The sequence below is a fragment of the Pontimicrobium sp. MEBiC06410 genome, from assembly GCF_053601615.1.
In genome coordinates this window covers 1-57,671 of record NZ_JBSHNT010000153.1, presented here as the reverse complement: position 1 = coordinate 57,671, position 57,671 = coordinate 1, and the positions used below count along the sequence as shown (strand labels likewise).

The following is a 57,671-nucleotide window of genomic DNA, read 5'->3' as shown; positions in this document are numbered from 1 at the left end:
GGTTTCATTTATTTCAGACTCTAAATCGTAAGATGGTGTCGTGCTTCCTAAAGTAATAGTCCCAGTATACTCTTTTATTTGCCCCTGAAACGATTCTATTTGTTTGGTCATTTTACCTGTGCAAATTACTAATAAGCCTGTAGCTAAAGGATCTAAAGTTCCTGCATGACCAACTTTTATTTTTTTTATATTAAAAGCTTGGCGTATTTCCCATCGCAATTTATTTACAGCTTGAAAAGAAGTCCAATTAAGAGGTTTATCTATTAATAATACCTGGCCTGCTTTATAATCTTCTCCTGTTTTTGGTGTCATATTACATTAGTTTAATAAAGAAAATACAATAGCAATAAGCCCAACTATAGCACAGTAAATAGCAAAATAAGATAATTTACTTTTTTTAACTAAAGCAATCATCCAAGTACAAGCAAAAAGCCCAGCAACAAATGCGGCAATAAAACCAACAGATAATGCTGTAATGTTTTGACTCTCGAAAGATAACTCGCCTCCTAAAATATCTTTAGCCATTTTACCAAATATTAATGGAACAACCATTAAAAATGAAAAACGAGCAGCTTTTGTTTTATCGTTTCCAAGTAATACAGAAGTAGATATTGTAGCACCAGAGCGTGAAATTCCTGGTAACATAGCAATAGCTTGCGAGATACCAATTATAAAAGCATTTTTAAAAGAAACATCTTTATTCGTGTTTTTTGCTTTATCTGCCAAAAATAAAAGGATTGCTGTTATTATAAGCATGACGCCTACCAGTAAAATATTACCACCAAATAATTGCTCTAATTGCTCTTCAAGAAACAAACCTACTAAAACAGCAGGAATCATAGAAACTATAATTTTTAATACAAATTTGGTGTCCTCATTCCATGTGCCAGAAAAAAGCCCTTTTATAATAGTTATAATATCTTTTCTAAAAATAACAATGGTACTTAATGCTGTTGCAAAATGTAAAACAACAGTAAATAATAAGCTTTCTTGTGGTACAGAATTATCACCAAGTATGGCTTTACCTAATTCTAAATGGCCACTAGAAGAAACAGGTAAAAACTCGGTAAGTCCCTGTATAATACCTAAAATAATTGCGTCAATAATATCCATGGCGCAAAAGTATTAAAATAGAAGTATCTAGTAAGGTGTTGTAGGGTTTATTTTTTAGATTCAGATTTCCCTTTACCAGTTAATATGGCATAAATTTGAAATCCAAAACCTATTAAAACTAAAGTAGGTGCTAGACGAATACGTCTAAAACTAAAAATGTCTTCATTAAAAACATTGGGATCATCGCTACCGCCACCAGACATTAAAATAAAACCTAAAGCTATACAAGCTAAACCTATAAACATAAATTTATAGTTTCTTTTTCCAAAGATAAACTCACTGTTGTTTTGCTGCTGTTCTTTAAGTTTTTTTTGTCCCATGGGTATGTACGCTAATCAAATTCTGTAAAAATAACATCGTTATTAATTACTACTGTGCAATAATTTTTTAGATGTTTCTATTATAAATTTAGGTAAGTGCAAAGTAACGGTTTTATTTAAAACTGTAGCGTTAAGATTGTCTAAATTTATTTTCACCTATCTATAAATACCTTTTAATTTATATTTATTAGTGTCTACTTTAACAAAGTTAGTAGTATTATCGTCTAAGTTTTTTTGAGATAATATAAAAGCTGTTATCATTATTATACCTGCTAATACAAAAGTTATTCGCTTCATAATCATAGTTTTTTAAGATTTACAAATAATTTAAAGTATTGGTATGGCCAGATTATAATGTGGTTATTGGTTAAGTAAAGATAACTCGTATTCTTCCTAATTATTGTTAAGTAAAACGTTAAATGCTGTTAAATACTAAGCTTTAACAGTTGTTTAAGAATTTAAAAAAAGAGTTTAATAATACAGTTTATCTGTATTTAAGTTTAAAAAACGCTGTGTAGCGAAAAAGGTAGAAATCCAAGTAATAAAAATGCCTAAAACAAATACAAACGCAAATAATGCAACAATAAGCACAGGTTTATTAAGAAGCTCTAATTCTGGAAACGTTTTATTTATAAAATGCAATACAACACCCATGCCAATTAAAGCTAAAATAGCTCCAATAATACCTAAACGCACACTTCGCCATATAAATGGACGACGAATAAAGCGTTTAGTAGCACCTACCATTTGCATGGTTTTAATAGTAAAACGTTTAGAGTACACAGCCAAACGTATAGAACTGTTTATAAGCAATACAGCAATTAATGTAAAGAGTCCGCTAATAACAAGAATCCAGAAACTAATTTTCTTTACATTATTATTCATTAAATTAACGAGGTCATTATCGTAGTTAACCTCTTCTACAAAGTTTTTAGATAAGGCTTCTTTAGAAATCGTTTCTAGTTTCTCAGACGTAACAAAGTCGGCTTTTAAGTTAACATCGATAGAATTCTTTAAGGGGTTAAAACCTAAAAAGTCCATAAAATCTTCACCACTTTCAGTTTTCATAGCCTCAGCAGCCTGTGCTTTAGATACAAAATCGGTAGACTTTACATAATCGGCCATGGCTAAGCTTTTTTCTAGTTGTTTAATCTCAATATCCTTAGCAGAGTCCTTTAAGTAAATAGTTACAGTAACTTGTTCTTTAAAATGGTCTGCCACCTTTTTAGCATTTAATACCAAAAGACCTAGCAACCCTAATAAGAAAAGTACCAATGCGATACTTAAAACAACAGAAAAATAGGAAGAAATTAAACGGCGTTTTTGGTATTTGTCAAAAGATGAACTCATAAAGAACTATAATTTAAGCTGTAAAAATAATAAAGAAATTAAATACAAGCCTTTTACAAGCCTTAAACTTTTAATAATGTTATAATAAGTTTAAATTTGCCGCTTTAAAACAAGTTAGCAGCAATTTAGAAAATGAAATATAACTTTAACGACATAGAAGCCAAATGGCAAAATTATTGGGCAACAAATCAAACCTTTAAAGCCTCCAATAATAGCGATAAACCAAAATATTACGTATTAGATATGTTCCCTTACCCAAGTGGAGCAGGACTACACGTAGGGCATCCGTTAGGTTATATAGCTAGCGATATCTATGCACGTTACAAACGCCATAAAGGCTTTAATGTATTACACCCACAGGGTTACGATAGCTTTGGGTTGCCAGCAGAGCAGTATGCTATACAAACGGGACAACACCCAGCAGTAACTACAGAAACTAATGTTGTTACTTACAGAAGACAATTAGATAAAATAGGATTTTCTTTCGATTGGAGCCGAGAAGTACGTACCTCTAATCCAGAATATTATAAGTGGACACAATGGATCTTTATTCAGTTATTCGAATCGTATTACTGTAAAGATTCCGATAAGGCTAGACCAATTACAGAATTAATTACGGTATTTGAAGCCGAAGGAAACACTAAAATAAACGCAGTTTGCGATGACAATGTAGCATCGTTTACAGCCGAAGATTGGAATGCCATGTCGTCTGTAGACCAACAAAAAATACTACTACAATACAGATTAACCTATTTAGCTGAAACCGAAGTTAACTGGTGCCCAGCATTAGGAACCGTTTTAGCTAACGACGAAATAGTAAATGGCGTATCAGAAAGAGGAGGACACCCTGTAATACGCAAAAAAATGACACAATGGAGTATGCGTATATCTGCGTATGCCGAACGTTTATTACAAGGCCTAGATACTATAGATTGGACCGATTCTTTAAAAGAAAGCCAACGAAATTGGATAGGGAAATCTGTAGGAGCATCGGTTACATTTAATGTAAAAGACCATAACGAAACCATAGAAGTCTTTACCACAAGACCCGATACTATTTTTGGTGTGAGTTTCATGACCTTAGCACCAGAACACGACTTAGTCTCTAAAATAACAACAGCCGAGCAAAAAGCAGAAGTAGAAGTCTATATAGAAAAAACAGCAAAACGAAGCGAGCGTGACCGTATGGCCGATGTAAAAACCATTTCTGGAGTATTTATTGGTGCTTATGCAGAGCACCCATTTACAAAAGAGCCCATACAAATATGGATTGGCGATTATGTATTAGCAAGTTACGGAACAGGAGCAGTAATGGCTGTACCATGTGGAGACCAGCGCGATTACGATTTTGCAAAACACTTTAATATAGACATCCCTAATATTTTTGAAGGCGTAGATATTTCTGAAGAAGCCTATGCCTCTAAAGACAATGTAAAGATTGCTAATAGCGATTTCCTAAACGGAATGAACTACAAAAAAGCAACCAAACGAGCTATTTACGAGTTAGAGCAATTAGGACAAGGCGAAGGAAAAACCAATTACCGTTTACGTGATGCTGTATTTTCTAGACAACGCTATTGGGGAGAACCATTTCCTGTGTACTACGTAAACGGTATGCCGCAAATGATAGACGCAAAACATTTACCAATACAATTACCAGAAGTAGAAAAATATTTACCAACCGAAACAGGAGAGCCACCATTAGGTCGTGCCGATGTTTGGGCGTGGAATAGTATTGAGAATAAAGTAGTGAGTAATGAGTTAATAGACGACGAGACTATTTTTCCGCTGGAACTAAACACTATGCCAGGTTGGGCAGGAAGTTCTTGGTATTTTTTCCGTTATATGGAAGACACTATGCGAAACGAAACCTTTGCAAGTGAAGACGCACTTAACTATTGGGAAAACGTAGATTTATATATTGGAGGGAGCGAGCACGCTACGGGACACCTATTGTATTCGCGTTTTTGGGTAAAACTATTAAAAGATAGAGGCTTTGTTTCTGTTGAAGAGCCTTTTAAAAAGCTAATTAACCAAGGCATGATTTTGGGGACTAGTGCTTTTGTCTCTAGATACACAGGTTACTACAAGGTTAGTGTTTTTATGAAAGATGAATCAGAATTAGAAAATGAGCCTTTGTTAAAAGATAATCCAATTATGGAATCTATATCAGAAAAAGGAGTTTTATACGTTTCTCTAGATCAGCAAGATGGTTTTAAATTTTTGGAACAAGAAGCAGGAAAAGTTGTTATAAAGAATTTTAAAAATACAATAGCTAAAGCATCTGGAATTGATTTTGAAACAGAGATTAAAATTGAATTTATAAATAGCCAAATTGATTTAATACATACAGATGTATCATTTGTTAATGCTTCAGATGAATTAGATATTGAAGCTTTTAAAAACTGGAGAGCTGAATTTGAAAATGCTGAATTTATAACGGAAGGAGATGGAACGTTTAAAGTTAAGCGCGAAGTCGAAAAAATGTCTAAATCTAAATACAACGTTGTAAATCCAGACAACATTTGCGAGCAATACGGCGCAGATAGTTTAAGACTTTACGAAATGTTTTTAGGCCCATTAGAGCAAGCAAAACCATGGAATACAGCAGGAATAACAGGAGTACATGGGTTCCTTAAAAAATTATGGAAATTATATGTTGGCGAAAACGGATTAAAAGTAAACGATGCAGAGCCAACAAAAGACAACCTAAAAACATTACACAAAACCATAAAGAAAGTAGAAGAAGATATCGAGAACTTCTCGTTTAATACATCGGTTTCTACCTTTATGATTGCAGTAAATGAGCTTACTAAACAAAACTGTACAAGTAAAGCCGTTTTAGAGTCGTTATTAGTGTTAATATCACCTTATGCACCACATATAGCAGAAGAATTATACAATATGCTAGGCAATAGCAATTCTATCTCTACAGCAGCATTCCCTATATTTGATGCTAGTTATTTAGTAGAAAGTAGCAAAAATTACCCAATATCATTTAACGGTAAAATGCGTTTTACGCTAGAATTACCAATGGATATGAGTAAAGAAGATATAGAAAAAACGGTAATGGCTCACGAAAAAACCATAGCACAATTAAACGGGCGTACACCTAAAAAAGTAATAGTAGTACCAGGAAAAATTGTAAACATAGTAGGGTAACGAATTCCTGCGCAGGCAGGAATCTCACAGCCAATAGAAACTATATAAAGGCAGAAATAAGCATAATATATAAGTGGATACAACTAATACACGTTTTAGATAGGTATATCTTAAATACAGAATATATTTTTCATTATACTATAGCAGCATCCGAAAACAATGATTTAATACATTGTTTTCGGATGTTTTTTATAAAAATAAGTATGAAGTAATGAAAACGTCAGTTCAAGTGAAATTTCTTTTTCAGAAATTTTGTATCGAGAACACTTCAATAAAAAATGTTTTACTAGAGGTATTTTAAGTGCCAGAGATAAGTTAAGACTACTTTCAATAACTATCAGAATTGTATCAAAACCTATTGGTTTTGACTACAAATGCTTATTTTCGATACAAATTTCATTTATTTTCAATCGTAAAGTCCACATGAATTAATGAACTTTATAAAAACTTAAACTATGAAATACCTATCCATATTACTGTTATTATGTCTTAGTTTTTCTTCAGAAGCACAAAACGACAGTATACAATTTCCACAAGACTATTTTGGTATATATAAAGGAAACTTAAACATTATAAATAGTAGAGGAACACAAACCATAAGAATGGAATTTCATTTACAGCCAACCGATTCTGTAGGTAAATACAAATACACTATTGTATATATCATGGAAGGTAACAGGCAAGAACGAAAATACAACCTAATAACAAAAAATGCAGCTAAAGGCGACTATATTGTAGACGAAAATAATGGCATACTTCTAGACGCAAAACAAATAGGGAATACATTATATTCTATGTTCGAAGTACAAAATAATTTAATAACCACTACCGAACGTTTTTATAAAAATGCTATGGATTTTGAAATAACCTTTACAGATACCAAGCAAAAAACAGAATCTACAGCAGAGGGAGAAGACTCTATAAATGTGACATCGTACCCTATAGGTGGCATACAAAAAGCCCATTTAGTAAAACAATAAAGCTATTGTAACCCTTTACTTATAATTTGGTAAAACTATATTACCAAAAAAACAGTGTATAAGCACATTTACGCACTATATTTTAATGAATTTGAATAATTTATTCAAATTTAAAAACCTTGCATGTCCCGTATTTATTAGCTTGAGCTAAACTTACGCCTCTTTTATTGTTTTTTTAATTTTTTTTTGGGTAATGAATTAAAGCATTACATACTTAATTATATAAACAATTAAAAGGTGTAACCCGAAAAACCAATTTAATAGAGTAGGGACAATTATAATTAATTAATAAAAATGAAAAAAACTATCTTAAAAACCCTCTTTGCAGTGTTGTTTTTTGTTTCGTACCAAAATGCAGATGCACAAAAAGTTAAAAGTAATATTGTTATGAGTACAACTTTAGACTTAGATTTAAACTCATCTAATACAAGTATTACAACCTACCCAAACAGTACAACGTATCCTGGGTATTACGAATTAGAAATGAGAGTAACTGCGTTTGTTCATACATTTCAACCTGGAACCTATACATTAGCAACAGAAAGGCGTCAATTAAATCATGATACTAATGTTCCAATATCTTCATGGTCAAGTATGGTACCTAACTTAAATCAATTTCCTAATACAGGATGGGGGACAACACCATCAGCAACATATTCAGGTACAGCTAGAACTACACAATTAGAAGGAACAACGTTTCAATACAGAGTAAGAGTAACTCTTAATCCTACAGCTGCAGGACTTCCAAATAAAACAGTATATACACCTATTAGAACAGCTAAAGTGTTAGGAGATCCAACACCATGTTTTACTATGTATAATGTTAACTCTACGCAAAATGAAAATTCTAAATATGGGCCTCAGCCAGTAAATACAATTTGTCAATATTCGGTAGCTATAAATGGAAGTTGTAGTAAATTTGAAGAAGGATACCATGTTAGAGTTGCAGAATTCGATTTAGCATCATGGTCTTTTGTTCAAGATTATTACAGTGGTTGGGTAGGCTCTGGAGAAGCACCAACTTACACTAGTTTAAATGGATTAGTAGCTTCAAACGGATACTCTTTTATACCAGGTAAATTATATGTTGTAGGATTTTCTATAGGACCAGTATGGGAGTCTGCACCAGTACAATTTTTTAGAGTAGTAGCTTGTAAAGAATCTGGAGAAGATACTATAGAAGAAGTGAAAGATGTAACTCCAGTGGAGATAGAAGTAATAGATGAAGAAGTTGCAAACCCTGTTAGATTAAAACTGTATCCTAACCCTACAGAAAATTACTTTAAAATTTCTGTAAACGATTCAGAATTAGAAAAAGGATCTTCAGTTTCTGTAATGAATAGTAAAGGAGTAGAAGTGTATAAAGGAACTGTTGATACTAATGATTTTGAAGTAAATACTAGTGAGTGGAAAACAGGTGTTTATTTCTGTAAAATTCAAATAGGAGACAGAATAGAAACTAAAAAAATAATTAAAAAATAAGGTAATTTTAGCCATAATTAAGGCAGGGTTATTACCTAGTTAAGGTCGAAAGTATATACTTTCGGCCTTTTTTATGCGGTTCTAAATAGAAAAACTGACAGAGTTACATAATTATTTAAATGGCTTACTTTTTGTTATCTTTAAAATAAGAATTAAAAAAATAAATATTATGAACGGAATGATGGGATATTATCTACTTATTGGAGCAATAGCTCTAGTAAGCAGTTTAGTAAGCGGACAACTAAAACGAAAATTTGCAAAATATTCTAGAGTACATCTACGTAACGGAATGAGTGGTGCAGAAATAGCAAAGAAAATGTTAGCAGATCATGGTATAAGAGATGTAGAGGTTATTTCTACTTCTGGGCAATTAACAGATCATTACAACCCAGTAAATAAAACAGTAAACCTAAGCGAAGCCGTTTATAACCAGCGTAATGCAGCTGCGGCAGCAGTTGCTGCACACGAGTGCGGACATGCAGTACAACATGCACAAGCATATCAATGGCTAACTATGCGATCTAAGCTTGTACCAATGGTAAGTTTAACTTCAGGAATGTCTCAATGGTTAGTTATTGGAGGAATAGCGCTTATGGCTACAAATATGATAGGAGGTATAGGCTATTGGGTAGCGTTAGCCGGTTTAATATTAATGGGTTTTGCAACCTTATTTAGTGTTATAACCTTGCCTGTAGAATACGATGCTAGTAATAGAGCTTTAGCTTGGCTAAAAAATAAACATATAGTAACACAAGAAGAGTATGCAGGTTCAAAAGATGCTCTTAAATGGGCTGCAAGAACCTACCTAGTTGCTGCAATAGGAGCTATAGCATCTTTAATTTACTGGGCATTACAAGTATTTGCTAGAAGAGATTAAAAAAATAAGTTAATATTAAAAAGAATGAATTATTAATAATTTATTAATAGTTTGGTTTCTTTTTCTTAAATTGTGGGCTGAATTATATATTAATATAACAATGGACCAGCCATTTGAAGCTCCTACACAAGATCAATTACTAGTTTCCGCTTTATCGCAAGAAGATAAAGTAGCTTTTTATAAAAAAACGTATGCACATGTTGCTTTAGGAGTTTTAGTCTTTATCGCATTTGAATATTTGCTTTTACAAAGTGATGCTATTGTAGAATTTGCATTATCCTTAACACAAGGGTATAAATGGTTAATAATGTTAGGCGGATTTATGTTTGTAACAAACTATGCCGAAAAAATGACATTAAAAACCCCAGATAAAACAAAGCAATATTTAGCTTATGGGTTATACATTTTTGCACAAGCATTTATTTTTATACCTATGATTTATAAAGCCATGTTTTATATGGAAACTGGCCCAGAATTATTACAACAAGCAGCAATAGTTACTTTGGCATTATTTACAGGGTTATCTGCGGTAGTATTTATAACTAAAAAGGACTTTTCATTTATAAAAGCAGGATTAACAATAGGTTTCTTTATTGCTTTAGGCTTAATAGTAGCTGGAATTATTTTTGGCTTCGATTTAGGCTTGTGGTTTTCTGTAGCAATGTGTTTACTAGCAGGAGGTGCTATTCTATATCAAACTTCTAATTTAGTTAATACCTATACAGAAGACGATTATATACCTGCAGCGTTAGGCTTATTTGCATCTTTAATGCTATTGTTTTGGTATGTATTACAGATTTTTATGTCTAGAGATTAAGTGCTTTTAATATTAAATGAATTAGTCAATTACAAATTGAATATATAAATTATGAAAAAAATTACTTTTTTGATTTTGTTAGTAGCTCTAGTGCTTTCTTGCTCTACTGATGAAACCAATGATAGCTCTCAAGAAGTAACACAACAAGTTCTACCTGGGCAAAATCCTATAAAACAAGCGCTTCATAGTTTAGATTTTTGGCAAACGGCAGACTTACCTGTAGTATTTACAGATTTTATACAAGAGGCACAGTCATTTACGTTTAGTAAATCGTTTTTTGTAAATAGTTTAGAAGTAAGAAATTTAGAAGCTTACAGATTTGCATTAGGTGTAAGTAATAATAAATTACAAGTTATTTGCTTAGGCGTAACAGAAGAGAATGAGGTAATAAGTTCTGTATTTAAAATAGGAACCCCAAATATGGGAGCAATAAATGCAGAAGAAGTAGATACACAACAAAACACACCATATGATGTTTCTACAATAGCAAGAGAAGATATAAGAGGTCATGTTTTACAAATAAAAGATGCGCTTAGATATTTAAATGATTGGAGAGATACCTTAAATGACATAAGTACTCTAGATGATAAAGTTTCTTACGATGGTAATAGAATAAAATATTATACTCTAGATAAAGATGCTATGGATTTTTTAGTAAATAGAGATGATGTTACTGCTGTAGAATTAGTATTTGGATTAAATGATGAAGGTAAAATGACAACAGTATTTTTTGGAAAGAATGGTAAAAATGTAATTTTCGATACTAATGCGGTTAATTTCGCATTAGATTTCACTAGCCCTTGTCCGAGTAACTGTGATGATATTAGAATAAATTAATAATATTAAATACATTATAAAAAAGCCTTCATTTAATGAAGGCTTTTTTATTGATTGCTTTTGTTTTAAAGTTTAGTACTATCTAAAGACACCATTTTGTTTTTTAAAGCATATATAACTAATCCTGCAACATTTTTAGATTCTGTTTTTAATAATAGATTGTTACGGTGGCCTTCTACTGTTCTTGGACTTATATATAAACTGTCTGCAATATCATTAGTTGTATATTGTTTACAAATAAGGTCTAGAACTTCAATTTCTCGTTTAGTAAAATAATTCGTGTCAAAATTAGACTTGACTTTTTTCTCGCTAGGATTTACTATACTTTCATGAATGTATTGCATCACTTGCTCATCATAATAAAACCCTTTATTAGCAACTTCTTTTATAGTTTTAATCATAAGTGCAGGAGTGCTATTTTTAGCTAAATATGCTACAGCACCAATAGATATCATGTTTAGAATAAAAGGTTTGCTAAAATAGCTTGTTAAGGCTATAACTTTAACATCTGGAAATTCTTTTCTAATTAATTTAGTAACTTCAACTCCGTTTAAGCTAGGCATTTTAAGATCTGTAATTACTATATCTGGTAATACTTGGGTGTTTCTTAATTGATTAATTAAATGTTCCCCATCTTCTGCATCGAAAAGGATTTCTATTGTGTCTTCACTACCTAATATTGCTTTTACACCTTGTCTAAACAATAATTCGTCGTCTGCTAATGCTAATTTTATATTATTCATCATTATAATGTATTATAAGGGTTATATAATATATCCAAATAATAATTGTTTAGGGATTTAATTTTTAATTATGGATGTTTCGGGGTATTTACAATGTATTATAAACTTACTCCCGCTATTTTTTGTGCTCTCTAGAGTTAATTTTCCATTTAAAATTTTAACTCTACTTTTTATGTTTTGTATACCTATGCCTGGTTTTTTCTTTATGTCTTTAACATTGAAACCGATACCATTATCTTGATAATGCACCATAAAACCTGTAGGCGCTTGCTCCATATAAATAACAAGTTCATTAGCTTGTCCATGCCTAATAGAATTATTAATAAGTTCTTGAATAATTCTAAATAAGTGCAATTGGTTAGTTTTGTTTAGTTTGGAGAGTTCTTCTATATTGTGTTCTATATCTATACTAGTATTAGCAGTAAACTCTTCAAACAATTCTTCTAAAGCAGCCTTAAGGCCAAATTTATCTAATATAGGAGGCATTAAATCATGCGCTATTTTACGAGCACTTTCTAATGTATTGGTTGTAATATCTAAAATTTGCTCTAAAGCCGTTTTTTGTTTCTCGTTAATTGTTTTATCTATTAAAAGAACATGAGTAGTTAAACTAACTACATTAAGTTTCGCGCTAATGGCATCATGTAAATCTTGGGCAATACGATTGCGTTCTTGCTCTTGTATGGCTATAGATGTTTGTAATATTTTTCGTTGATGATCTATTTTTAATGTGGCTTTTTCCTGTTCCTTTTCTACAATTTTTTTCTTGGTATGGTGGAAAAAAGCAATAAGCGTAACTGCCATTATAATTAATAAGCTAACACTTATGCCTACTATGCTAATTATCGTTATGAATGAGTTTTCTTCCAAAAAAGAGGGCTTTTATGTTGTTAAGGAGAATATAAAGATAATACTAAAAAATTATTAATTTTTTCTATAGGTTTTATACCATTCTATAAAAATTAGTATTTGGTATACAGCATAGAGGATAGAATTAAATAACCATAATAGCTTATTTAAACTATCGTATGACACGTTGAGAAAATTACCAGAGCAAAATATTAAAGTACTACTAATTAAATAAATGAAAATACCAGAATTAACATATACAAACTCCATTTTTTCTGTTAAAGAGTTGTAGAAATGAACAACGCTGAAAGAAACAATACTTAAAGAGGTAAGTACAATCTCTAGTAAATTAAATTTATAATATAAAGAAGGGTTTAAGGAGTATTGTATTGTTAAAATAAGTAAAACAAGTATACTGACAATTTTAACGGTATTTTTATGTTTTTTATTATTAAATAAAGTAATGTAGAATAAACTTAAAAGTATAAATTGTAAAATAAAGTAATAATGAGAGAGATAAAGATTATCTATTTTGTCTTGCCATAATAAATAGCTTTTAACTTGTATTACTAAGGAAATAAATAAATACAAATTAAATATTTTAAAAGTTTTATTTTCTATTAAAAAACTTTTAAAAAATAAAATGGTATTAACAACTAAAATTAGTTTACTAAGATTAGAAAAAAATAATTGATAATCTTTTATCTCCATCATTTATAAATAATAATTACGGCCTTGGTTTAGGGGCGTATAAAGGGCTATTTGGGTCGCATGTATTAGGACATGGATCTGTAAAATCATAAACACCACTTCCAGTTGGTTCAGGAGCTAACATTTTACAACCACTTGGTTTTTCGTCTTCAATTATGTCTCTATGAATATTGTTACAATCTACATAGGTCCCCACGATTAATAGTTTTTCGCCATAACCATTTGCTTTAGAAGTGTCTTTGTCATTAATGGCCATATATGCTCTTACGCCAGCACTGTCTACTTTACTTGTAACTACTTTTCCAGATTTGTCTATAACTCCCATTTCTGTTAAAGCACCAATAAGATCTCCTGCAGGCATTAAAAATCCTTTACATTTATTGGGATTCGCAGACTGCCAGTTGTATGCCCAATTTACAGCATCTTCAATAGGTCTAGTTTTTGTACTCATAATTTTGTTGTTAGTTGTTAATTAATAAAAAGGTTAATAATTGCCTAAAGCTAATTTATATTTCCTTACATAAAAAATTTAAATAATAAAACAGGGGTTTTTACCTGATTTTAATAAACCGTGGTATTGCGTTATTTTTTTTTTTGAGTTCTATTTAGCTTAGCCAAATAGTTTACAATCAATGATTATTTGTCTTAAATTATTTAATTAATTAAAATTTAATGTGTAAATCGTTGGTGTTTTCTAATAATAATAGTTAATTTAACTATTATTAATCTTTTTAATTTTAACTTAAAAACAATTACTTATGGATCCATTTTTAGGAGAAATCATTATGTTTGGTGGTAATTTTGCACCGAGAGGCTGGGCATTATGCGACGGACAATTATTGCCAATCTCGCAATACTCTGCACTATTTTCAATACTAGGAACAACTTATGGAGGAGATGGTAGAACAACTTTTGCATTACCAGATTTAAGAGGTAGAAGTCCAATACATGCAGGACATGGTCCAGGTCTTAGCACTATGAAATTAGGTCAAAGAGGAGGTCAGGAATATGTAACTTTAAACATTACACAAATGCCAAGCCATAATCATGTAGGTAGTGCAAAAATGTTAGGAGCAGATCCAGTAGCCAGAGGTACAGACTCAACATCCCCTACAAATGCATTTCCAGCTGCAGGAGGCGTATATGGAACCGCTGCAAATGTAGAAATGGGAGCAGGTACTGTTACTGTAAATAATAATGGTGGAAATCAACCATTTTATAATAGAAATCCTTTTGAGGTTGTTAATTATATAATAGCCTTACAAGGTGTTTTCCCTTCTAGAAACTAATTAATTTAAAAAACGATTTTATTATGAATCCATTTATAGGAGAAATCATTATGTTCGGTGGTAATTTTGCACCAAGAGGTTGGGCATTATGCGATGGGCAATTGTTAGCTATTAGCAGCAATACAGCTTTATTTTCAATATTAGGAACAACTTATGGAGGAGATGGTAGAACAACTTTCGCATTACCAGACTTAAGAGGTCGAGCACCAATACATGCTGGAAGAGGGCCAGGACTTTCCACAATGAAATTAGGACAAAGAGGTGGTACTGAATCTGTAACTTTGAACATTACACAATTACCAAGCCATAGTCATACAGGTAGTGTAAAAATGTCAGGAGCGGATCCAGTAGCTAGAGGTACAGACTCAACCTCTCCAACAAATGCATTTCCTGCTGCAGGAGGCGTGTATGGAACAACTGCAAATGTAGAAATGGGCGCAGGTACTGTTACTATAAACAATAATGGTGGAAATCTTCCATTTAATAACAGAAATCCTTATGAAGTTGTAAACTACATCATTGCATTATTTGGAACATACCCTTCTAGAAACTAAAATATACAGTTTAGATGTGAAATACGAGGCAGAAAAGTATTCACTTTTCTGCCTTTTAATATATATTTGCACAGGCTATAAACTAAAAAATCATTAATAATTATGAAAAAAAACTACATTCTTTTTAATATGTCAACTTATAAATACTTTCTCTACAGTCTTATTTTGCTTTGTAGTTTTAGTATTCATGCACAAGTAATTAATTTTACTATCGATACTGCTACAGACAATGCTACAGATATTGTGGAAACGATTTCTACAGGAGGCGATACTTACGTATTAATAGTTTCTCATCCAGGGGATGAAGAGCTTGATGACCTAGGTGGAGGCGATTTAATTTTCTACCTTTCTACAGGAGGACCAACTGGAGCACTACCATTTAGTTTGTCTCTAACTAAAAACGGAACTCCTACAAATTTTAAATTAAATTCTATAGGTTATGATACACTGGGGCCTGGTGGAATTTCAGTTACTAATCAAGATAACGCTGAGATTGCTGCAAATATGAACTATGCAACTGGTGCTGGGTCAATTGTGTTTACAAATACAGCTAATGCAGCTAATATCACTTCATTTAATATTATACCTTCGGCTACAGGTGTCTTTAATGATTTTGGATTTCATAACATAAATATAGAAGTATTAAACACTTTAAGCACAGAAAACTTTACATTAGATAATGCCTTTACAGTAACACCAAACCCTTCAAACGGTTTAATTACCATTGGAAACTCTGGAATTGCTTTAGACAAAGTACAAGTGTCAGATTTAAATGGACGTGTTGTTGCTACACATAACTTAAATGGAATGACAGAAAGTAAAACACTTAATTTAAGTTCTGTTTTATCTTCTGGAATGTATTTAATGACGTTAACATCTAATGAAGCTTCAACAGTTAAGAAACTAATTATTAAATAGTATATTATATAAGCTATTACCAAAATAATATATAACAAAAAAACTCCTAATTAATTAGGAGTTTTTTGTTTTTAGGTATAAAATATATTCTACATTTTAATCTCTAATTATATTTTAATCTGTCGTTCGATTTGTTGATCTAGCGAAATAAAAGTTTCTGTTCTAGAAACACCAGTTATAGACTGAATATCGTTATTTAATAAATGCATTAAATGTGCATTATCCTTACATAAAATTTTAATTAAAATACTCCAATTTCCTGTAGTGTAGTGGCATTCTAAAACTTCAGGTATTTTTTTTAGCTGTTTTACGGCTTGTGGATTGCTAATAGCCTTATCTAAATAAATACCAACAAAAGCCATAGTGGTGTAACCCAAAACTTTAGGATTTATTATAAACTTAGAGCCAGATATTAATCCAGACTTTTCTAATTTACGTAAACGTTGGTGTATGGCAGCTCCCGAAATACCTACTTGCCTAGCTATTTCTAAAACAGGCGTTCGAGCATCACTCATTAGTGCACGAAGTATTTTTTTATCAATACCATCTATATGGATGTTTCTGTTTATTACTTTCAAAACCTATAACGTTTACATATTAATATATAAAAGTACTAAAAGCATTTAAGACTGTAACTCTAATGCATTAGAAAAAACAACTGTATTAGGTGCTCTTCAAACGTTTAAAGGGTTATAACCTAAATAAGGAACCTCCTTTTCATTAAAAACAATGCCATAATCCTCTAGCTCTTGCAAAATAGGTTCGTATACCTCTTTAGTAATTGGTACTAAAACACCAGGTGTTTTAATTTTTCCATTAAGTATAGCCATAGTTGCCATCGCTACAGGTAAGCCTACTGTTTTTGCCATTGCAGTATAAGTTTGGTCTTCCCCTATAGTAACCATAGTAGCATCAATTTGATGTTTTTTACCATCTAGCTCGTAACCAAATTTATGGTACATAACAATCATGTCTTTATCATCTTCATCTAAAGTCCAACTATCCATCAAAATTTTCTGAAGAATTTGAGCAGGTGTAGCCTTTTTTAATCCTACCATTTTTGTTGAACTAAAGATATCTAACTCAATAAACTTGTCCCAAATTGTATCATCTTGATCAATTTTAATAGCATGCCTAAACTTTAATTCAACAGAATCTGTAGGACTGTAAGGTAAAAAGGAGTTTACAAAATCTCTATAGCTCATGTTTTCGCTATCGTCTATAGTATAACTATCATCTGTCATGCCTAAAGCCGCTAGTACTTGCCAGCCACGAGAAAACCCTACACGGCGAATAGTACCTCTGTATAAAGTTTTAATGTCCTCTAAACCATATACACTTTGGTATTTTAAAGAGTCTCTATTGGCATAAGCTTCAAAACGGCCATAACCATCTATTTCTAAAAATTCGGTACGTCTAAATAAACGATTATAAGGAATGTACTTATAAGTACCCTCTTGTAAAAATTTAGCAGCGCTTCCTTGCCCAGCAACAACAACATTTCTTGGATTCCAAGTAAACTTGTAGTTCCATAAATTATTGTCGCTCTCAGGCGCTACCAAACCTCCAGTAAACGATTCAAACAAAATCATTTTACCACCTTTATCTGTAATACGGTCTATAACTTGCATAGCACTCATATGGTCTATACCTGGATCTACTCCAATTTCATTCATAAAAATTAGACCTTTAGCTTTTGCATCTTCATCTAAAGCTTGCATTTCCTCACTTACATAAGAAGCCGTAACCATATTTTTACCGTAAGTAATACAATCTTTAGCAACTTCAATATGAAAACGTGCTGGTAGCATTGAAACAACAATGTCTGCATTTTTAATAGCACTAACACGAGAGTCTTCATTAAAAACATCTAATGTAATTGCTGTTGCATTTTTATGATCTCCTGTTAATTTTTTAGCATTATCAATACTTAAATCTCCTACAGTAATGTGGAGGTTTTCTTTTTCAGATTTATCTAAAAAATATTTTATTAAATAAGAAGCCGATTTTCCTGAACCAATAATTAAAATCTTTCGCATAATCGATATATGTTAAGTAATTTTGTGTTTAAATTTAAGAAAACGAATGTAGTAAAATGTAACTGTTATAAAAACTCAAAATATAAATATTATTATAAAAATAGTAGGGAGTATAACCTATATGTGTACTAGGAGTTTTTATGATTTCATAATTTAAAAAGAATATAAAATGAATAAAAAAATTTTAATTGCGGCTTCGATAATAGGTGTTTTAAGCGTTGTTTTAGGAGCATTTGCAGCTCATGGTTTAAAAGAATTAATAACAGAAGAAGCATTACAGTCTTTTGAAACCGGGGTGCGTTATCAAATGTACCATGCGTTTATGTTATTGTTTGTAGGAACTGTAGACAAGCTAACAATACAAACAAAAAAGCGAGTGTTTTTTCTTGTTATTGCTGGCGTTTTATTATTTTCAGGTTCTATTTACGGATTAGCCACAAACACTCTTTCAGGATTCAACTTTAAACAAATTGCATTAATAACTCCTATAGGAGGACTACTTTTAATAATCGCTTGGATAGTTATGGGGCTTGGCTTTGTAAGGAATGTAGATAATTAATTTATTTTTTAACATCTAGTTTTATAATAATCATTAATTTTGCATCTTAAACAAGATAACTAAATTATGGTAAACCATACACAATCTACGAAAACGATTTCGCTTGAAAAGTACGGAATCAAGAATGCTAACGTACAATATCAACTAACCCCAGACCAACTTCATAACACTACAATTGCCAAGGGGCAAGGTGTTGAAGCCTCTTCTGGAGCCTTAGCTGTTAATACAGGAGAATTTACTGGGCGTTCGCCAATGGATAGATTTATTGTAAAAGACAATATTACAAAAGACCGTATTTGGTGGGGAGATATTAATATCCCTTTTGATGCGGATAAGTTCCAAAAATTATATGACAAGGTTACTAACTATTTATCTAACAAAGAGGTTTTTGTAAGAGATAGTTATGCCTGTGCAGACGAAGATTATAAATTAAATATTCGTGTTATTAACGAGTATCCATGGAGTAACATGTTTGCCTCAAATATGTTTTTACGCCCTACTGAGGAAGAATTGAAAGATTTTACTCCAGAATGGACTATTGTAAATGCGCCTGGTTTTATGGCTAATGCTGAAGAAGATGGAACACGCCAGCATAATTTTGCTATTCTAGATTTTACTAGAAAAATAGCATTAATAGGAGGAACTGGTTATACAGGAGAGATTAAAAAAGGTATTTTCTCTGCATTAAACTTTATATTACCAGTATTTAAAAATACATTGCCAATGCACTGTAGTGCAAATGTTGGTAAAGAAGGAGATACTGCTATTTTCTTTGGGTTGTCTGGAACAGGAAAAACAACGTTATCTACAGACCCAGATAGAAGCTTAATTGGAGACGATGAGCATGGTTGGACTAGTGAGAATACAGTATTTAATTTTGAAGGAGGTTGTTATGCTAAAGTAATTAACTTATCGGCAGAACAAGAACCAGAAATATATGGAGCAATTAAAAAAGGTGCTATTCTTGAAAATGTTATCATGAATGATGCTAAAGAGGTGGATTTTGAAGATACCTCTATAACTCAAAATACAAGAGTAAGTTACCCAATTAACCATATAGAAAATATTAAAGTACCATCAATAGGAAAAAACCCAAAAAACATCTTCTTTTTAACAGCAGATGCTTTTGGTGTACTGCCTCCAATTTCTAAATTAACACCAGGTCAAGCGGCTTATCACTTTATCTCTGGATATACAGCTAAAGTAGCTGGAACCGAAGCTGGAATTACTGAGCCAGTACCAAGTTTCTCTGCATGTTTTGGAGCACCATTTATGCCATTACATCCTACTAAATATGCCGAAATGTTAAGCCAGAAAATGCAAGAAGCAGGTGTAACAGTTTGGTTAGTAAATACAGGATGGACTGGTGGGCCTTATGGAGTTGGTAGCAGAATGAAACTAAAGTACACGCGTGCTATGATTACTGCAGCAATGGATGGCTCTTTAGAAGAAGCAAATAAAGGAAACTACCACATACACTCAGTGTTTAAAGTAGAACAGCCAAGAACATGTCCTAACGTACCAACAGAAGTATTAAGCCCAAGACAAACATGGAATGATGATGAAGGGTATTATAATACTGCAGATAAACTAGCAGTATCATTTAAAAATAACTTTAAACAATTTGAAGATAATGCTAATGCAGAAATTTTAGCAGGAGCTCCAAATGTGAGGTCGTAATAAAGATATCTTTATATATAAATAACAAACCCTTAGAGTATAGTAGCTCTAAGGGTTTGTTATTTAAATAAGTAAACAAAACGTTGTAAATGAGACTTTACTTTATATTAATAAGCTAAAGAATGCTTTATAGGTTATAACTGTTTGTATATAAAATAAAAAAGCTTCCCAATCGAGAAGCTTTTTTTAAGTATTAATATGTATCTAAGTTTATTTCTTATTTACAGATTCTATATATTTTTTTAAAGCCATAGACATCGATGGTGTTTCTGGTGTTGGTGCAGCAATATCTACACGTAATCCCTTAGCTTCAACAGCTTTTATTGTGGTGTTACCAAAAACAGCTATGCGTGTATCATTCTGTTGAAAATTAGGGAAATTATGAAATAAAGATTCTATACCAGATGGGCTAAAGAATACAAGAATATCATAAGTTACATTTTCTAAATCAGATAAATCGCTAATTACAGTTTTGTAAAAAACAGCTTCTCTCCAGTTAACCCCTAAATCGTTTAATATTTTAGGCACAGCTGGCTTTAATTTATCTGTAGCTGGTAGTAAAAACGATTCGTCTTTATATTTTTTAATAAGAGGCGATAACTCTGCAAAAGTACGTTTACCTACATAAATTTTACGCTTTCTGTAGACAACATATTTTTGTAAATAGTAAGCGACTGCTTCAGATTGACAGAAATATTTCATAGAATCTGGAACTTTAAAGCGCATTTCTTCTGCAACTCTAAAGAAATGATCTACAGCATTTCTACTAGTTAATATAATAGCAGTAAATTTAGATAAATCTATTTTTTGTTGTCTAATTTCTTTAGAAGGCACACCTTCTACATGAATGAAAGGGCGGAAGTCTATTTTTACTTTCTGTCTTTCTGAAAGATCAAAATAAGGAGAATTTTCTATTTTAGGTTCTGGCTGCGAGACTAAAATTGTTTTCACTTTCATACTTAATAGCTTTAATTTTTATACTCTTAAATGTTTGTAATTAACTTATACAAAATCACGTAAGGCGAAATTTCGAGTGCGCAAAGATACAAAATAAAATAAAAGAAATTATTTTTAATTAGACTTTGATTGCGTTTAAAAAAAGAAAGCGCTCCAATACAATTAATAATTGCTAAAAAACCAAAGACAATTGTAAATGTAAGAGCATCAGGTTTTAAAGAATAAATGAGGAATCCATTAATAGGAATTAGTAATAGACCTATATAATTCTTATAACTTATTTTTTGAAATAAATAATCGTTAATAATAGATTCCATGCTTAAAATGCTACTAATTAGGCGTTCTAGTAACACTTTTATTAAAATGAATAAAGCAATTGCAGCCCCTATTTTATATAATAATATATGGGAAGCATCAATAATGGTTTTACTTTTTGTGTAAAATTGATAGCTAAAAATAGATAAGCCTATAACAAGGTTGCTAAATAACAATGCTTCAAAACCATCTAAAAACTTTTGATCTCTAGAATAGACTTTTAAGTATTTAAAATTAATAACAATAGATGCAAAATCATTAAACCGTTTTGGGTGTAGTAATTTTGCAGCGGCAACAAATAGTAAGCCAATTAGTATTAATATCGTGAAAATTTCGGTAGAAATGATATCTCTTAACATGTTTCAAAATTATTATATTTATTTAGAATTTGTTATAACTTTCTTTAGTTTTACTCTAAAATTATTATTCTAATAAGGTGGTATTGTTATTTTTTTTCTTTTAAAAGACTTATTAATATTAAGAAATATTTAAAAAACGTGTGTGTTAAAAAATGTACATTTGCTACAAAATAAAAATTATCAATGCCAGACGCAGTCGTTATTATTCCTACTTACAATGAAATTGAGAATATAGAAGCCATTATACAAGCGGTTTTTGCTCAAGAGAAAGCATTCGATGTGTTAATAGTAGACGACAATTCTCCAGATTTAACAGGAGAAAAAGTGAAAACACTTCAAAAAGAACATCCTAATCGTTTGTTTTTAGAATCTAGAAAAGAAAAGTCAGGATTAGGTACGGCGTATATTCATGGTTTTAAATGGTGTTTAAAAAGAGATTATAATTACATTTTTGAAATGGATGCCGATTTCTCTCATAATCCTAAAGATTTAGAACGGTTATATAAGGCTTGTGCAAACGAAGGAGCAGATGTTAGCATCGGTTCTAGGTATGTAAAAGGTGTAAATGTTGTAAATTGGCCCCTAGGTAGAGTTATTTTATCTTATGGTGCTTCAATTTATGTTCGGTTAATTACTGGTATGCGTATTCAAGACACTACAGCAGGGTTTGTATGTTATAAGAAAAGTGTTTTAGAAGCATTAAACCTTGATGAGATAAAGTTTGTAGGGTATGCTTTTCAGATAGAAATGAAATTTAAAGCGTATTTAAAACAATTTAAAATAGTAGAAGTTCCTGTGATTTTTACAGATAGAACTAAAGGACAATCTAAATTGAGCTCAGGAATTATTTCTGAAGCAATATTTGGAGTTATAACAATGAAATTTAAAAGTTTATTTAAAAAATAATCGAAAAATGAACCAAAGAATTACACTTATTAAAAATGCTAAAATAGTAAATGAAGGAACTATTTTTAATGGCGATATTTTAATAGAAGGAGATTATATAAAAGAAATTAGTGAGTCCATTAGTGCAAAATCTGCAGATGTTCATGTTTTTGATGCAGAAGGTAAATACGTAATTCCAGGAGCTATAGACGATCAAGTTCATTTTAGAGAACCTGGCTTAACGCATAAGGCAAATATAGAAACAGAATCTAGAGCAGCAGTTGCAGGTGGCATAACTTCCTTTATAGAAATGCCAAATACAAACCCACAAACAACAACAATAGAAAAGTTAAATGATAAGTTTGAGATTGCTAAAAACACAGCATATGCAAACTATTCATTTATGTTTGGAGGAACCAATGATAATTTAGAAGAGATTTTAAAAGTAGATGTAAAACAAGTTGCTGGGTTAAAATTATTTTTAGGCTCGTCTACAGGAAATATGCTTGTAGATAACCCAGAAGTGCTAGAAAAAATATTTTCTAGTACAGATTTGTTAATCTCTGTACATTGTGAAGATGAAGCGACCATTAGGGCTAATATGGAGATTTATAAAGAACGTTATGGAGAGGATATTCCTGTAAATATGCACCCTATTATACGTAGTGAAGAAGCATGTTATATATCATCCTCTAAAGCTATAGAATTAGCAAAGAAAACAGGAGCTAGATTACACGTCTTTCATTTATCTACAGGAAAAGAAACAGCATTGTTTTCTAATAAAATACCTTTAAAAGATAAAAAAATTACGGCAGAAGTTTGTATACACCATTTATGGTTTAGTGATAAAGATTATGAAGAAAAAGGAACACACATAAAATGGAATCCCGCTGTAAAAACAGAAAAAGATAGAGAACAGCTTTTAAAAGCGTTATTAGATGATAGAATAGATGTTATTGCAACAGATCATGCACCACACACATTAGAAGAAAAAAACAATGTATATACCAAAGCCCCATCAGGTGGACCTTTGGTACAACACGCCTTACCTGCGTTGTTAGAAATGCATCATAAAGGATTAATTTCTATAGAGAAAATAGTAGAAAAAATGTGCCATAATCCTGCTATATTATTTCAAATAGAAAAACGTGGTTATATAAAAGAGGGGTACTATGCAGATTTAGTTATTGTAGATTTAAATAATCCATGGACAGTAACTAAAGAAAATATTTTATATAAATGTGGTTGGTCTCCTTTTGAAGGAACAACCTTTAAATCTAGAATTTCTCATACGTTTGTAAATGGAGGTTTAGCATATAAAAACTTTAAGTTTTACGATACTAAATATGCAAAACAACTAACTTTTAATAGAGAATAGAGCTAAATTATAATCGAGTAGTTTATTTGTAGAGACATGAAAACAAAAGGAATTTTATACTTACTAGCATTGCTATTATTAAATGCTTGCTACAAAGTGCAGCCGCCAGAGAAACCAGAACGATTATTATCTGAGGATGAAATGGTCGCTGTTTTGGTAGATATGGCTATTGTTTCCTCTGCAAAAGGAGTAAATAAAAAACGGTTTGAAAATAATGGTATAATACCAGATGAATATATTTATAAGAAAAATAATATAGATAGTTTACTATTTGTACAAAATAATGAATACTATTCTTTTAATATTAAAAAGTACGAAAGCATATACATAAGAGTAAAGGATAGTTTAACTAAATTAAGAGATAAATATAAACTTATAGAAGAAGCTGAAAAAAAAGCTAAAGACGACTCTGTTAAAGCTAAAAGAAAACAGACTTCTCTGAAACTAGAGGATAAAGCTGTAAAGAAAAGTGCTTTTCAAAATAAAAAATCTAGAGTTAAGCCAGTGCCAAAAGAGCCTAAATAAAAAGGCTAGTTAACATCCTTTAAATAGAGATCACAAACTTTTTTTATTGTGTCGTTTAAAGGCTTAGACTTAATATCTATATACGATTTAAGTTTAGAGTTGTCATAAACGGTAGTTGTGGATAAAGATTTTACAAGTTGCTTAGTTAACTTCCTTCGTTTACCTGTTAGTTTATGCTTTAACCAATCTAATCTCCAGCCTATTTGTAGTAAACTGTTTGTAGCTTCTTTTTTAGGTGGTTCTACTTGTAGATTATTTGCACAGGTTGTTAAAAACTGCTTGTAGCTCCATGTGTTAGAAACTAATATAAAACGTTCGTTTTTTATATTACTATTCATTAACTCTACCATACTATCTATAACATTATAAATACCAACAAAACCAGAGCTTCCAGAAGTGTAATACTTTAAGCCTTTGTGTACCGTTTTAATTAACGAACCGCTTCCGTATTTCCATATACCAGGGCCAATAATTACACCAGGGTTAACAATAACAGCATTAACACCTTCTTGGGTTCCTCTCCATACTTCTAGTTCCGCACCATATTTACTAATAGCATACACATCATGTTCAGCCTCGTTATTCCATTCAGAGGTCTCAGATATAGGAGTGTTATTTATGGATTGCCCTAAAGCAGCAATAGAACTTACATAGCATAGTTTCTTTATATTATTACTAATACATAGGTTAACAATTGTTGCAGTACCTTCAATATTAGTTTTTTGTAAAAGATCAAATTTGTTTGGCTCAAAAGAGACTAAAGCAGCACAATGGTAAACATGAGTAATGTCTTTAAATGCATCTGTAAGTGCAGGGATGTCATTTAAATTTGCTTTAACCCATTCTATACTATTAAAAAGAGAAGTCACATCTTTAGAATAATAAGAAAAAATACGTTTTACAGTTTTAAATGTTTTCTCATTTCGGTATATAGCCCTAACCTTTTGTTTTTCGCTAGCTAGGCGATATAATAAATGAGCACCAACTAATCCTGTTCCTCCAGTTACTAAAATCATAGTACTAAAGTAAAGAATTATTCAATATTGCTTACTAGTTATGCATTGATTTTTATCTTTGCTATTGTTAAAATAAAATTAAGCAAGATGGCTAATAAATTTGTAGAAGAATTACGTTGGAGAGGAATGGTACACGATATCATGCCAGGAACAGAAGAACAATTAAATAAAGAGATGACAACAGCCTATATTGGCTTTGATCCTACATCAGATTCTTTACATATTGGAAGCCTAGTGCCAATAATTTTATTAGTTCACTTAGAAAAAGCTGGGCATAAACCAATTGCTTTGGTTGGTGGAGCTACTGGAATGATTGGAGACCCTTCAGGAAAGAGTGATGAACGTAATTTATTAGATGAAGCGACTTTGGCTCATAATGTAGCGGGAATAAAAAATGTTTTATCTCGTTTTTTAGACTTTAATTCTTCTAATGAAAATGCGCCTGTATTAGTTAATAATTACGATTGGATGAAAGGTTTTTCTTTTATCGATTTTGCGCGTGATGTAGGTAAGCGTATTACAGTAAATTATATGATGGCAAAAGATTCTGTAAAGAAGCGTTTATCTGGAGAAGAAGGCAATGTAGGAATGTCGTTTACAGAATTTACATACCAATTAATACAAGGCTACGATTTTTACCATTTACATAAAGCCATGAGTTGTAAATTACAAATGGGAGGAAGCGACCAGTGGGGTAATATTACTACAGGAACTGAGTTGGTAAGGCGAATGAATGTAGGAGACGATACTGCAAAGGCGTATGCGATGACTTGCCCATTAATAACTAAAGCAGATGGCTCTAAGTTTGGTAAAAGTGAAGGCGGAAATGTTTGGTTAGATGCAGATAAAACATCAGTTTACAAATTCTACCAATTTTGGTTGAATACAACCGATACAGATGCAGAAAAATATATAAAAATCTTTACATTTTTAGATAAAGAAACTATAGATGCTTTAATAGCAGAACATAATGAAACGCCTCATTTACGTATACTACAAAAGCGTTTAGCCGAAGAAGTAACGACGTTTGTGCACTCTAAAAACGATTTTGAGAATGCTAAGAAAGCATCAGGTATTTTATTTAGTAAAACTTTTAATGAAGACATTAGAACACTAGATGAAAACTTGTTTTTAGATGTTTTTGAAGGGGTGCCACAAGCAGAAATAACAACAGCAGATTTAGAAGAAGGTTTAGATATGATTGCTGCGCTTGCTGCAAAAACTAACTTTTTAGCAAGTAATGGAGAAGCACGTCGCGCATTAAAAGAAAATGCAGTATCTGTAAATAAGAATAAAGTAAAAGAAGACTATAAAATTACTTCTTCCGATTTAATACACGATAAATACGTGGTGCTAAATAAGGGGAAACGTAATACTTACATCTTAAGAGTTGTTTAAGTTCTTTAATGAATAAGAACATCATTATTATATTAATAACCATTTTTTCATTGCCAGTTTTAGGTCAAGAAAAATGTGAAAATTTTAAAGTAGGTACTTTTAAATTTTTAGATAAGGATTATGAGGATTTAGTTGTTGTTAGAAATGATTCTGTAGAGATTAGCACTTATAAGTCTTTTAAGTGTAGCTATACAAGCAAAGTTGAATGGTTAACAGATTGTAAATATAGAACAACTATTTATAAGGTTGATAATGCCGAACATAAAATTTTAATTGGACAAGTGTTTACTATAGAAATATCTGAGATTTCAGGTAATAAAATAGTCTGTAAACATATTAATGAAATTTCTAATGCTATTGTAGAAAAAGTTATGATAAAAATAGACTAAAAATCGAGAAGCCTGAATGCTGAGAGGCAATCAGGCTTCTAAAAAATTAGTCAACCAACTAAAACTAATTTTTCTTTCTCATAACACTATATAAACTTTAATCAATCAATTTTTTTTATAGTGTCCCAATTTTGGTCGGCTTTTTTTTGCAAACCTTTCAAAATATTTTTTTGCCATAGTTTTAAAGTATTATTTCCCCAAGAATTATAGAATAAATAGAGTTTATTATCTCTAATCTCAAAGGTTTTTGGGTTTACAGAAACTTTTTTGTTTTTTTCTGCAATAGCATAAGCACAATATCCACCATATTGGGGTAAGTATTGTTTAGGATTCTTTAAAAATAAATCTAAATGTTTTTGAGAAGCAAACATAAAACGAGCATGATCATAAGATGTAGTGTATAATTTATCTCCTTTTTCGGCTTTATTTTCAAAATAAGAGACTAAATCATAGCCTTCTATAGCATATCCTTTTTTTGTGTAATAATCATTTTGAGCTTGTGCAGCAATAGTTCCGAGGACTAAGAGTAGTATTAAACTTATTTTTTTAAACTGTAGCATGTGTTTTTCTATACGCGGTTACTAGCAGTAAGTCGTATATGTTATCGAAATATTACAAAATTAATTAAGTGCTATGCTTAGAATATAATTTTATACTGGACTATAATACCATCAAATTACAACCTCTAATATCGCTAGTGTCAAAACGTCCAATAATTTCAAAACTATTGTCTCTATGTATTCTTCCTAAATCTTGTGTTGCTATAAAGGAACAAGAGTTAACGTTAGCTAGGTCTATAACATTAATACCGCCAGTTTTATTAGTAGTTTGAATACTCAAGGCATCTTCTGGATCTCTTGTTAGAACTTGCATCCAATTGGGGCAATTAAAAATACCATTACCTTTAGAGTAAGCTTGACTTAACAATTCTGTCATACCATATTCGCTATGTATATGCGGTACACCAAAACCAGCTTTTAAAATAAGGTGTAACTCTTCTCTAATTAACTCTTTGCGTCTACCTTTCATGCCTCCCGTTTCCATAATTATTGTGTTATGGAGGTTAAATGTATAAGATTCTACTAGATCTAAAAGAGCAAAAGAAACACCAATTAACAGTACTTTTTTACCTTCGTTATCTAATCGCTTTAAGGTGTTGCTTAACGCTATTAAATTATCTAGATAAAACCCGCTTTCGGGATGTTGAGATTGCTTTATCATGGAATCTACCATATAGATTAAAGAGGACCCCTCTCGCTCTAAATAACTAGGTAATAATGCTAGTATAACATAATCTTCAATAGCTCCATAAGTATCTTCAAAGCCTTTAGTAAAGCTTTTTTCGTAAATAGATAAATCAGTAATATTATGCTTGCTAGTTATACTTCCTGTAGTTCCGCTACTTGAAAATGTTTTTTTTATAGTATTTTTTGAATCACTTAAAACTGTATGTGATTTAAAAAATTGAATAGGTAAAAACGGAATCTCTTCTACAGACTTAACATCGCTTGGATGCTTGTATAATAAATCGCAAAAAGAACGGTATACCAAATTGTTTTCGAATTGGTATCGAAAAACCTCGAGAGCTAAACTTGTAAACTCAGCTTCTGTTTTAATATTAAAAATACGATTAGGGTCTACCATTGAGAATTATTACCAAGCAAAAATAAATAAAAAAAAGAGCGTTACCACAAGATAACGCTCCTTTTAAAAGTGAAAAGCTAAAGCTTACTCAATAACTAATTTCTTAGTGATGGTAGCTTCGTTTTGATTTAGTTTTAAAATGTAAATTCCAGCTTTTAGGTTAGATACATTTAAAGTATTATTTTGTATTGTTTTAGAAATAACTTCTTTTCCTAAAATATCGAATACTACAACGTTAACAGGTGCATTAGTTGTTGTTGTAATGTTCACAAATCCTGTATTTGTTGGGTTAGGATACACAGAGAAGTTAACACTATTAAATTGTTCTACAGAAAGTGTAGTACCATCGTTTCTTTCTCCAGGCGAAAATAATACAGGGTTAGACATTATAGCAGTGTGTTGTACAAATGCTCCTGTAAAATCTGGTTCACGTGCTATAGATTGATTGTTCCCTGCTCCCGTATATACTTCTTGTGTTACAGTAAGCCCCATATCGTCTTTTAAAGTAACAGTATCTCCACCATTATTTAAACCTACACTATTAGTACTTGCTGTTTGTACAAGAGATGTAAATCCTGTTGGAGTACCACCACCAAATACTGTTATAAATCCATTTCCTGGAATAGTAGTTCCGGCAGGGAAAACGTGTCTGTCTGAAGCACCATCAGAAAGCACATAACCGTCCATTACAATTGGGCTAGAACTTGTATTGTATATTTCTACAAATTCATCATCTCCAGTATCTACAACACCGTCTCCATTAGCATCTCCATTAGTAGCATCTGGATCTGCATGAATTTCGTTTATTATTAAGAATGTAGGGTCACATTGAGCGCCAGCTATTATTCCAGAAACAGTAGTGCCATCACAATCTCCTCCATTTATTGTAAGGTTCCAAGCGTCACCTTCAGATAAACCAGAAAGTGTAATTGTTCCATCTGCAGTAGTTGCAGGGTCGTCTCCTCCAATCGTTCCCATAGTTGTAGTAGTGATAGAAGTAATTGTGTTCTCACTACCAGTGTAAGGAATCTCTACAGTTACTTGGTCGTTATTAGAGCCAGCAGTATTTGTTGCACAAGTGTAATTTTCTGTTTGTAAAATTAAATCACAAACCGCACAGTTAGAGGTTGGCCTCATGCCCAATGTTGGGCAAGTTCCAAATGCATCTAAAGACACATTAGATAAGTTCCATCCAGAAAAACCTCCAGTACCATCGTCTAAATATTGAACACCAATAAATACGTCTGTACCTGTAGCAGCAGCAAAGTCTACATCATAAGATCCAGCATCTGTAATTGTTTGTGCAGTTGTCCAAGATGTTGTAGATGGACATCCGCTGTAAGAATCTGTGTAAGCGAAAACAAGGTCAGTTACACCGAAGCTCTCAGTTGCATCAAAAGATAATACTAAATCTGTAACTCCAGTCATATCTAGAGGCCCAAAAATCATCCAAGTTTCAATAGGGTCAGTACAACCAGAACCACAAAAACCATTCATGCTATAAGTTCCAGAAGATAAAGTCCATTCATCTGTTTGAGAGTTTGGTGTTACGGTAACCAACTCGAAAGTTTCCATGCCATTACTTAAATCGAAACATGTATTAGGAATAGGATCGCATTCTGCAGCAGGAACTGTTCCTGAAACATTAAAAGTATCGCAATCACCTCCATTTAACACAACATCCCAGCTATCACCTTCGTTAAGTCCTGTAATAGTAATTGTTCCATTTGCAACAGAAGCAGGATTATCTCCTCCAATTACGCCACCCATACTAGTAGTCGTTACAGATGTAATACCCATATCTGAACCTGTGTAAGGTACATTTACCGTAACAGAGTCATTATTATCTCCTACAGTAGCAGAGTTACAAGTGTATGTTGCCGTTTGAAGAGTAACACCACAAGAAGTAGCAAAATTAGTCCAAACAACATTATCAATAACAACTTGTCCATCACTATTGTTCACATTAATAAACTTAATTACAATGTTTCCTGGTTGGTTAACTGTAAAAACTGGTGAGTTTTTAACTACATTTTGCTCAGATGTAGTCGTTACGTTTCCTACAACAACATCATTCACTAAAACATTAAGGTTAACATTTGTTCCAAATGCTTGCATGTAATCAAATGAAATTGTCCCTAATCCACCAGCTATAGTTCCTGAATTAAATTCAGACTGTGGACTTCTATTTCTTCCAATCATAATAGACTGGTCAGTTATCTGTAAATCTCCTCTACATTGTGTGTGGGACCATGTAGAACCATCTTGCCCAGTAAATGTACCATTAACATAAGATGTATTGGTAGATGGGAAATTGGCAAAAGTTTCATTACCTTGACTAAAAGCAAAGCAAGTAGTTAAAAAGGTAATTAAAAAGTAAAGTTTTTTCATAATGTTCTTATTAAATTGTCTACAAATATACAAAGAAATAAATGTTTACAATTTGTATCTTACCTGTAAAACACTACTTTTAACTATAATGTAACAGATGTTTAATATACAAAGAGGTAATAATAAGGTTGAATATAAGATCTGTTAAATTAATGGTTAAATTATGTTACTTTATTGTTATTAATTTTTGAAATGTTATTTTTATACCTAATAGTTTTATCTTTACTGAACTAAAAATTAAACTAGTTTTTAATGAATAATAGTAATATTAAAATATTGTTGGTAGACGATGAACCAGATATTTTAGAAATAGTAGGATATAATTTATCTAACGAAGGGTATGAAGTTATTACTGCCGAAAATGGATTTGAAGGTGTTAAGAAAGCTAAAAAGGAGCAGCCTCAACTTATCATTTTAGATGTAATGATGCCAGAAATGGATGGCATAGAAGCCTGTGAAAATATTAGAAAAATACCTGAATTAAAAGATACTATAATTACCTTTCTAACAGCCAGAGGTGAAGATTATTCTCAAGTAGCTGGGTTTGATGCTGGAGCAGATGATTATATAACTAAACCTATTAAACCAAAAGTATTAGTAAGTAAAGTAAAAGCCCTTTTAAGGCGTTTAAAAAAGGAGGAGGCTACTGGAACTCTAATAAAATTAGGCGATTTAGTTATTAACAGAGATGAATACAAAATATTATTAAAAGATAAAGAAATTCTTTTACCAAGAAAAGAATTCGAATTACTGTCATTATTAGCGTCAAAACCAGGAAAAGTATTTAAAAGAGAAGATATTTTAGATAAAGTATGGGGGAATGAAGTTGTTGTTGGCGGACGAACAATAGATGTACACATTAGAAAATTAAGAGAAAAAATTGGAGACAATTGTTTTAAAACAGTTAAAGGTGTCGGTTATAAATTTGTAGAATAATGCAAATAAAAAAGTCTTATAAATTTGCGTTTAAAACATCTTTAGTTATTACAATAGTATTAACACTCTTTATGGGTGTTTTTTTATACATAGGTGTAAACTTCAACTTACCTACATTATTATATTTAATCATATTTGCTGTATCGTGCTATATCATTTCATTTTTCGTAATACAGTATAGAGTGCAAAACTTTATTTATAAGCGTGTAAAAAAAATATATGACGATTTAAAACTTTTAGAAAGCGCTAGCTTTACTAGAGACCGTATAACAACCAATATGGAAACGCTTACCGAAGAAATTGATAAATATGCTAGAGATAGAAAAATTGAAATAGAAACATTAAAAGTTAGAGAAGAATATAGAAAAGAGTTTTTAGGAAACGTTTCTCACGAATTAAAAACACCATTATTTACAGTACAAGGCTATATAGAAACCTTATTAGATGGCGCAGCAGATAATGAAAAAATAAGAGATAAATATCTAGATAGAGCTAATAAAGGAGTAGAACGCCTTATTTACATTGTAAAAGATTTAGATATGATAACTAAACTTGAAGCTGGTGATTTAAGTTTAGAAATTGAAGTTTTTGACATTGTAGAACTTATAAAAAGTGTCTATGAAATGTTAGAGATGAAAGCCTCAAAAAAGAAAATGTCTTTAGTGTTTGATGTAGATTATGATACTCAAATATTAGTGAAGGCAGATAAAGAAAGAGTTAGGCAAGTACTTACTAATTTAATAGTGAATTCAATAAAATACGGAATAGAAAAAGGAACAACAGAGGTTAGTATAGAAAACTTAATTAAAAATAAAGTTATAGTTAGAGTTACAGATAATGGAGAAGGAATTACTTCAGAAAACATACCACGTTTGTTTGAGCGTTTTTACCGTGTAGATAAAAGCCGCTCTAGAGAAGTTGGAGGTTCTGGTTTAGGGCTATCTATAGTAAAGCATATAATAGAAGCTCACGATGAGAAAATATATGTAGAAAGCGAAATAGGAGTAGGTAGTGAGTTCTCTTTTACTCTAGAAAAGCCTGAATAACGCCTCGAAATTAGGAGATTCATGAGTTATATTTAAACCTTTATAATCTTCAATTTGGTTTAATAACTCAGTTTTAAACTCATCTTGAGAGCAAGTGGGAACAAGTTTTAATTCGTTTAGCATTTTAGCAAGATATTCTTGTTCGAATTGGCCAGGTGTAGGAATAAAAAAAGCGCTCTTACCAATTTTTGCTAAATCCATAACTGTAGTGTAACCAGAGCGAGATAATATAACTTCACTAGTATTTATAGCAAAACATAAATCATCACTTTTCATAAAGTTGTATATGGTAAAATTATCAACTTGAGAGACAGATACTTTATTTTCAATAACCCCCCTAACAAATAAAATATTTCCATTATATGTTTTAAGTTCATTCAGAAGCTTTTCTTCTAACAAAGTACGTTGAGGCTCTGGACCAGATAATAAAACCATTAATTTATAATTGTACGGCTGTTTATCTTTTTTAAAACGGCTTAACGGGCCAAGATACTTTATAGGTAAGCTGCTATTAGTCGTATGACCTAGTTTTCCACTTAAATTAGGAGAGAATTCATTGTCAGGAACCCAACATTCATTAAATTTTTTAATAATATTTTGGTGTATTTTAGTACTCAGCCAAGTAGTGCTACCACTTAAAACATTTAATTGGTGTGTAATAAATACACTAGGTACAGTTTTTGAGCAAACCCCTAATCTGTTATCAGAAATAATACCATCAATAGTATACTTTTTTAATAAGACTTCGGTTGCTTTTTTTTCTTCATTAATAGCATTAAGTAATTTAGGGGAATCCATTAAAAGCTTCCATTTAAATAATCTAGCTTTTTTAGAATAAGTAACATTATATGGGGGTAATTCATCAAAAATTAAATCAGGAAATTCTTTTTTAAGCAAATTCAAAGCAACTCCATCACTAGCAATAATAGGAGTGTAATTATGCTGTAAAAGGGCATTTATAATAGGTATGCACCTTGTGGCATGACCTAACCCCCAATTTAAAGGAGCAACTAAAATTCTTTTTTTCATTATATTTTAACAATACCTTTATACAATAGCACAATTTAAAACTTATATAAAATCAAAGATAAAGATAATAGCGAACAATTATATTTCCTTAATTTTGCCAAAACATTAAGTTATTGTGGGAAGTAAAAATAAACTCAAAAGATTTAACGAAAACGAAACGTTCGAAAACGTTTTTCAGCCAAGTAGAGAGGAGTTAGTAGAAGGAAACTACAAACAAAAAGGAAACTGGGGTAAAACGTTCTTTAAAAACGATAACCCTATAGTTCTAGAATTAGGATGTGGAAAAGGGGAATATTCTGTAGAGTTAGCAAAGCGTAACCCTAATGTAAACTATATAGGAGTAGACATTAAAGGAGCCAGATTTTGGAGAGGAGCCAAAACAGCTATAGAAGAGAATATATCTAATGTTGCTTTTTTAAGAACACAAATAGAATTAATAGACCATGCTTTTGCAGAAAATGAAGTAGACGAAATTTGGATTACCTTTCCAGATCCACAAATAAAATACAAGAGAACAAAGCATAGAATGACTAATGCTACATTTTTAGCACGATATAAAACTATTTTAAAACCTAATGGATTAATGCACTTAAAAACAGATAGCGAGTTTATGCATGGGTATACATTAGGTTTATTGCATGGGGCTGGACATGAGGTGATTTATGCAAACCATAATGTATACAAACAAGAAGGAAGTCCGGAAGAAGTAACAAGTATACAAACATATTACGAAAGCCAATACTTAGAACAAAACAAACCAATTACGTATATTAGATTTAAAATTAAGTAAACTTGAGTATTTCATTTATCTTTCTTTTGGGGTTTGTTATAGCATTAGTAGGTGTTATACCTCCAGGCTTATTAAATATGACTGCTGCAAAAGTTAGTATAAAAGATGGGCATACAAGAGGTTTAGTCTTTTCTGCAGGAGTATGTATTGTTGTTATTGTTCAAACTATAATAGCCTTAGAATTTGCTAGATATTTAAGCCGTAATCCAGATGTAGTAGATATTTTGCAGCGAGTGGCCTTTGTTATATTTGTTCTAATAACTATCTATTTTTTAGTGCTAGCAAAGAAGAAGGACAGTAGACCAAATGTAGAGACTACGCTAAAAAGTAAAAAAAGCAGATTCTTTCAAGGAATATTTTTATCAAGTTTAAATATTTTACCAATACCATATCAAGCCTATATGAGTATTACATTAGCATCTTTTGGTTGGCTAGCTTTCGATACAACAAGTGTCTGTTCGTATGTAGCAGGAGCAGCAATGGGTACCTTTGTAATGCTCTATGTTTATGTGTTTTTCTTTGAAAAAATAAAGAGTAAAAAAATAAAATCTCAAAAAAATATGAACTATAGTATAGGCATAATTACTGCTATTATCTCTATTGTTACTTTAGTGAATATTATAAAAGAATGGTAGTGTCATGAAACCAGAAACTTTAAATTTTTTCGATAAAGTATATGAGGTTGCTCGTTTAATTCCTTATGGAAGAGTAACCAGTTATGGGGCTATTGGAAATTACTTAGGAGCACCACGAAGTGCAAGAATGGTTGGCTATGCTATGAACGGTTCTTCTGGAAAAGATGTACCAGCACATCGAGTAGTAAACAGAAAAGGGTTGTTAACAGGTAAGCACCATTTTGAAGGCACAAACCTCATGCAACAACTTTTGGAAAGTGAAGGAGTTAAGGTTGTAGATAACCAAATACAAGATTTAGAAAGCATCTATTGGGACCCTGCAAAAGAGCTGTAAAGCTTTCGGGTTTTATCCTTTTTGGTTTGTGTATTTAAATTTATAAATTTCAATTATTGCACTATAAAAAAACTTCAAACTAGAGACTTCATTCTTCGAGCTATATGTAGTATATTTGCACTTTAGAATAAGTCTAAATTAGTGAAAATTAGTTTTGTAGATGTATAATTGTACAAGATTAAGATATTAATAATTAAAAGTCCTTATTGCTTAAGGAAATAAGTATGAAGCTTAATAAAGAAGATATATTAAAGGCGTTAGAAACTATAACTGTTCCAGGCGAGGGGCAAAATATGGTAGAAAGCGGAGCTGTGAAAAATGTAGTAACATTTGCAGATGAGGTTATTGTAGATGTAACTATAACAAACCCAGCCTTACAAGCACGTAAAAAAACAGAAGTAGAAATACTTAGAGTAATACACGAAAAAGTATACGCAAAAGCGCAAGTAAAAGTAAATTTAAAAGTTGAAGCACCAGCTAAACCAGCAACTACAGAAATAAAAGGGAAGGCAATTCCAGGAATTAAAAACATAGTAGCAGTAGCCTCAGGAAAAGGAGGTGTAGGTAAATCTACAGTAACAGCAAATTTAGCAGTTACATTAGCTAAAATGGGATTTAAAGTAGGAGTCTTAGATGCTGATATTTATGGGCCATCTATGCCAATAATGTTAGACGTAGAATTAGAACGCCCTTTATCTGTAACAGTAGATGGAAAGTCTAAAATGAAACCAGTAGAAAACTATGGAATAAAAATATTATCTATAGGCTTTTTTACTAAACCAGACCAAGCAGTAATTTGGAGAGGTCCAATGGCAGCCAAAGCATTAAACCAAATGATTTTTGATGCAGCATGGGGAGAATTAGATTTCTTATTATTAGATCTTCCTCCTGGAACAGGAGATATACATTTAAGCATCATGCAGTCATTGCCAATTACTGGAGCAGTGGTAGTAAGTACGCCTCAAAATGTGGCTTTAGCAGATGCAAAAAAGGGAGTTGCAATGTTTCAGCAAGAGAGTATTAATGTGCCAGTATTAGGTATTATAGAAAACATGGCGTATTTTACACCAGCTGAATTGCCTAATAATAAATACTATATCTTTGGTAAGGAAGGCGCTAAAAACTTGTCTGAAGACTTGCAAGTACCACTTTTAGGCGAAATACCATTAGTACAAAGTATTCGTGAAGCAGGAGATGTAGGTAGGCCAGCAGCATTACAAACAGCAACGCCTTTAGAGAAAGCATTTGAAAAATTGACTCAAAATGTCGTTCAAGAGGTTGTAAATAGAAATACAGATTTACCACCAACAGAAGCAATAAAAATTACAACAATGGCTGGATGTTCAGCAGTTAAAAAGTAACAGATGACAACAGAAGAATTAAAACTGAATGTAGAAAAAGCACTAGCAGAAATTCGTCCATTCTTACAAAGTGACGGAGGAGATATTTCATTGTTATCTATAGAAGACGGTAAGTTAGTTAAAGTACAATTACAAGGAGCATGTGTAGGCTGTAGTGTTAACCAAATGACATTAAAATCTGGAGTTGAAATGACTATAAAAAAGTATGCGCCTCAAATTGAGCAAGTCATAAATATTGAGTCATAAATAGTGACTTTTGTCATATAATGTCATTCCTTTTCATATTATTTTTACTCTCCGATATCAAAACTCATGATTACAACAGATATACTTATAATTGGGGCTGGGCCTACTGGTCTATTTACCGTTTTTGAGGCTGGTTTACTTAAGTTAAAATGTCATTTAATTGATGCTCTGCCGCAACCTGGTGGACAGTGTTCCGAAATATATCCTAAAAAACCTATTTATGATATTCCTGCATATCCAGAAATTTTAGCGGGAGATCTTACAGATAAATTACTAGAACAATGCAAGCAATTCGAGCCAGGGTTTACGTTAGGTGAGCGTGCAGATACTATAGAAAAACAAGATGATGGAACCTTTGTTGTTACAACAAATAAAGGCACTAAACATCAAGCGCCTGTAGTTGCAATTGCTGGAGGTTTGGGGAGTTTTGAACCTAGAAAACCATTAATTCATAATATTGCAAATTTCGAGGACCGTGGTGTTGAATATATTATTAAAGACCCTGAGGTTTATAGAAACAAAAAAGTAGTTATTGCTGGTGGAGGCGACTCTGCTTTAGACTGGAGTATTTTTTTAAGTGACGTTGCTTCAGAAGTAACGTTAATTCATAGAAGGAATGAGTTTAGAGGGCATTTAGATTCTGTTGAAAAAGTACAAGAATTAAAAAATGCAAGTAAAATAAATTTAATAACTCCCGCAGAAGTTATTGGTATTTTAGGAGATGATAAAGTTGCTGGTGTGGTAGTAAAACAATCACAACACATAGAAAAAGAATTTGAAATAGAATGCGATCATTTTATTCCTTTATTTGGACTATCTCCTAAACTAGGCCCTATTGCAAATTGGGGGTTAGAGATTGAAAAAAATGCAATTAAGGTAAATAATGCGTTAGATTACCAAACAAATGTACCTGGTATTTTTGCTATAGGAGATGTTAATACTTATCCTGGAAAGCTAAAATTAATTCTTTGTGGCTTTCATGAAGCTACAATAATGTGTCAAGCTGCATATAAAATAATAAACCCAGGGAAACGTTACGTAATGAAATATACAACTGTAGCTGGAGTAGATGGTTTTGATGGGACTAGAAAAGAAGCTCCAAAAGCGGTTGTTAAGAAGATAGAGTAAGAGATGGAACAAGATATAAACATAACAATAACTGACCGAGAAGGTACAATTCATAAAATAGAAGCCCCAACAGATATGGCTATGAATCTTATGGAGGTTATTCGTTCTTATGAGTTAGCACCAGAAGGAACAATTGGTGTTTGTGGTGGCATGGCTATGTGCGCCTCTTGCCAATGTTATGTGTTAAGTGAAACCGAATTACCAGAAATGCAAGATGATGAAGAGGCTATGCTCTCTGAAGCATTTTATGTAAAAGAAAACTCACGTTTAGGTTGCCAAATACAAATGACACCTGAAATGGAAGGTCTACAAGTAGAATTAGCTCCAGAATCTTAATAAATAGTTTTTGTATTAATAATTTACTGTCAAACAGTGTCTTATGGGTTATCTCATATAAAAGATAAATGCATAAACTAATTGTAATAAATAATAATTCTCTCTTTTTTTAAAACCCCTAAACCTTTTTTTTCGTAGGTAGTTCTAAAAAAGAACTATATATGGCAATTTTCAAAATTTTTCCTTTAAATCTAAATGGCACAAAGTTTTAATTGAATTAAATAAAAAAGTCGAATTTATAAGTCCTAACTATGAATCTAGAGTGGAGTGCCTAAAAGTAATTAATAGTATTAGGCGAAATTCTACAATACAAAAGGCATACGAAATACAAGAGTTAGACTGTGGTAGTTGGTGTTTTATTTTAAAAGATGTAACTAAAAATGTACCAATAGGGCGTAGTAGCGAAACCTACATTGATAGAATAATTGTAGAGGAAAAAACAAAGTTAATGAGGAAATATGCAGCTAAGGCCAAAATAGATAATGTTGTTTACAAGCTGTAATTATTAGGCTTTCTTGTAATGTATAAGTTTAGTTGGGCCTTCCAGTAATACTCTAATAATGCGTAATGTACCATCTTCTTGAGTTGCTATAGTCCATTTAATTAGAGAAATAGCATCGTTTTCAATTTCTAAGCCAGTAATACTCCTAGGATGTACACAGCTTCCATCATTAAAAAAGGCGATATCATTAGGTTCTGGAAAACGTGGTCTATGTGTATGGCCAACAATAGTCATTAAGTTATTATTATCAGAGATCCATTTTTTTGTTTTGCGTTCAACCTTAATTAATTCTTTGTAGTTTTTTGCAGGGCTTGTTGGGTCTGCAATACCCATAACATTGAGTGGTTTCCAAAGTACGCGAACCATAAATCGGCTCCATTTCCAAAATAAATAATTCCACCAATCGGCTTGATGTCCGTGCGTTAAAAATAGTTCTTGATTATTTGTTGTATGCTTTAAAATTATTGCTTCATGGTATTTAATATTGCAAAACAAATCAACATCCTCACCTGTTTTTGCATCGAAATATGTAGATAAGTGTTTGTCTACATATTTTGGATTACGGTATACCATATCATGGTTTCCCCAAATCATGTGTAATTTGCCAGCTTCATGAAAACGTTTCATTAATAGATAGACATCTTTATGAGCATGTAAAATGGATTCAAAATTTATATTTTCCCATAACTCATCTCCGTCACCTAATTCGCAATACTCAAACCCTTCATTAAAATAATGCTTTAATGCATGGTAATAGATGTTACGATTATTGGCAAAATCATCTGCAAAACTATTATCTCCACGATGGCAATCGCTAAATAGAATAAATTTAGAGTTCTCATTAAAAGGAACAATGTGAGCATTTTTATAAGCGTGATCTAATCTTTTTTTAGCTGAAAACATATAGTAAAAGTAAAGAAAAAGACTTGAAAAAGAGAATTATAAAGTTCAATTTAAATAGTAGTCAAATCCATTTGCATAATATGGTCATTAATAGCATTCCAAAGCGATATTCGTTTTTGTAAAGCCTTTATAGAAATGGTTTCAACTTCTTCCCATTTTTTAGAATCATTTTCGCATAACTCATTAATCATTTGCATTGCCATAGGGCCATGCTCATCTGCATCTAGTTCTATATGCCTTTCAAAATAGTAGACCAGTTTACTTAAGTCTTTTTCAGGAAAGTTAGTTTGAAGTTCTTTAAGGAGCTTTGTAAACATTTTTGGTATTAAATCCTCTCTTCCAAAAGTAAAGGCAGCAGCAATTTCATGAGGTTTACCATAAAAAGCGATATTAAAAGTAAAGTTTAAAAATGTTACAATACCTTCAGGTAAATTACTGTTGGTAATAGCTGTAAAAACATTTTTAGTACTATCAATAGTATTTAATAAATCATTAATAGGTGCTGTGTTTGCTCTTGTAGCTTCCATGGCCTCAAGATACATTTCAAAATGACTTTGCCTTTCTCCGTTTATACTTATATCTGTTTCTTCTGCAACAACAATTTCATTAATTAAATACCTAGTAGAAGGAGAACCAATAGGTGTCCAAGGAATACTTGTACAGGTTAACTTATTTTGAAGTGATTTTAGAAGAGACATAAAATCCCATACAGCAAACACATGATATTCTAAAAATAGATTTAACTGCTCTACTGTTTTTATATTTTTATAAAGTGGGTGATTTAATAATTGCACCTTGTAAGGAGCAATACTTTTATTTATGTAATCGGGAGTCATTTCAATTTTTGTAAAATAAAAATGCATTCCAATTAAGAAATGCATTTATTGAGTTATAGTTATCTAACTTAAGTTTCTAGTTATTATTTAAATGCATTAAGACCAGTAATGTCTAATCCAGTAATTAATAAGTGGATATCATGAGTTCCTTCATAAGTAATAACACTTTCTAAATTCATAGAATGACGCATTATACTATATTCACCAGTAATACCCATTCCTCCTAACATTTGTCTAGCTTCACGTGCAATATTAATAGCCATATCTACATTATTACGTTTTGCCATAGATATTTGTGCAGAGGTTGCTGTACCGTTCTCACGCATAACACCTAAACGCCAAGCTAATAATTGAGCTTTTGTTATCTCGGTAATCATTTCAGCTAGTTTTTTTTGTTGTAATTGGAACTGTCCAATTGGTTTGCCAAACTGAATACGCTCTTTAGAGTACCTTAAAGCAGTATCATAACAATCCATTGCAGCACCAATTGCTCCCCATGCAATACCAAAACGAGCAGAATCTAAACAGCCAAGAGGAGCTCCTAATCCAGATTTATTTGGTAATAAGTTCTCTTTAGGAACTTTTACGTTATCAAAAATAAGCTCGCCAGTAGCACTAGCTCTTAAAGACCATTTGTTATGAGTTTCTGGAGTTGTAAACCCTTCCATACCTCGCTCTACAACTAAACCATGAATACGGCCTTCTTCGTTTTTAGCCCATACTACAGCAATTTGACAAAATGGAGCATTAGAGATCCACATTTTTGCACCATTTAAAAGATAATGATCTCCCATATCTTTAAAATTAGTAGTCATACCTCCAGGATTACTACCATGATCAGGCTCGGTTAAACCAAAACTACCAATCCATTCTCCTGAAGCTAATTTAGGTAAGTATTTTTTACGTTGTTCTTCGTTTCCATATTTCCAAATAGGATACATTACTAAAGACGATTGTACAGATGCTGTACTACGTACACCAGAATCTCCACGCTCTATTTCTTGCATGATTAAACCATACGAAATTTGGTCTAATCCAGCACCTCCATATTCTTCTGGAATATATGGGCCAAAAGCACCAATTTCAGCTAACCCATTAACAATTTGAGTAGGGAATTCAGCTTTTTGTGCAGCTTCTTCTATAATAGGAGATACATCTCGCTTTACCCATTCGCGGGCAGCATCACGAACTAATTTATGTTCTTCAGTTAAAAGTTCATCAAGATTATAATAATCTGGCGCTTCAAATAAATCTGGTTTCATCTAGTTTATTTTATAGTTATCGAGTTTAAATGCAATTTAATTTGCAATAGAACTCAAATTATTTGGAAAACAAAAATAGCGAAAACGTTTACATTGCCCAATTTATAATCTACATTTTAAGGTAAAAATCTTTGGTAAGGTTAATGTAGTCTTCTGTGTATTCGTGTCTTGCAGTTTCTATTGTTAGCTCAGAAGATTTAATAGTACTTTTATTGAATGATAATTCTATTAAACTGCGCTTTAGTTCTCTTTGTGCATTACCTCTTACACGAAGAATAGTATTAACGTGTAAGTTTACTTTTGAAGCTAGTGTAATAAAATGAGCTTCCTCTTTAAATGGAATTATAGTACAAAAACTACCATGTTCTGCTAATAATTTAGAGGCGCTGTCTACTAAATGTTCAAAAGGCATAGCATCTGTAAAACGAGCTAAATCACGCTGTTTATTATCCGTTTTAAAATCTTCAGAATAAAATGGAGGGTTAGAAATTATTAAGTCATACTTATCATCAATTTCTTCTGTAAATTCTGCTAAATCTGCATGATAACAAAACAAACGGTCTCCCCAAGGAGAGGCTTCAAAATTATCAACACACTGTTCGTATGCTAATTCATCTATTTCTAACGCATCTATAATTTCTGCATCACTACGTTGTGCTAACATCAAACCAATAATCCCAGTGCCTGCTCCTATATCTAAAACCGAAAAAGGTTTATTTTTAATAGTAGCCCAAGCTCCAAGTAATACGCCATCTGTTCCAATTTTCATGGCGCATTGGTCTTGGTTAACTTCAAACTGTTTAAACTTAAAAGGCATTTTAGACATAACTATTCTTCTAAATATAAATCGATTAAACCTTCTGGTGTGTTAACAAAAATAGTTTTATTAGTTTTATCTACTTTCGAGATAAATTCGTCATTCATAGGAATTAAAATTTCAATACCATCTCTATCAATTTCAAATAAAGATTGAGCTGTAGAATCATTAACACCAGTAATTGTTCCTACAGTTCCAAAATTCTTATCTTCTACTTTAAAGCCAATAATTTCATGAAAATAAAATTTATCGTCTTCAAGTTCTGGTAAAAAATCAAGAGGCAAATACAGTTCGCATTTCATTAAAGCATCTGCATCTTCTTCGGTATCTACGTCTTCAAATTTTATACGTAGTAACTCAGACTTATGCAATTGAGCACTTTCAATAAAAAAAGGAATTAAAGCTCCTTTTAAGTACACAAAAACAGATTCTAAATCTTTGTATAGTTCAGGTTCATCAGTATCTAATTTGGCTAGTAATTCGCCTTTAAAACTATATTTTTTAACGATTTTGCCTAGAAAAAAACAATCTTGTTTATTCATTTTAATTATTAAAGTTGTGCTTTTTAAAAATATCTTTCAATAAAAAAACTCCGATAATTTATATCGGAGTTTTAAAAGTATAAAAAAATAAATTTCTATTCTTCTTCATTTGAAGCTTCTGTTGCTTCAGCAACTTCTTCTTCAACTACAGGAGCTGCAGCTGCAACTCTTGCTTCGTTTACTGCTTTTTCAGCTTCTAAAGCTTTTGCTTTAGCATCAGCTTCTGCTTTAGCTAAACCATCTTTTTTAGAATCAACTTTACCTGTCTTTTCTTCTAACCAAGCTGTAAATTTAGCTTCAGCTTGCTCTTCAGTTAAAGCACCTTTTCTAACACCACCAGCTAGGTGATTTTTTAGTAAAGCGCCTTTGTAAGATAAAAGATTTTTTGCTGTGTCAGTAGGTTGTGCACCGTTCTGTAACCATTTAACTGCTCCATCAACATCTAAATCGATAGTTGCAGGATTTGTGTTAGGATTGTAAACACCTAATTTCTCTAAGTATTTACCATCTCTTTTAGCTCTAGAATCAGCTGCAACAATCCAATAAAACGGTTTTCCTTTTTTACCGTGTCTTTGTAATCTAATTTTTACTGGCATAAAAAATTAATTTGTGAGGTTCTCGACCTCGGTTATTAATAATGAGGCGCAAAGATAGGTACATTTATTTAAATTTCAAGTTTTTGGCGTTATTATGTGGAATTTATAATTTTTATTCTATTTTTGATTCCTATTAAAAATAACTATTATGAAAAAGTTTATTGTTTTAGTTCTTACCATATTTACTTTTTTGGGTTGTGGTGAGGAGTTAGAATTCAATACCCCTTCTTTTCAGGCAAAAAAAGATGGTAATCTTTGGGAAGCGATTACCTACAGTGCAAACATAGATGCATCTGGAGTTCTTACTATTGTTGGATCAGATAATTTTGAAACAGTAACACTAGTCTCTAATTCTGCAGCTTTGGGACTGCACGATATGGTAAACACTTCGTCATCTGGAGCGCTTTTAGATGTTAACAGTGTGGTTTGGTCTACTAATAATATGCCAGATCCTAGTGTGCAAATTTATCCAGCAGATGGTGTTATAGACATTAAGGAAGTAGATACAGAAGGAGGTACAGTGTCTGGAGAGTTTTATTTTAATGCTTTCAATGCTTCTGGGTTATCCTCAATTAACTTTAATAGAGGATTTTTTCACAAAGTGCAGTTAGTAGGTACACCTACAACTGGAGGTGTTAGTACAGTAAGTTGTGCTCAAGCTACAGCTACCGTTGATGCTACATTTTTAAGTTTTGATGGAACAGCTACTACAGATGCAAATTACGAAACCGTTTGTAATGCATATAAAACAGCTTTGCAAACAAAAATAACTGCATGTGGTGATACCGATGGTAGCATACAAACTACAATAGATGGTTTAACCTGTATGTAGTAGTATAAGTAAAATTTACTTAAATAAAATATAGTAAGCGTAGTCTACAAATTTATAGACTACGCTTTTTTTGTTAAAATTTCTTAAATAAGGTTTTAAAATTCATAAAGTGTGTTAAAATGCTTGACAAAAGGAGTGATATCTATTATACTGTAGTAAGTCGATGTGAAACAATACGCATCAATAAAGAAGGTATTGGAATTTTAAAAATGATAAAAGATTTTATGAAGTACACTGAAGAAATTTCAAACAAATTAAACCAATTATTAATTAAAAACTATGATGCTGAAAAAGGTTATTTAAATGCAATAGATAACGTAGAAGGCGATAGGTTAAAAATGTTTTTTAAAAGAAGAGCAACCGAAAGAAGCGAGTTTGCTAAAGAATTAAGAACAGAAATTTTAAGATATGGAGAAATACCAGAAGACTCAGGAAGTTTTAAAGGTATTGTGCATAGAAACTGGATGAGTTTGAAATCTACTTTCTCTACAAATAATGAAGAAGCTATTTTAGAAGAAGCTATTAGAGGCGAAGAGGCAAGTTTAGAAGAATATAATAATTTAATTACAGAAAAAAACTTACCACCTACAATAGATGCTTTGATTTTAAAACACAGAAACGCTATACAGTCTGCAATTAATACAGCAAAAGTTCATGAAGAACTAGTCTCATAAATTTAGAGATTAAATAATATATAAGCCAATGCGAAAGCATTGGCTTTTTATGTTTAAAACTGTTTATAACTTTCGCCTTTTATAGTAACAATTTTATGTATTTTTATAGGCTAGCTTTAAAATTCTTAAAAACCTCTAAAACAAATATATAAACACAGAGTATGTACTTAATTTTCGATACAGAAACTACTGGATTGCCTAAACGTTGGGATGCGCCAATAACAGATACCGATAATTGGCCACGCTGTATACAGATAGCATGGCAATTGCATGACGAAATGGGACAATGTATAGAAAGTCAAGATTATTTAGTTAAACCAGAAGGTTTTAATATTCCTTATGATGCAGAGAAAATTCATGGTATTTCTACAGAATTAGCAGAAGAACAAGGGGTTTCTCTTGCAGAAGTCTTAGAGAAATTTAATATAGCTTTAAGTAAAACTAAGTTTGTTGTTGGGCAAAATGTAAAGTTCGATTTAAATATTATGGGAGCTGAGTTTTGTAGAGAAAACTTAGCCAATAATTTACAAGAATTACCAGTTTTAGATACCTGTACTGAACATACTGCAAGTTTATGTCAAATTCCTGGAGGTAGAGGCGGAAAGTTTAAGCTACCTACACTTTCTGAATTGCATAAATTTTTATTTGGAGATGGTTTTGCAGAAGCACACAACGCAACGGCAGATGTTGAGGCAACAACACGTTGTTTTTTTGAATTAATAAGAAAAAGGCAATATACAGAAGAACAATTAGATGTCGCCCCAGATTATTTTGATCGTTTTTCAGAAGCAAACCCTCAACCAATTAAATTAATAGGTTTAAAGCACATTAATTTAAAGCGAGAAAGTGCTAAAATTAATGCACGATTACAGAAACAGGAAACGGGTGGTATTACAGACGAAGAAATAAAAGAAAATATAGAAGGTTTACAAAATGTAGATTTTGTGCATTTACATAACCATTCGCAATTTTCTGTACTACAATCTACAATGAGTGTGGGTGATATTATTGATGCTGCAGCAAAACAAAACATGCCAGCAGTAGCATTAACCGATCATGCTAACATGATGGGGGCTTTCCACTTTGTAAATGCAGCAAATAAACATAATAAAGCAGCGAAGGCCAAAATAGAAGAAGCCAAAGCCAAAGGAGAAACAACAACTGTAAAAGAAATAAAACCAATAATTGGTTGTGAGTTTTTTGTTTGCGAAGACCATTTAGACAAAACCAGAAAGGATAATGGTTACCAAATAGTATTACTTGCTAAAAATAAAAACGGCTACCATAACCTAGCCAAATTATCTTCTCATGCCTTTGTAAATGGGTTTTATTATGTACCAAGAATTGATAAAAAGTTAATTCAAGAATATAAAGAAGACCTTATTGTACTTACTGGTAACCTCTACGGAGAAGTCCCTAGTAAAGTTTTAAATATTGGAGAAAACCAAGCAGAGGAAGCATTGCTCTGGTGGAAAGACGTCTTTGGAGATGATTTGTATGTAGAATTAATGAGACACAATCAAGAAGATGAAAATAGAGTAAACCCAACCTTAATAAAACTAGCTAGAAAACACAATGTAAAGTTAATAGCCTCCAACAATACCTATTATGCAAATCAAGATGATGCTAATGCACATGATATTTTGTTATGTGTAAAAGACGGAGAAAAACAAGCAACCCCAATAGGTAGAGGCCGTGGATATCGTTATGGGCTACCAAATAAAGATTATTACTTTAAGTCTTCAGGCCAAATGAAAGAAGCGTTTAAGGATGTTCCAGACGCTATTATAAACATTCAAGAAGTTGTAGACAAAGTAGAAGCTTATCAGTTAGCAAGAGATGTATTATTACCAGCTTTTGATATTCCGGAAGAATTTAGACATGAAGAAGATGAAGTAGATGGTGGGAAACGAGGTGAAAATGCCTTTTTAAGACATTTAACCTACGAAGGTGCAAAGAAGCGATATGGCGAACCATTAACAGAAGACGTTATAGAACGTTTGGATTTCGAGTTAGAAGTTATTGAAAAAACAGGATATCCAGGGTATTTCTTAATTGTTGAGGATTTTATTAGAGAAGCCAGAAACATGGATGTGTCAGTAGGACCAGGGCGTGGTTCTGCAGCAGGATCTGTAGTTGCCTATTGCTTATGGATAACCAATATAGACCCCATGAAGTATAATCTGCTTTTTGAGCGTTTCTTAAATCCAGATCGTGTAAGTATGCCCGATATTGATATCGATTTTGATGATGAAGGCCGAAGCCGTGTTATGGATTACGTAATAGAAAAGTACGGAAGTAATCAGGTGGCTCAAATTATTACCTATGGTACTATGGCTGCAAAATCTTCTATTAGAGATACAGCCAGAGTATTAGATTTGCCATTATTTGATGCCGATAGAATAGCTAAGCTAATCCCTAATATGTCTAAGCTTCGAAAGATTTTTGGAGCAGACGAGAAGGGGTTAAAGAATATGTTTAGAGCAGAAGAATTAGAAAAAGTTAATGAACTTTTAAATATTTCTGAAGGCTCAGATTTACAAGCAGAGACTTTAAACTTAGCAAGGTCTCTGGAAGGTTCTGTAAGGAATACAGGAATTCATGCTTGTGGTGTAATTATTACGCCAGATGATATTACTAAATTCGTACCAGTATCTACAGCAAAAGATTCCGATTTATATGTTACCCAATTTGATAACTCTGTAGTAGAGGATGCAGGACTATTAAAAATGGATTTTTTAGGGCTAAAAACATTAACCCTAATTAAGGATACGGTAAAAATTGTAAAAGCGAAGCATAATATTTTACTAGATCCAGATAGTTTTCCGCTAGATGATGTTAAAACATACGAGTTATTCCAACGAGGAGAAACAGTAGGAGTATTCCAATACGAATCTCCTGGAATGCAAAAACACCTTAAGGATTTAAAACCTACAGTTTTTGATGATTTAATTGCCATGAATGCCTTGTATCGTCCAGGGCCTATGGAATACATTCCTAGTTTTGTTCGTAGAAAGCACGGAGACGAAGATATAGAGTACGATCTCCCGGCAATGGAGGAGTACTTAAAAGAAACGTATGGTATTACCGTATACCAAGAGCAAGTAATGTTACTTTCTCAAAAATTAGCAGACTTTACAAAAGGTGAGGCAGATGTTTTGAGGAAAGCCATGGGTAAAAAGCAAATTGCTGTTCTAGATAAAATGAAACCAAAGTTTATTGAGCAGGCAAGTGCTAATGGGCATGATGCTAAAAAGCTTGAGAAAATTTGGAAAGATTGGGAAGCTTTTGCAAGTTATGCCTTTAACAAATCGCACTCTACATGTTATGCGTGGATTGCGTACCAAACGGCCTATTTAAAGGCGCATTATCCAGCCGAATATATGGCAGCAGTACTCTCTAATAACATGAATGATATCAAACAAGTAACATTCTTTATGGAAGAATGTAAACGTATGAAATTAGACGTATTGGGGCCAGATGTAAATGAATCGTTTTATAAATTCTCTGTAAATCAAGACAACGCTGTACGTTTTGGTATGGGGGCTATTAAAGGAGTAGGTCATGGTGCGGTAATGACTATAGTAGATAATAGAAAAAAAGACGGACACTATAAGTCTATTTTCGATATAGCTAAACGAATAGATTTAAGAGCAGCAAATAAAAAAGCATTCGAGAATTTAGCATTAGCTGGAGGTTTTGATTGTTTTGAAACAACCCATAGAGCACAATATTTTCATAAAGAAGGAGGGGATTTAACCTTTTTAGAAAAAGCAATTAAGTATGGCCATAAGCATCAAGAAAATGAAAATTCTGCTCAAGTAAGTTTATTTGGAGAAGCAAGTAATGTTCAAATAGAAGAACCTCAAGTACCACCATGCGAAACATGGGGTACAATGGAAAAATTGGCTAAAGAACGCGAAGTTGTTGGGATTTATATTTCTGGACATCCACTAGACGATTTTAGAACAGAGATGAATACTTTTTGTAAGGGGACCATTGCTGACTTTTATAACTTAGAGCAAAACGTTAATAAAGATATTACTTTTGGAGGTGTGGTAACAGATGTGCAACATCGTGTTAGTAAGCAAGGAAAAGGGTGGGCTTTATTTACTATAGAAGATTTTACAGACTCTTATGAGTTTCGCATTTTTGGAGAAGATTACTTAAAATTCAGGCACTTTTTAATGCAAAACAACTTTGTGCATGTAAAAACCTTTATTAGAGAAGGTTGGATTAATAAAGATACAGGGAAACGAAGCGATCCTAGAATTCAATTTAATAACTTTCAATTATTACACGACGTTATGGAAAAAAGTGTAAGAAAGTTATCTATACAATTAAATATTAAAGAATTAGAATCGGATAAAATTAAAAGTTTAAAAGAGTTAATAGCGATGCATCCTGGAAGCCATTTACTAAATTTTGTGGTTTACGAAAACAGAGACAAAATAAAACTTGAAATGCCTAGCAGAAAACAAAAGGTTAAAGTATCTCAGGAGTTATTAGATGAATTAGAAGAACAGCAAGTGCTTTACAAATTAAATTAATGGTTAAAATAACAGCATATTCCTTTTTGAGTCTATTAACTATTGTATTTATAAGTTGTAATAGTAGCCCTAAGAAAGTAAATAAAGTAGATGATAAGTATGCGGTTTTTCAAAGTATTTTAGATTCTATTTATAGTAATCATGAAGATGCTGTAGGTATAATGGTGCATATAGAAGCGCCAAATAAAAATATATCTTGGAGTGGTGCTGTTGGTGTTTCTAATAAAAAAACGAAAACTAATTTAGAAAGTGATCAGCCAGTTTTAATAGCAAGTAATACTAAAACCTACGTAGCAGTAAGCGTTTTAAAACTAATTGAACAAGGAGAACTTAAGTTAAACGACCCTATTTTTAAGTACATCTCTAATGCATCAAAAATAATGTTAAGCAAAGAGGGCTACGATGTTTATAGTATTACCATTAAAGATTTATTGTCTCACACAAGCGGTATTTTTGATTATGCAGAAACTGAAGCTTATTTTAATGAAATATTAGCTAACCCAAAAAGAGAATGGAGTAGAATTGAGCAAATAAAGTTTGCAATGGAACATGGTGAGCCATTAGGAGAATCGGGAGAAGTGTTTGCATATTCAGATACAAATTACTTATTACTGACTGAAGTTATTGAGTCTGTTACAAATAAAACGTTTTATAAAGCAATAAGAGAACTCATAGGTTACACTGCATTACATTTAAATAAAACATGGTTTACAACCTTAGAAAGTTATCCTAATAATGTAACCTATGGCATACCAATATGTGTCTTCTGCTAACATAAATAATTATAGTATTAGCCATACATTCGATTTGTACGGAGGAGGAGGTATAGCCTCTACGCCTAAGGATTTAGCTCTTTTTTTTCAAAATGTTTTTAGTAACAAAGTGTTTCAAAATGAAAAAACACTACAACTATTATATACTAAAGCTAACCCTAAAAAAGATATGGAAGGCGATTATTACCTAGGATTAACCTCTGTAGAATATAATAACATTAAAGGTTATGGACATAATGGGTTTTGGGGAACAACGGCATATTATTTCCCCGAATTAAACGCTTCTTTAGCTGTCGTTGTATTAGAGCAAGACCAAAAACACTTAAGAGTAGATTTAAACAAGCTATTAATAAAAACGCTTAAAACGTATTAAGCATTTTTTTTGTTTAAATAATCACCTAAATTATCTAAGGAGTCTGTCCAGAACTGTTCGTAGAATTTTAACCATTTATTTATGTCTTGTAAAGGTTTTGCGTTAGGGAAACAAAAACGTTCACGTCCTTTGTTAGTTATAGTTACTAAACCTGCGTTTTCTAAAGTTTTAATATGCTTTGTGACACCTTGTCTGCTAATGTCGAAGGTGTTTGCTATTTGTGTAATAGATAATGCAGATGTTGCAATAATTAAAGCATGAAAAATGGCACGCCTTTTAGGGTCGGCAATAGCCTTAAAAAGTGTTGTTACTCTATCCTGCATTAACTTCTTTGTTTAAGTAATTTAATAAACCACTAATACAGCCATCCCAGCCGCCACTAAAGCTTTCAAACATTTTTACAGCGGTGTCACCTTCATAATTAGAAATGCCAGAATGTTCTAATTGTAGTTTGGTACCTCCGTTTTTAATAGGAATTAAGTTCCATTTTACAGTAGTTTCAACAGTAGTATTTTCTACAATCCAAGTGTAAATTAAAGTATATGGTGAAGAGGCTTTTACTTCTCCACTTATAGTTAAGCAACCTTTATCTTTACTAGCTGTAAATGTATACTTATAACCATTTTCGGCTTTAAAGTCTGCTTTAATAAACCAAGCAGAAATTTCTTCAGCTTTAGTTATTGCACTCCAAATAGTGTCTATAGGGTGATTAAATACTTTTTCTTTTGTAATAACATCTTTCATGGTGTATGCTTTTTAATTAAAAATACGCAACTTTTTGGTTGCTTATTTAAGTTTATTGATAAGGCAAAACAATAAGACAATAAGTAAAACAAATTGTAAGGGTGTAAGCTTTGGCATTTTTTTTGACTAATATTGCATATTAACGTGAAATAAGAAACACAATTAAATTATAAGTATTATGGCATTAGAAATAACAGATGCAAATTTTGAAGAAATTGTATTAAAGAGTGATAAACCTGTAATGGTAGATTTTTGGGCAGCTTGGTGTGGACCATGTAGAATGGTTGGACCAATTATAGACCAAATTAGTGAGGAGTATGAAGGAAAAGCAGTTGTAGGTAAAATAGATATTGATGCTAACCAGGAGTTTACAGCAAAATTTGGTGTAAGAAACATTCCTACAGTTTTAGTATTTCAAAACGGAGAAGTGGTTGGGCGTCAAGTAGGAGTAGCGCCTAAAAACGCATATGCAGAAGCTATAGACTCGCTTTTATAATATAAATTCACAAAGAATTGATAAAAGGTTTGCCAATACGGCAAACCTTTTTTAGTTTAGGCTAATAATAAGGGGCTTACTCTTAATGCAAAGATGCGAGTATGAATTTACAAGAAGAACTTAATAAAGCTGGAGGATTTAAAAACCTAGAACATTTGGCCAAACAAGTTGTAGAGGGTTTCATTTCTGGAATGCATAAAAGTCCATTTCATGGCTTTTCGGCAGAATTTGCGGAACATAAAATTTATAATCAAGGAGAGAGTACACGTCATATAGATTGGAAGCTTTTTGCAAAAACAGATAAACTATATACTAAGCGTTACGATGATGAAACTAATTTACGTTGTCATATCATTTTAGATAATAGTAGCTCTATGCATTATCCCGAATTGAATACATCATTCTCTATAGACAATTTAAATAAAATTGGGTTTTCTGCTTTAGCCAGTGCAGCCTTAATGCATATATTAAAAAAACAACGAGATGCAGTTGGTTTAAGTATATATAGTAATGCTTATGATTTTTATGCTTCAGAGAAGGGGAGCGAACGTCATCATCAAATGTTACTAGCGCAATTAAGTAATGCGGTACTATCTAAGCCAGTAAATAAGCAAACAGAAACTTACAAGTACTTGCATCAAATAGCAGAGAAGATACATAGACGCTCTCTTATTTTTGTGTTTACAGATATGTTTCAAACCACAACAGATGAAGATAAACTATTTGAAGCCCTTAGACATTTAAAACATAACAAGCATGAAGTGGTTTTATTTCATGTTTTCGATAAAAATAAAGAGCTTACTTTCGACTTTGATAATAAACCAAAACGATTTGTAGATGTAGAAACTGGTGCGTTTATTAATTTATATTCAGATTCTGTAAAAGAAAATTACGAATCATTAGTGAGCAATTATTTCGAGAATTTACGCATAAAATGTGGTCAAAATAGGATTAAATACGTTGAGGCTGATGTAAATAGAAGTTTTGATGCCGTTTTAACGGCATATATGATAGAACGGCAAAAATTTATTTAGTAAAAAATTTTTAAAAAAAATTAAAAAAACGCTTGCGATATTAAAAAAGGAGTGTATATTTGCACTCGCAATAAGCAACGGTCTGGTAGTTCAGTTGGTTAGAATATCTGCCTGTCACGCAGGGGGTCGCGGGTTCGAGTCCCGTCCAGACCGCTAAATTGCTAAAAAGCTCCAAGAGATTGGAGCTTTTTTTGGCAAATAATTTTAGTTGTGTTGTTTTGACAGATGTAGTAGTCTGTCAATGGTTTAAGTAGTTAAACCGATGGAAAGCTTTCCTTTTTTCTTTTAATAGAAAATCGGGATGCTTTTTTATTTTATATACTATTCAAGGATCAAGACAAAAAGTTGTGAGATTTTAAATAGACAAAATCCGTAAAAAAATTACGGATTTAATGTTGTTGTAAAAAAAAGATACTGCTTATATTGCAATTGATAAAACTTTATAAGTAATATCATCTAAAATACATCTGCTTTATTCATAGAATAATAAAGTGAGACTTTACCTATCCTTATTGGTGAAGTTAATAACTCTTTTATATCTTAAATTAGATTTCCTTTTTTAAGACACTATTAAAGGGTAATTTCTTGTTTTTATTAACTTTAAATTACCAACATTATGAAAAAAGTAGTATTAGGAATCATTTTTTTAATCGCATTATCTGCAACTTTTACAAGCTGTGAAGCAGAATCAATAACAACCGATGAATACCAAACAGACAAAAACTCCAACGGCACAATCGAAAACCCAGAAGGTAATCAAGACGAAGAGGACGACGACATATATTAAAAAAGTGTTTATAATAGGAGCTGTGATTATTGGCACGATTACAGCTCTCTCTCAACTTTTTGCAGATGCATTCCCTGAAGATATTAGTATTGCAAGAAGTAAACTTTCACATTCAAAAAAGATAAGATATGAAAAAGGCTTAGAAGCTATCGCTCTACTAGAAAAGATTAATGAATCAGAAAGGTTGCCAAAAAGTCTATTTATAGAGTCTAAAAATATAATATTAGAATATAATGAATACAAAAAGAAAACTATAAATAATGCCTCCAATCTTAAAAAAATTAAAAACTCTCATAAAATAAATGGTTTTCCTAACTTAAATTCTTTTTTAGATGGTATAGGTATGCCCGTTTTAGTATTTGTTATCGCGATTATATTTTTCCTTTTATATGTTTATCGCAAGGTCATTAATTTTAATGAAATAAGTAAATCTTTTCTTTTTGTGTCTTTACTATGTTTTTTTAGTTCGTCTGTATATTTAATATGGGCATTGTCTCCAAAATTAGAAATTAATAAAGCAATTTACATTAGCGGTCTTATTTGTTCTTCTATTGTAGCAGTACTCTTTTTGATTAAATTTTTAAAGTATATATTTAATAGTGACAAAGAATATAAGCTACAAAAAGCAATCACTGCTATTTCTAGGTTTGCTTTTATAGATGTTAAAAAACATCTAAAAGAAGACAACGAAACAAAAGAAGCTTATAGAAAAGAAAAGTTAGAAGCATTAAAAAAGGGGATGTAAAAAGGGAATGGGAGACGACTTTACAAAGCACTACAAAACTATTTTACCAGACGATGTATTAAGCGAATTATTGAAAGATATAAAAGTTTTAGTTGTAGAAGATCATCCTATTGTACAGGAGCAATTGGTTAAAGCATTACAAATAGTAGAAAAAAAGTATTCTCAATATTGTTTTCTTATAGATACAGCTAAAGATATAGAGGAAGCTTATAATAAAATATCTCTTACCCTAAAAAATAAAGCAGAACAATATGGTTTAATTTTATTAGATATAAAACTCCCTGAATATAAGGCGCAAAATATGTTGTCGGGAGAAGACTTAGGTAAATGGATAAAAATCAAAGTAAAGCCTAATCCTAGTATTATTGTTACAACTTCTTATACAGATGGGTATAGAATTCTAAATATTGTAAAAACTATAGACCCAGATGGACTTATTGTTAAATCTAATATTACTAATAATACACTTATTGAAGCGATACATCAATCTTTAATAGACCCTCCTTATTATTCTTCTACCGTTAATAAAAAAATAAGAAACGAAGTTGCCTCAAACAAAGGACTAGACGATTTAGATCGTAAAATATTACACTTAATAGCTAATGGAGCAAATATGAAAGATTTGGTAGAACTACTACCAAAATCTAAAAGCACCATAGAAAAACGTAAAAAGAAATTAATGGACTTTTTTAATGTAAAAAGCTATAGCAATTTTGATTTAATAACTATTGCTAAAGAAAAAAACTATCTGTAATTACTATTTATCTGTTACCAAAAAATCCGTAAAACAAATACGGATTTAACTTATCCCTAATTATTGCTTTTAATATAGTTTTGTATTCTAGATGTTATGGCTATTATGAAACAAACCAAATAGATAAAAAAAACTCTCTTAAAAAAGAAGTTTCCTTAATATTTTCCCTCATAAAAGAGGGGTTTATTTTTTTGATTGCAGACTACATAACTACAAATCACTATTAATCTAAAAAAATAAATGAGTATTGTGACTATAGAAATAGACCCATTACAAATTATAATAGCTAGCGAAGATGCACAGTATAAAAAAAACCTAGAATGTTACTTTAACAACTATTACCCTTTTGTAGATGTATTTTTAGTAAAAACCACTACAGAAGCACTAGCATATTTTAACGATAAGCCACCCTTTAAGTTTTTAATACGTAAACCTGAAATCCCTTTAAGTAAAGCCGATTTAAAAAACTGTAAAGCTACAGAGATACGAGATGTTAATTTAAGGCTAGTAGTGTTTCAAAACCAACATAAAAAAGCTGTAAAGACTATAAATAAAAAAACAATACGCTATTTAAAACAAGAGAAGCACCTATTTATAGGCATATCTACATTTGCTGTGTTAGGTATGCTAGAACATAAAGGTTTAAAACATCGCTTTTATAAGTTTTTGGCGCATGCCTCTAGCGTATTGTTTTTAAAGCCTAATTAATAATAAAGGTACACGTATTGAAACGGTGGTTTTACTAAATACCACTTTAATAACGCTAACTAATACAATAATTTTAAAGAAACTAAAACATGAAAAAATAGAACCATCCTTACCCTTTAGAGCATTGTTTTACAAGGTAAAGCTACTCGCAGATTATTTTAAGTGTTTATGTGCTAGGTTGATGAATAAAACATAAATAATTAAAATTTAAAAACATGACATTTTTAAAACATATAAAACGAGTAGCGTTTTGTGCATCTATAGCTTTTTTAGCCTTTAACTGCCAAAAAGAAGACGATACTTTACAAGTACAACAAACAGCATTAAAAAGTAATGTTAACATTTCTAGGCTTAACACTAAAGCC

General features: G+C 31.7%; 62 protein-coding genes and 1 tRNA gene (1 of these 63 running past the window's edge). 38 read left to right on the top strand and 25 right to left on the bottom strand.

Going from position 1 to position 57,671, the window contains the following annotated elements; translation table 11 throughout:
* The 5 genes from truB to ACVC08_RS10280 all read right to left on the bottom strand — a co-directional run.
* Window positions 1–312, bottom strand: the beginning of a protein-coding gene (truB, locus tag ACVC08_RS10300; RefSeq protein WP_452601969.1) for a tRNA pseudouridine(55) synthase TruB. It extends 387 nt beyond the left edge of the window; 312 of the gene's 699 nt are visible here — the first part of the coding sequence; its start codon is at window positions 310–312; the stop codon falls past the left edge of the window.
* Window positions 313–318: 6 nt separating this feature from the next.
* On the bottom strand, window positions 319–1,113 hold the full coding sequence (locus tag ACVC08_RS10295; RefSeq protein ID WP_452601968.1) for an undecaprenyl-diphosphate phosphatase: 795 nt from the start codon (window positions 1,111–1,113) through the stop codon (window positions 319–321).
* A gap of 47 nt (window positions 1,114–1,160) precedes the next feature.
* Window positions 1,161–1,433: a DUF3098 domain-containing protein gene (locus ACVC08_RS10290; protein ID WP_452597761.1), complete on the bottom strand. Its 273-nt coding sequence runs from the start codon at window positions 1,431–1,433 to the stop codon at window positions 1,161–1,163.
* A gap of 156 nt (window positions 1,434–1,589) precedes the next feature.
* Window positions 1,590–1,730, bottom strand: coding sequence for a hypothetical protein (locus tag ACVC08_RS10285; protein ID WP_452597760.1), 141 nt, complete (start codon window positions 1,728–1,730; stop codon window positions 1,590–1,592).
* Window positions 1,731–1,904: 174 nt separating this feature from the next.
* Window positions 1,905–2,783 (bottom strand): cell division protein FtsX, encoded by an 879-nt coding sequence (locus tag ACVC08_RS10280; RefSeq protein WP_452597759.1) that lies wholly within the window; start codon window positions 2,781–2,783, stop codon window positions 1,905–1,907.
* Window positions 2,784–2,915: 132 nt separating this feature from the next.
* Here ACVC08_RS10280 and ACVC08_RS10275 point away from each other — a divergent pair, with 132 nt between their 5' ends.
* The 6 genes from ACVC08_RS10275 (at window position 2,916) to ACVC08_RS10250 (ending at window position 10,938) form a co-directional block, all read left to right on the top strand.
* Window positions 2,916–5,945 carry a leucine--tRNA ligase gene (locus ACVC08_RS10275; RefSeq protein WP_452601967.1) on the top strand — a complete coding sequence of 1,010 codons (3,030 nt, stop codon included), beginning with the start codon at window positions 2,916–2,918 and terminating at the stop codon, window positions 5,943–5,945.
* Window positions 5,946–6,400: 455 nt separating this feature from the next.
* Window positions 6,401–6,925: a hypothetical protein gene (locus tag ACVC08_RS10270; RefSeq protein WP_452601966.1), complete on the top strand. Its 525-nt coding sequence runs from the start codon at window positions 6,401–6,403 to the stop codon at window positions 6,923–6,925.
* A gap of 294 nt (window positions 6,926–7,219) precedes the next feature.
* The gene (locus ACVC08_RS10265) at window positions 7,220–8,407 is read left to right on the top strand and encodes a T9SS type A sorting domain-containing protein (protein ID WP_452601965.1); all 1,188 of its coding nucleotides are present in this window, start codon (window positions 7,220–7,222) and stop codon (window positions 8,405–8,407) included.
* Between the two features lie 178 nt (window positions 8,408–8,585).
* Window positions 8,586–9,284 carry a zinc metallopeptidase gene (locus tag ACVC08_RS10260; RefSeq protein ID WP_452602009.1) on the top strand — a complete coding sequence of 233 codons (699 nt, stop codon included), beginning with the start codon at window positions 8,586–8,588 and terminating at the stop codon, window positions 9,282–9,284.
* Between the two features lie 100 nt (window positions 9,285–9,384).
* Window positions 9,385–10,101 carry a Bax inhibitor-1/YccA family protein gene (locus ACVC08_RS10255; protein ID WP_452601964.1) on the top strand — a complete coding sequence of 239 codons (717 nt, stop codon included), beginning with the start codon at window positions 9,385–9,387 and terminating at the stop codon, window positions 10,099–10,101.
* Window positions 10,102–10,152: 51 nt separating this feature from the next.
* Window positions 10,153–10,938 carry a hypothetical protein gene (locus ACVC08_RS10250; protein WP_452601963.1) on the top strand — a complete coding sequence of 262 codons (786 nt, stop codon included), beginning with the start codon at window positions 10,153–10,155 and terminating at the stop codon, window positions 10,936–10,938.
* Between the two features lie 65 nt (window positions 10,939–11,003).
* On the opposite strand, the gene ACVC08_RS10245 is transcribed toward ACVC08_RS10250, so the two are convergent.
* From ACVC08_RS10245 to ACVC08_RS10235, 3 genes are all read right to left on the bottom strand, one after another.
* On the bottom strand, window positions 11,004–11,684 hold the full coding sequence (locus ACVC08_RS10245) for a response regulator (protein WP_452597753.1): 681 nt from the start codon (window positions 11,682–11,684) through the stop codon (window positions 11,004–11,006).
* A 54-nt stretch (window positions 11,685–11,738) separates the two neighbouring features.
* A complete protein-coding gene (locus ACVC08_RS10240; RefSeq protein WP_452597752.1) occupies window positions 11,739–12,485 on the bottom strand; it encodes a sensor histidine kinase in 747 nt (248 codons plus the stop codon).
* A gap of 772 nt (window positions 12,486–13,257) precedes the next feature.
* Window positions 13,258–13,692 carry a hypothetical protein gene (locus tag ACVC08_RS10235; RefSeq protein WP_452601962.1) on the bottom strand — a complete coding sequence of 145 codons (435 nt, stop codon included), beginning with the start codon at window positions 13,690–13,692 and terminating at the stop codon, window positions 13,258–13,260.
* A gap of 307 nt (window positions 13,693–13,999) precedes the next feature.
* Here ACVC08_RS10235 and ACVC08_RS10230 point away from each other — a divergent pair, with 307 nt between their 5' ends.
* From ACVC08_RS10230 to ACVC08_RS10220, 3 genes are all read left to right on the top strand, one after another.
* Window positions 14,000–14,530: a phage tail protein gene (locus ACVC08_RS10230; RefSeq protein WP_452601961.1), complete on the top strand. Its 531-nt coding sequence runs from the start codon at window positions 14,000–14,002 to the stop codon at window positions 14,528–14,530.
* 23 nt (window positions 14,531–14,553) lie between these two features.
* Window positions 14,554–15,084 (top strand): phage tail protein, encoded by a 531-nt coding sequence (locus ACVC08_RS10225; RefSeq protein WP_452601960.1) that lies wholly within the window; start codon window positions 14,554–14,556, stop codon window positions 15,082–15,084.
* Between the two features lie 102 nt (window positions 15,085–15,186).
* Complete coding sequence (locus tag ACVC08_RS10220; RefSeq protein ID WP_452601959.1) at window positions 15,187–16,002, top strand: T9SS type A sorting domain-containing protein; 816 nt, start codon at window positions 15,187–15,189, stop codon at window positions 16,000–16,002.
* Between the two features lie 107 nt (window positions 16,003–16,109).
* Here the strand turns inward: ACVC08_RS10220 and ACVC08_RS10215 are convergent, their stop codons facing one another.
* Window positions 16,110–16,580: an Lrp/AsnC family transcriptional regulator gene (locus ACVC08_RS10215; RefSeq protein WP_452601958.1), complete on the bottom strand. Its 471-nt coding sequence runs from the start codon at window positions 16,578–16,580 to the stop codon at window positions 16,110–16,112.
* A 96-nt stretch (window positions 16,581–16,676) separates the two neighbouring features.
* Window positions 16,677–18,041 carry a saccharopine dehydrogenase family protein gene (locus ACVC08_RS10210; protein WP_452601957.1) on the bottom strand — a complete coding sequence of 455 codons (1,365 nt, stop codon included), beginning with the start codon at window positions 18,039–18,041 and terminating at the stop codon, window positions 16,677–16,679.
* Between the two features lie 169 nt (window positions 18,042–18,210).
* Between ACVC08_RS10210 and ACVC08_RS10205 the strand changes: the two genes are divergently transcribed.
* Both ACVC08_RS10205 and pckA read left to right on the top strand, forming a co-directional pair.
* Complete coding sequence (locus tag ACVC08_RS10205) at window positions 18,211–18,600, top strand: DUF423 domain-containing protein (RefSeq protein WP_452601956.1); 390 nt, start codon at window positions 18,211–18,213, stop codon at window positions 18,598–18,600.
* Window positions 18,601–18,666: 66 nt separating this feature from the next.
* Complete coding sequence (gene pckA, locus ACVC08_RS10200) at window positions 18,667–20,280, top strand: phosphoenolpyruvate carboxykinase (ATP) (RefSeq protein WP_452601955.1); 1,614 nt, start codon at window positions 18,667–18,669, stop codon at window positions 20,278–20,280.
* 210 nt (window positions 20,281–20,490) lie between these two features.
* On the opposite strand, the gene ACVC08_RS10195 is transcribed toward pckA, so the two are convergent.
* Complete coding sequence (locus ACVC08_RS10195) at window positions 20,491–21,237, bottom strand: uroporphyrinogen-III synthase (protein ID WP_452597743.1); 747 nt, start codon at window positions 21,235–21,237, stop codon at window positions 20,491–20,493.
* Window positions 21,238–21,263: 26 nt separating this feature from the next.
* On the bottom strand, window positions 21,264–21,911 hold the full coding sequence (locus ACVC08_RS10190; protein ID WP_452601954.1) for a DUF4271 domain-containing protein: 648 nt from the start codon (window positions 21,909–21,911) through the stop codon (window positions 21,264–21,266).
* 183 nt (window positions 21,912–22,094) lie between these two features.
* Between ACVC08_RS10190 and ACVC08_RS10185 the strand changes: the two genes are divergently transcribed.
* From ACVC08_RS10185 to ACVC08_RS10175, 3 genes are read left to right on the top strand one after another with little or no spacing between them, the layout of a single operon-like run.
* Window positions 22,095–22,817: a polyprenol monophosphomannose synthase gene (locus tag ACVC08_RS10185; protein ID WP_452597741.1), complete on the top strand. Its 723-nt coding sequence runs from the start codon at window positions 22,095–22,097 to the stop codon at window positions 22,815–22,817.
* Window positions 22,818–22,824: 7 nt separating this feature from the next.
* The gene (locus tag ACVC08_RS10180) at window positions 22,825–24,174 is read left to right on the top strand and encodes a dihydroorotase (protein WP_452601953.1); all 1,350 of its coding nucleotides are present in this window, start codon (window positions 22,825–22,827) and stop codon (window positions 24,172–24,174) included.
* 36 nt (window positions 24,175–24,210) lie between these two features.
* Window positions 24,211–24,699 (top strand): DUF4296 domain-containing protein, encoded by a 489-nt coding sequence (locus ACVC08_RS10175; RefSeq protein WP_452601952.1) that lies wholly within the window; start codon window positions 24,211–24,213, stop codon window positions 24,697–24,699.
* Between the two features lie 5 nt (window positions 24,700–24,704).
* On the opposite strand, the gene ACVC08_RS10170 is transcribed toward ACVC08_RS10175, so the two are convergent.
* Window positions 24,705–25,715, bottom strand: coding sequence for an NAD-dependent epimerase/dehydratase family protein (locus ACVC08_RS10170; protein ID WP_452601951.1), 1,011 nt, complete (start codon window positions 25,713–25,715; stop codon window positions 24,705–24,707).
* Window positions 25,716–25,802: 87 nt separating this feature from the next.
* Here ACVC08_RS10170 and tyrS point away from each other — a divergent pair, with 87 nt between their 5' ends.
* Entirely contained in the window at window positions 25,803–27,113 is a 1,311-nt protein-coding gene (gene tyrS, locus ACVC08_RS10165; protein WP_452601950.1) for a tyrosine--tRNA ligase, read from the top strand.
* Between the two features lie 8 nt (window positions 27,114–27,121).
* On the top strand, window positions 27,122–27,502 hold the full coding sequence (locus ACVC08_RS10160; RefSeq protein WP_452601949.1) for a hypothetical protein: 381 nt from the start codon (window positions 27,122–27,124) through the stop codon (window positions 27,500–27,502).
* Between the two features lie 101 nt (window positions 27,503–27,603).
* On the opposite strand, the gene ACVC08_RS10155 is transcribed toward ACVC08_RS10160, so the two are convergent.
* The 3 genes from ACVC08_RS10155 to ACVC08_RS10145 all read right to left on the bottom strand — a co-directional run bounded on the left by ACVC08_RS10155 (window position 27,604) and on the right by ACVC08_RS10145 (window position 31,537).
* Entirely contained in the window at window positions 27,604–28,062 is a 459-nt protein-coding gene (locus ACVC08_RS10155) for a YHS domain-containing (seleno)protein (RefSeq protein ID WP_452601948.1), read from the bottom strand.
* Between the two features lie 100 nt (window positions 28,063–28,162).
* Complete coding sequence (locus ACVC08_RS10150; RefSeq protein ID WP_452601947.1) at window positions 28,163–29,146, bottom strand: LuxE/PaaK family acyltransferase; 984 nt, start codon at window positions 29,144–29,146, stop codon at window positions 28,163–28,165.
* An 84-nt stretch (window positions 29,147–29,230) separates the two neighbouring features.
* A complete protein-coding gene (locus ACVC08_RS10145) occupies window positions 29,231–31,537 on the bottom strand; it encodes a lamin tail domain-containing protein (protein ID WP_452601946.1) in 2,307 nt (768 codons plus the stop codon).
* Between the two features lie 252 nt (window positions 31,538–31,789).
* Between ACVC08_RS10145 and ACVC08_RS10140 the strand changes: the two genes are divergently transcribed.
* Together ACVC08_RS10140 and ACVC08_RS10135 are read left to right on the top strand one after the other, a co-directional pair.
* Window positions 31,790–32,473 (top strand): response regulator transcription factor, encoded by a 684-nt coding sequence (locus ACVC08_RS10140; RefSeq protein ID WP_452597731.1) that lies wholly within the window; start codon window positions 31,790–31,792, stop codon window positions 32,471–32,473.
* Complete coding sequence (locus ACVC08_RS10135; protein WP_452597730.1) at window positions 32,473–33,519, top strand: sensor histidine kinase; 1,047 nt, start codon at window positions 32,473–32,475, stop codon at window positions 33,517–33,519. Before ACVC08_RS10140 ends, ACVC08_RS10135 begins: the two co-directional genes overlap by 1 nt.
* On the opposite strand, the gene ACVC08_RS10130 is transcribed toward ACVC08_RS10135, so the two are convergent.
* The gene (locus ACVC08_RS10130; RefSeq protein WP_452601945.1) at window positions 33,502–34,548 is read right to left on the bottom strand and encodes a glycosyltransferase; all 1,047 of its coding nucleotides are present in this window, start codon (window positions 34,546–34,548) and stop codon (window positions 33,502–33,504) included. The two genes, ACVC08_RS10135 and ACVC08_RS10130, sit on opposite strands and share 18 nt — an antisense overlap.
* Window positions 34,549–34,663: 115 nt before the next feature.
* Here ACVC08_RS10130 and trmB point away from each other — a divergent pair, with 115 nt between their 5' ends.
* From trmB to ACVC08_RS10090, 8 genes are all read left to right on the top strand, one after another.
* On the top strand, window positions 34,664–35,338 hold the full coding sequence (gene trmB, locus ACVC08_RS10125; protein WP_452597728.1) for a tRNA (guanosine(46)-N7)-methyltransferase TrmB: 675 nt from the start codon (window positions 34,664–34,666) through the stop codon (window positions 35,336–35,338).
* 2 nt (window positions 35,339–35,340) lie between these two features.
* A complete protein-coding gene (locus ACVC08_RS10120) occupies window positions 35,341–35,973 on the top strand; it encodes a LysE family transporter (RefSeq protein WP_452597727.1) in 633 nt (210 codons plus the stop codon).
* A 4-nt stretch (window positions 35,974–35,977) separates the two neighbouring features.
* On the top strand, window positions 35,978–36,307 hold the full coding sequence (locus ACVC08_RS10115) for an MGMT family protein (RefSeq protein ID WP_452597726.1): 330 nt from the start codon (window positions 35,978–35,980) through the stop codon (window positions 36,305–36,307).
* A 224-nt stretch (window positions 36,308–36,531) separates the two neighbouring features.
* Window positions 36,532–37,668, top strand: a complete 1,137-nt coding sequence (locus ACVC08_RS10110) for an Mrp/NBP35 family ATP-binding protein (protein ID WP_452601944.1) — start codon at window positions 36,532–36,534, stop codon at window positions 37,666–37,668.
* A gap of 3 nt (window positions 37,669–37,671) precedes the next feature.
* Window positions 37,672–37,914, top strand: coding sequence for a NifU family protein (locus ACVC08_RS10105; RefSeq protein WP_452597724.1), 243 nt, complete (start codon window positions 37,672–37,674; stop codon window positions 37,912–37,914).
* A gap of 66 nt (window positions 37,915–37,980) precedes the next feature.
* A complete protein-coding gene (locus ACVC08_RS10100; protein WP_452601943.1) occupies window positions 37,981–39,042 on the top strand; it encodes an NAD(P)/FAD-dependent oxidoreductase in 1,062 nt (353 codons plus the stop codon).
* 3 nt (window positions 39,043–39,045) lie between these two features.
* On the top strand, window positions 39,046–39,378 hold the full coding sequence (locus ACVC08_RS10095) for a 2Fe-2S iron-sulfur cluster-binding protein (protein ID WP_452597722.1): 333 nt from the start codon (window positions 39,046–39,048) through the stop codon (window positions 39,376–39,378).
* Window positions 39,379–39,640: 262 nt separating this feature from the next.
* Complete coding sequence (locus tag ACVC08_RS10090; RefSeq protein WP_452601942.1) at window positions 39,641–39,880, top strand: hypothetical protein; 240 nt, start codon at window positions 39,641–39,643, stop codon at window positions 39,878–39,880.
* Between the two features lie 3 nt (window positions 39,881–39,883).
* On the opposite strand, the gene ACVC08_RS10085 is transcribed toward ACVC08_RS10090, so the two are convergent.
* The 6 genes from ACVC08_RS10085 to ACVC08_RS10060 all read right to left on the bottom strand — a co-directional run bounded on the left by ACVC08_RS10085 (window position 39,884) and on the right by ACVC08_RS10060 (window position 44,836).
* Window positions 39,884–40,783: a serine/threonine protein phosphatase gene (locus tag ACVC08_RS10085; protein ID WP_452601941.1), complete on the bottom strand. Its 900-nt coding sequence runs from the start codon at window positions 40,781–40,783 to the stop codon at window positions 39,884–39,886.
* 50 nt (window positions 40,784–40,833) lie between these two features.
* Window positions 40,834–41,619, bottom strand: coding sequence for a DUF3050 domain-containing protein (locus ACVC08_RS10080; RefSeq protein ID WP_452602008.1), 786 nt, complete (start codon window positions 41,617–41,619; stop codon window positions 40,834–40,836).
* An 83-nt stretch (window positions 41,620–41,702) separates the two neighbouring features.
* Window positions 41,703–42,881, bottom strand: a complete 1,179-nt coding sequence (locus ACVC08_RS10075; RefSeq protein WP_452597719.1) for an acyl-CoA dehydrogenase family protein — start codon at window positions 42,879–42,881, stop codon at window positions 41,703–41,705.
* A 109-nt stretch (window positions 42,882–42,990) separates the two neighbouring features.
* Entirely contained in the window at window positions 42,991–43,707 is a 717-nt protein-coding gene (locus ACVC08_RS10070; protein ID WP_452601940.1) for a tRNA1(Val) (adenine(37)-N6)-methyltransferase, read from the bottom strand.
* A gap of 2 nt (window positions 43,708–43,709) precedes the next feature.
* On the bottom strand, window positions 43,710–44,240 hold the full coding sequence (rimM, locus tag ACVC08_RS10065) for a ribosome maturation factor RimM (protein ID WP_452597717.1): 531 nt from the start codon (window positions 44,238–44,240) through the stop codon (window positions 43,710–43,712).
* A gap of 95 nt (window positions 44,241–44,335) precedes the next feature.
* Window positions 44,336–44,836, bottom strand: coding sequence for a 30S ribosomal protein S16 (locus ACVC08_RS10060; RefSeq protein ID WP_452597716.1), 501 nt, complete (start codon window positions 44,834–44,836; stop codon window positions 44,336–44,338).
* A 148-nt stretch (window positions 44,837–44,984) separates the two neighbouring features.
* Between ACVC08_RS10060 and ACVC08_RS10055 the strand changes: the two genes are divergently transcribed.
* The 5 genes from ACVC08_RS10055 to ACVC08_RS10035 all read left to right on the top strand — a co-directional run bounded on the left by ACVC08_RS10055 (window position 44,985) and on the right by ACVC08_RS10035 (window position 52,038).
* Window positions 44,985–45,668: a DUF6252 family protein gene (locus ACVC08_RS10055; RefSeq protein ID WP_452601939.1), complete on the top strand. Its 684-nt coding sequence runs from the start codon at window positions 44,985–44,987 to the stop codon at window positions 45,666–45,668.
* A gap of 224 nt (window positions 45,669–45,892) precedes the next feature.
* Window positions 45,893–46,342: a ferritin-like domain-containing protein gene (locus ACVC08_RS10050; RefSeq protein ID WP_452597714.1), complete on the top strand. Its 450-nt coding sequence runs from the start codon at window positions 45,893–45,895 to the stop codon at window positions 46,340–46,342.
* Window positions 46,343–46,503: 161 nt separating this feature from the next.
* Window positions 46,504–50,892: a DNA polymerase III subunit alpha gene (gene dnaE, locus ACVC08_RS10045; protein WP_452601938.1), complete on the top strand. Its 4,389-nt coding sequence runs from the start codon at window positions 46,504–46,506 to the stop codon at window positions 50,890–50,892.
* Window positions 50,892–51,665: a serine hydrolase domain-containing protein gene (locus ACVC08_RS10040; protein WP_452601937.1), complete on the top strand. Its 774-nt coding sequence runs from the start codon at window positions 50,892–50,894 to the stop codon at window positions 51,663–51,665. The genes dnaE and ACVC08_RS10040 overlap by 1 nt, the downstream gene beginning before the upstream one ends.
* Complete coding sequence (locus ACVC08_RS10035) at window positions 51,637–52,038, top strand: serine hydrolase (RefSeq protein ID WP_452601936.1); 402 nt, start codon at window positions 51,637–51,639, stop codon at window positions 52,036–52,038. The genes ACVC08_RS10040 and ACVC08_RS10035 overlap by 29 nt, the downstream gene beginning before the upstream one ends.
* Here ACVC08_RS10035 and ACVC08_RS10030 read toward each other — a convergent pair.
* Together ACVC08_RS10030 and ACVC08_RS10025 are read right to left on the bottom strand one after the other, a co-directional pair.
* Window positions 52,035–52,361 (bottom strand): ArsR/SmtB family transcription factor, encoded by a 327-nt coding sequence (locus tag ACVC08_RS10030; protein ID WP_452596801.1) that lies wholly within the window; start codon window positions 52,359–52,361, stop codon window positions 52,035–52,037. The two genes, ACVC08_RS10035 and ACVC08_RS10030, sit on opposite strands and share 4 nt — an antisense overlap.
* Complete coding sequence (locus ACVC08_RS10025) at window positions 52,351–52,782, bottom strand: SRPBCC family protein (RefSeq protein WP_452601935.1); 432 nt, start codon at window positions 52,780–52,782, stop codon at window positions 52,351–52,353. Before ACVC08_RS10025 ends, ACVC08_RS10030 begins: the two co-directional genes overlap by 11 nt.
* 178 nt (window positions 52,783–52,960) lie before the next feature.
* On the opposite strand from ACVC08_RS10025, the gene trxA reads away from it, so the two are divergent.
* The 7 genes from trxA to ACVC08_RS09990 all read left to right on the top strand — a co-directional run bounded on the left by trxA (window position 52,961) and on the right by ACVC08_RS09990 (window position 57,306).
* Window positions 52,961–53,278, top strand: coding sequence for a thioredoxin (gene trxA, locus ACVC08_RS10020; RefSeq protein ID WP_452596803.1), 318 nt, complete (start codon window positions 52,961–52,963; stop codon window positions 53,276–53,278).
* A 101-nt stretch (window positions 53,279–53,379) separates the two neighbouring features.
* On the top strand, window positions 53,380–54,312 hold the full coding sequence (locus ACVC08_RS10015; RefSeq protein ID WP_452601934.1) for a DUF58 domain-containing protein: 933 nt from the start codon (window positions 53,380–53,382) through the stop codon (window positions 54,310–54,312).
* 79 nt (window positions 54,313–54,391) lie between these two features.
* A tRNA-Asp gene (locus ACVC08_RS10010) sits at window positions 54,392–54,465 on the top strand.
* Window positions 54,466–54,928: 463 nt separating this feature from the next.
* A complete protein-coding gene (locus tag ACVC08_RS10005; protein ID WP_452601933.1) occupies window positions 54,929–55,099 on the top strand; it encodes a hypothetical protein in 171 nt (56 codons plus the stop codon).
* A 4-nt stretch (window positions 55,100–55,103) separates the two neighbouring features.
* Window positions 55,104–55,844 (top strand): hypothetical protein, encoded by a 741-nt coding sequence (locus ACVC08_RS10000; RefSeq protein ID WP_452601932.1) that lies wholly within the window; start codon window positions 55,104–55,106, stop codon window positions 55,842–55,844.
* A 7-nt stretch (window positions 55,845–55,851) separates the two neighbouring features.
* A complete protein-coding gene (locus tag ACVC08_RS09995) occupies window positions 55,852–56,598 on the top strand; it encodes a response regulator (protein WP_452601931.1) in 747 nt (248 codons plus the stop codon).
* Between the two features lie 240 nt (window positions 56,599–56,838).
* Entirely contained in the window at window positions 56,839–57,306 is a 468-nt protein-coding gene (locus tag ACVC08_RS09990) for a hypothetical protein (protein WP_452601930.1), read from the top strand.
* Window positions 57,307–57,671 lie beyond the last annotated feature (365 nt).

Coding starts and splice junctions, on each gene's coding strand:
- ACVC08_RS10295 (WP_452601968.1), bottom strand. CDS start 1,113: ATGGATATTATTGACGCAATTATTTTAGGTATTATACAGGGACTTACC.
- ACVC08_RS10290 (WP_452597761.1), bottom strand. CDS start 1,433: ATGGGACAAAAAAAACTTAAAGAACAGCAGCAAAACAACAGTGAGTTT.
- ACVC08_RS10285 (WP_452597760.1), bottom strand. CDS start 1,730: ATGAAGCGAATAACTTTTGTATTAGCAGGTATAATAATGATAACAGCT.
- ACVC08_RS10280 (WP_452597759.1), bottom strand. CDS start 2,783: ATGAGTTCATCTTTTGACAAATACCAAAAACGCCGTTTAATTTCTTCC.
- ACVC08_RS10275 (WP_452601967.1), top strand. CDS start 2,916: ATGAAATATAACTTTAACGACATAGAAGCCAAATGGCAAAATTATTGG.
- ACVC08_RS10270 (WP_452601966.1), top strand. CDS start 6,401: ATGAAATACCTATCCATATTACTGTTATTATGTCTTAGTTTTTCTTCA.
- ACVC08_RS10265 (WP_452601965.1), top strand. CDS start 7,220: ATGAAAAAAACTATCTTAAAAACCCTCTTTGCAGTGTTGTTTTTTGTT.
- ACVC08_RS10260 (WP_452602009.1), top strand. CDS start 8,586: ATGATGGGATATTATCTACTTATTGGAGCAATAGCTCTAGTAAGCAGT.
- ACVC08_RS10255 (WP_452601964.1), top strand. CDS start 9,385: ATGGACCAGCCATTTGAAGCTCCTACACAAGATCAATTACTAGTTTCC.
- ACVC08_RS10250 (WP_452601963.1), top strand. CDS start 10,153: ATGAAAAAAATTACTTTTTTGATTTTGTTAGTAGCTCTAGTGCTTTCT.
- ACVC08_RS10245 (WP_452597753.1), bottom strand. CDS start 11,684: ATGATGAATAATATAAAATTAGCATTAGCAGACGACGAATTATTGTTT.
- ACVC08_RS10240 (WP_452597752.1), bottom strand. CDS start 12,485: ATGGCAGTTACGCTTATTGCTTTTTTCCACCATACCAAGAAAAAAATT.
- ACVC08_RS10235 (WP_452601962.1), bottom strand. CDS start 13,692: ATGAGTACAAAAACTAGACCTATTGAAGATGCTGTAAATTGGGCATAC.
- ACVC08_RS10230 (WP_452601961.1), top strand. CDS start 14,000: ATGGATCCATTTTTAGGAGAAATCATTATGTTTGGTGGTAATTTTGCA.
- ACVC08_RS10225 (WP_452601960.1), top strand. CDS start 14,554: ATGAATCCATTTATAGGAGAAATCATTATGTTCGGTGGTAATTTTGCA.
- ACVC08_RS10220 (WP_452601959.1), top strand. CDS start 15,187: ATGAAAAAAAACTACATTCTTTTTAATATGTCAACTTATAAATACTTT.
- ACVC08_RS10210 (WP_452601957.1), bottom strand. CDS start 18,041: ATGCGAAAGATTTTAATTATTGGTTCAGGAAAATCGGCTTCTTATTTA.
- ACVC08_RS10205 (WP_452601956.1), top strand. CDS start 18,211: ATGAATAAAAAAATTTTAATTGCGGCTTCGATAATAGGTGTTTTAAGC.
- pckA (WP_452601955.1), top strand. CDS start 18,667: ATGGTAAACCATACACAATCTACGAAAACGATTTCGCTTGAAAAGTAC.
- ACVC08_RS10195 (WP_452597743.1), bottom strand. CDS start 21,237: ATGAAAGTGAAAACAATTTTAGTCTCGCAGCCAGAACCTAAAATAGAA.
- ACVC08_RS10190 (WP_452601954.1), bottom strand. CDS start 21,911: ATGTTAAGAGATATCATTTCTACCGAAATTTTCACGATATTAATACTA.
- ACVC08_RS10185 (WP_452597741.1), top strand. CDS start 22,095: ATGCCAGACGCAGTCGTTATTATTCCTACTTACAATGAAATTGAGAAT.
- ACVC08_RS10180 (WP_452601953.1), top strand. CDS start 22,825: ATGAACCAAAGAATTACACTTATTAAAAATGCTAAAATAGTAAATGAA.
- ACVC08_RS10175 (WP_452601952.1), top strand. CDS start 24,211: ATGAAAACAAAAGGAATTTTATACTTACTAGCATTGCTATTATTAAAT.
- ACVC08_RS10170 (WP_452601951.1), bottom strand. CDS start 25,715: ATGATTTTAGTAACTGGAGGAACAGGATTAGTTGGTGCTCATTTATTA.
- tyrS (WP_452601950.1), top strand. CDS start 25,803: ATGGCTAATAAATTTGTAGAAGAATTACGTTGGAGAGGAATGGTACAC.
- ACVC08_RS10160 (WP_452601949.1), top strand. CDS start 27,122: ATGAATAAGAACATCATTATTATATTAATAACCATTTTTTCATTGCCA.
- ACVC08_RS10155 (WP_452601948.1), bottom strand. CDS start 28,062: ATGCTACAGTTTAAAAAAATAAGTTTAATACTACTCTTAGTCCTCGGA.
- ACVC08_RS10150 (WP_452601947.1), bottom strand. CDS start 29,146: ATGGTAGACCCTAATCGTATTTTTAATATTAAAACAGAAGCTGAGTTT.
- ACVC08_RS10145 (WP_452601946.1), bottom strand. CDS start 31,537: ATGAAAAAACTTTACTTTTTAATTACCTTTTTAACTACTTGCTTTGCT.
- ACVC08_RS10140 (WP_452597731.1), top strand. CDS start 31,790: ATGAATAATAGTAATATTAAAATATTGTTGGTAGACGATGAACCAGAT.
- ACVC08_RS10135 (WP_452597730.1), top strand. CDS start 32,473: ATGCAAATAAAAAAGTCTTATAAATTTGCGTTTAAAACATCTTTAGTT.
- ACVC08_RS10130 (WP_452601945.1), bottom strand. CDS start 34,548: ATGAAAAAAAGAATTTTAGTTGCTCCTTTAAATTGGGGGTTAGGTCAT.
- ACVC08_RS10115 (WP_452597726.1), top strand. CDS start 35,978: ATGAAACCAGAAACTTTAAATTTTTTCGATAAAGTATATGAGGTTGCT.
- ACVC08_RS10110 (WP_452601944.1), top strand. CDS start 36,532: ATGAAGCTTAATAAAGAAGATATATTAAAGGCGTTAGAAACTATAACT.
- ACVC08_RS10105 (WP_452597724.1), top strand. CDS start 37,672: ATGACAACAGAAGAATTAAAACTGAATGTAGAAAAAGCACTAGCAGAA.
- ACVC08_RS10100 (WP_452601943.1), top strand. CDS start 37,981: ATGATTACAACAGATATACTTATAATTGGGGCTGGGCCTACTGGTCTA.
- ACVC08_RS10095 (WP_452597722.1), top strand. CDS start 39,046: ATGGAACAAGATATAAACATAACAATAACTGACCGAGAAGGTACAATT.
- ACVC08_RS10085 (WP_452601941.1), bottom strand. CDS start 40,783: ATGTTTTCAGCTAAAAAAAGATTAGATCACGCTTATAAAAATGCTCAC.
- ACVC08_RS10080 (WP_452602008.1), bottom strand. CDS start 41,619: ATGACTCCCGATTACATAAATAAAAGTATTGCTCCTTACAAGGTGCAA.
- ACVC08_RS10075 (WP_452597719.1), bottom strand. CDS start 42,881: ATGAAACCAGATTTATTTGAAGCGCCAGATTATTATAATCTTGATGAA.
- ACVC08_RS10070 (WP_452601940.1), bottom strand. CDS start 43,707: ATGTCTAAAATGCCTTTTAAGTTTAAACAGTTTGAAGTTAACCAAGAC.
- rimM (WP_452597717.1), bottom strand. CDS start 44,240: ATGAATAAACAAGATTGTTTTTTTCTAGGCAAAATCGTTAAAAAATAT.
- ACVC08_RS10060 (WP_452597716.1), bottom strand. CDS start 44,836: ATGCCAGTAAAAATTAGATTACAAAGACACGGTAAAAAAGGAAAACCG.
- ACVC08_RS10055 (WP_452601939.1), top strand. CDS start 44,985: ATGAAAAAGTTTATTGTTTTAGTTCTTACCATATTTACTTTTTTGGGT.
- ACVC08_RS10050 (WP_452597714.1), top strand. CDS start 45,893: ATGAAGTACACTGAAGAAATTTCAAACAAATTAAACCAATTATTAATT.
- dnaE (WP_452601938.1), top strand. CDS start 46,504: ATGTACTTAATTTTCGATACAGAAACTACTGGATTGCCTAAACGTTGG.
- ACVC08_RS10040 (WP_452601937.1), top strand. CDS start 50,892: ATGGTTAAAATAACAGCATATTCCTTTTTGAGTCTATTAACTATTGTA.
- ACVC08_RS10035 (WP_452601936.1), top strand. CDS start 51,637: ATGGCATACCAATATGTGTCTTCTGCTAACATAAATAATTATAGTATT.
- ACVC08_RS10030 (WP_452596801.1), bottom strand. CDS start 52,361: ATGCAGGATAGAGTAACAACACTTTTTAAGGCTATTGCCGACCCTAAA.
- ACVC08_RS10025 (WP_452601935.1), bottom strand. CDS start 52,782: ATGAAAGATGTTATTACAAAAGAAAAAGTATTTAATCACCCTATAGAC.
- trxA (WP_452596803.1), top strand. CDS start 52,961: ATGGCATTAGAAATAACAGATGCAAATTTTGAAGAAATTGTATTAAAG.
- ACVC08_RS10015 (WP_452601934.1), top strand. CDS start 53,380: ATGAATTTACAAGAAGAACTTAATAAAGCTGGAGGATTTAAAAACCTA.
- ACVC08_RS10005 (WP_452601933.1), top strand. CDS start 54,929: ATGAAAAAAGTAGTATTAGGAATCATTTTTTTAATCGCATTATCTGCA.
- ACVC08_RS09995 (WP_452601931.1), top strand. CDS start 55,852: ATGGGAGACGACTTTACAAAGCACTACAAAACTATTTTACCAGACGAT.
- ACVC08_RS09990 (WP_452601930.1), top strand. CDS start 56,839: ATGAGTATTGTGACTATAGAAATAGACCCATTACAAATTATAATAGCT.